General features: G+C 62.7%; 46 protein-coding genes (1 of these 46 only partly in view). 23 read left to right on the top strand and 23 right to left on the bottom strand.

Annotated features, from left to right (window positions below; genetic code table 11):
* Window positions 1-734: 734 nt before the first annotated feature.
* From J9889_RS01215 to J9889_RS01230, 4 genes are all read left to right on the top strand, one after another.
* Window positions 735-1370 carry a YitT family protein gene (locus J9889_RS01215; RefSeq protein WP_210555835.1) on the top strand — a complete coding sequence of 212 codons (636 nt, stop codon included), beginning with the start codon at window positions 735-737 and terminating at the stop codon, window positions 1368-1370.
* Window positions 1371-1635: 265 nt separating this feature from the next.
* Window positions 1636-3099: an IMP dehydrogenase gene (guaB, locus tag J9889_RS01220; protein ID WP_113977327.1), complete on the top strand. Its 1464-nt coding sequence runs from the start codon at window positions 1636-1638 to the stop codon at window positions 3097-3099.
* Window positions 3100-3183: 84 nt separating this feature from the next.
* Window positions 3184-4773, top strand: coding sequence for a glutamine-hydrolyzing GMP synthase (guaA, locus tag J9889_RS01225; RefSeq protein ID WP_010674550.1), 1590 nt, complete (start codon window positions 3184-3186; stop codon window positions 4771-4773).
* Between the two features lie 285 nt (window positions 4774-5058).
* Window positions 5059-5265, top strand: a complete 207-nt coding sequence (locus tag J9889_RS01230; RefSeq protein WP_049637176.1) for a hypothetical protein — start codon at window positions 5059-5061, stop codon at window positions 5263-5265.
* A 327-nt stretch (window positions 5266-5592) separates the two neighbouring features.
* On the opposite strand, the gene J9889_RS01235 is transcribed toward J9889_RS01230, so the two are convergent.
* The 3 genes from J9889_RS01235 to J9889_RS01245 are packed head-to-tail and all read right to left on the bottom strand — an operon-like array spanning window position 5593 to window position 7270.
* Window positions 5593-5964, bottom strand: a complete 372-nt coding sequence (locus J9889_RS01235; protein ID WP_045524762.1) for a DUF6616 family protein — start codon at window positions 5962-5964, stop codon at window positions 5593-5595.
* On the bottom strand, window positions 5961-6743 hold the full coding sequence (locus tag J9889_RS01240) for a HEAT repeat domain-containing protein (RefSeq protein ID WP_052814498.1): 783 nt from the start codon (window positions 6741-6743) through the stop codon (window positions 5961-5963). The genes J9889_RS01235 and J9889_RS01240 overlap by 4 nt, the downstream gene beginning before the upstream one ends.
* On the bottom strand, window positions 6740-7270 hold the full coding sequence (locus tag J9889_RS01245; protein WP_052814499.1) for a MarR family transcriptional regulator: 531 nt from the start codon (window positions 7268-7270) through the stop codon (window positions 6740-6742). The genes J9889_RS01240 and J9889_RS01245 overlap by 4 nt, the downstream gene beginning before the upstream one ends.
* Before the next feature lie 260 nt (window positions 7271-7530).
* Here J9889_RS01245 and J9889_RS01250 point away from each other — a divergent pair, with 260 nt between their 5' ends.
* Complete coding sequence (locus tag J9889_RS01250; protein ID WP_052814500.1) at window positions 7531-8901, top strand: leucine-rich repeat-containing protein kinase family protein; 1371 nt, start codon at window positions 7531-7533, stop codon at window positions 8899-8901.
* Window positions 8902-9011: 110 nt separating this feature from the next.
* A complete protein-coding gene (locus J9889_RS01255; protein WP_010674558.1) occupies window positions 9012-9659 on the top strand; it encodes a thiopurine S-methyltransferase in 648 nt (215 codons plus the stop codon).
* A gap of 285 nt (window positions 9660-9944) precedes the next feature.
* Here J9889_RS01255 and J9889_RS01260 read toward each other — a convergent pair whose 3' ends face one another.
* A complete protein-coding gene (locus J9889_RS01260; protein ID WP_010674559.1) occupies window positions 9945-12719 on the bottom strand; it encodes an insulinase family protein in 2775 nt (924 codons plus the stop codon).
* Between the two features lie 162 nt (window positions 12720-12881).
* Between J9889_RS01260 and sixA the strand changes: the two genes are divergently transcribed.
* From sixA to J9889_RS01275, 3 genes are all read left to right on the top strand, one after another.
* Window positions 12882-13349: a phosphohistidine phosphatase SixA gene (sixA, locus tag J9889_RS01265; protein WP_010674560.1), complete on the top strand. Its 468-nt coding sequence runs from the start codon at window positions 12882-12884 to the stop codon at window positions 13347-13349.
* A 133-nt stretch (window positions 13350-13482) separates the two neighbouring features.
* Window positions 13483-13689 carry a DUF1107 domain-containing protein gene (locus tag J9889_RS01270; RefSeq protein WP_005324080.1) on the top strand — a complete coding sequence of 69 codons (207 nt, stop codon included), beginning with the start codon at window positions 13483-13485 and terminating at the stop codon, window positions 13687-13689.
* 185 nt (window positions 13690-13874) lie between these two features.
* Window positions 13875-14795 carry a DMT family transporter gene (locus J9889_RS01275; RefSeq protein ID WP_010674561.1) on the top strand — a complete coding sequence of 307 codons (921 nt, stop codon included), beginning with the start codon at window positions 13875-13877 and terminating at the stop codon, window positions 14793-14795.
* A 47-nt stretch (window positions 14796-14842) separates the two neighbouring features.
* Here J9889_RS01275 and J9889_RS01280 read toward each other — a convergent pair whose 3' ends face one another.
* A complete protein-coding gene (locus J9889_RS01280) occupies window positions 14843-16459 on the bottom strand; it encodes a peptide ABC transporter substrate-binding protein (RefSeq protein ID WP_045524768.1) in 1617 nt (538 codons plus the stop codon).
* A 142-nt stretch (window positions 16460-16601) separates the two neighbouring features.
* On the opposite strand from J9889_RS01280, the gene J9889_RS01285 reads away from it, so the two are divergent.
* Together J9889_RS01285 and fbp are read left to right on the top strand one after the other, a co-directional pair.
* A complete protein-coding gene (locus J9889_RS01285) occupies window positions 16602-16844 on the top strand; it encodes a hypothetical protein (RefSeq protein WP_124244103.1) in 243 nt (80 codons plus the stop codon).
* The gene (gene fbp / locus J9889_RS01290) at window positions 16832-17866 is read left to right on the top strand and encodes a class 1 fructose-bisphosphatase (RefSeq protein ID WP_029314452.1); all 1035 of its coding nucleotides are present in this window, start codon (window positions 16832-16834) and stop codon (window positions 17864-17866) included. Before J9889_RS01285 ends, fbp begins: the two co-directional genes overlap by 13 nt.
* A gap of 551 nt (window positions 17867-18417) precedes the next feature.
* Here the strand turns inward: fbp and mfd are convergent.
* Entirely contained in the window at window positions 18418-21882 is a 3465-nt protein-coding gene (gene mfd / locus J9889_RS01295) for a transcription-repair coupling factor (RefSeq protein ID WP_210555836.1), read from the bottom strand.
* A 42-nt stretch (window positions 21883-21924) separates the two neighbouring features.
* Complete coding sequence (locus tag J9889_RS01300; RefSeq protein ID WP_049636824.1) at window positions 21925-22500, bottom strand: hypothetical protein; 576 nt, start codon at window positions 22498-22500, stop codon at window positions 21925-21927.
* Window positions 22501-22576: 76 nt separating this feature from the next.
* On the opposite strand from J9889_RS01300, the gene J9889_RS01305 reads away from it, so the two are divergent.
* From J9889_RS01305 to lolE, 3 genes are read left to right on the top strand one after another with little or no spacing between them, the layout of a single operon-like run.
* Window positions 22577-23812, top strand: coding sequence for a lipoprotein-releasing ABC transporter permease subunit (locus tag J9889_RS01305; protein WP_010674566.1), 1236 nt, complete (start codon window positions 22577-22579; stop codon window positions 23810-23812).
* A gap of 40 nt (window positions 23813-23852) precedes the next feature.
* A complete protein-coding gene (lolD, locus tag J9889_RS01310) occupies window positions 23853-24551 on the top strand; it encodes a lipoprotein-releasing ABC transporter ATP-binding protein LolD (RefSeq protein WP_010674567.1) in 699 nt (232 codons plus the stop codon).
* Entirely contained in the window at window positions 24551-25792 is a 1242-nt protein-coding gene (lolE, locus tag J9889_RS01315; RefSeq protein ID WP_010674568.1) for a lipoprotein-releasing ABC transporter permease subunit LolE, read from the top strand. The genes lolD and lolE overlap by 1 nt, the downstream gene beginning before the upstream one ends.
* A 130-nt stretch (window positions 25793-25922) precedes the next feature.
* On the opposite strand, the gene yfbR is transcribed toward lolE, so the two are convergent.
* Together yfbR and J9889_RS01325 are read right to left on the bottom strand one after the other, a co-directional pair.
* On the bottom strand, window positions 25923-26513 hold the full coding sequence (gene yfbR, locus J9889_RS01320) for a 5'-deoxynucleotidase (protein WP_010674569.1): 591 nt from the start codon (window positions 26511-26513) through the stop codon (window positions 25923-25925).
* 84 nt (window positions 26514-26597) lie between these two features.
* Window positions 26598-27032, bottom strand: coding sequence for a YccF domain-containing protein (locus J9889_RS01325; RefSeq protein ID WP_010674570.1), 435 nt, complete (start codon window positions 27030-27032; stop codon window positions 26598-26600).
* 430 nt (window positions 27033-27462) lie between these two features.
* On the opposite strand from J9889_RS01325, the gene tig reads away from it, so the two are divergent.
* From tig to ppiD, 6 genes are all read left to right on the top strand, one after another.
* Window positions 27463-28773: a trigger factor gene (gene tig / locus J9889_RS01330; RefSeq protein WP_010674572.1), complete on the top strand. Its 1311-nt coding sequence runs from the start codon at window positions 27463-27465 to the stop codon at window positions 28771-28773.
* Window positions 28774-28859: 86 nt separating this feature from the next.
* On the top strand, window positions 28860-29483 hold the full coding sequence (gene clpP / locus J9889_RS01335; RefSeq protein WP_005324106.1) for an ATP-dependent Clp endopeptidase proteolytic subunit ClpP: 624 nt from the start codon (window positions 28860-28862) through the stop codon (window positions 29481-29483).
* A 70-nt stretch (window positions 29484-29553) separates the two neighbouring features.
* A complete protein-coding gene (gene clpX, locus J9889_RS01340; RefSeq protein WP_010674573.1) occupies window positions 29554-30828 on the top strand; it encodes an ATP-dependent protease ATP-binding subunit ClpX in 1275 nt (424 codons plus the stop codon).
* Window positions 30829-30967: 139 nt separating this feature from the next.
* Window positions 30968-33322 carry an endopeptidase La gene (lon, locus tag J9889_RS01345; RefSeq protein WP_010674574.1) on the top strand — a complete coding sequence of 785 codons (2355 nt, stop codon included), beginning with the start codon at window positions 30968-30970 and terminating at the stop codon, window positions 33320-33322.
* Between the two features lie 240 nt (window positions 33323-33562).
* Entirely contained in the window at window positions 33563-33835 is a 273-nt protein-coding gene (gene hupB / locus J9889_RS01350; RefSeq protein ID WP_005315375.1) for a nucleoid-associated protein HU-beta, read from the top strand.
* A 149-nt stretch (window positions 33836-33984) separates the two neighbouring features.
* Window positions 33985-35898, top strand: coding sequence for a peptidylprolyl isomerase (gene ppiD / locus J9889_RS01355; protein ID WP_042016078.1), 1914 nt, complete (start codon window positions 33985-33987; stop codon window positions 35896-35898).
* Between the two features lie 201 nt (window positions 35899-36099).
* Here the strand turns inward: ppiD and J9889_RS01360 are convergent, their stop codons facing one another.
* The 5 genes from J9889_RS01360 to J9889_RS01380 all read right to left on the bottom strand — a co-directional run bounded on the left by J9889_RS01360 (window position 36100) and on the right by J9889_RS01380 (window position 42608).
* Complete coding sequence (locus tag J9889_RS01360) at window positions 36100-37692, bottom strand: ABC-F family ATPase (protein WP_010674576.1); 1593 nt, start codon at window positions 37690-37692, stop codon at window positions 36100-36102.
* A gap of 428 nt (window positions 37693-38120) precedes the next feature.
* Complete coding sequence (locus tag J9889_RS01365) at window positions 38121-39776, bottom strand: cation acetate symporter (protein WP_039039048.1); 1656 nt, start codon at window positions 39774-39776, stop codon at window positions 38121-38123.
* Complete coding sequence (locus tag J9889_RS01370; protein WP_010674578.1) at window positions 39773-40084, bottom strand: DUF485 domain-containing protein; 312 nt, start codon at window positions 40082-40084, stop codon at window positions 39773-39775. Before J9889_RS01370 ends, J9889_RS01365 begins: the two co-directional genes overlap by 4 nt.
* 107 nt (window positions 40085-40191) lie before the next feature.
* A complete protein-coding gene (locus J9889_RS01375) occupies window positions 40192-40812 on the bottom strand; it encodes a 3'-5' exonuclease (RefSeq protein WP_210555846.1) in 621 nt (206 codons plus the stop codon).
* Between the two features lie 8 nt (window positions 40813-40820).
* Window positions 40821-42608, bottom strand: coding sequence for a putative nucleotidyltransferase substrate binding domain-containing protein (locus J9889_RS01380; RefSeq protein WP_210555837.1), 1788 nt, complete (start codon window positions 42606-42608; stop codon window positions 40821-40823).
* 157 nt (window positions 42609-42765) lie between these two features.
* On the opposite strand from J9889_RS01380, the gene J9889_RS01385 reads away from it, so the two are divergent.
* Complete coding sequence (locus J9889_RS01385) at window positions 42766-43572, top strand: crotonase/enoyl-CoA hydratase family protein (protein WP_210555838.1); 807 nt, start codon at window positions 42766-42768, stop codon at window positions 43570-43572.
* Window positions 43573-43639: 67 nt separating this feature from the next.
* Here the strand turns inward: J9889_RS01385 and J9889_RS01390 are convergent, their stop codons facing one another.
* On the bottom strand, window positions 43640-45139 hold the full coding sequence (locus J9889_RS01390) for an alanine/glycine:cation symporter family protein (RefSeq protein ID WP_010674582.1): 1500 nt from the start codon (window positions 45137-45139) through the stop codon (window positions 43640-43642).
* Window positions 45140-45514: 375 nt separating this feature from the next.
* On the opposite strand from J9889_RS01390, the gene J9889_RS01395 reads away from it, so the two are divergent.
* Together J9889_RS01395 and J9889_RS01400 are read left to right on the top strand one after the other, a co-directional pair.
* Window positions 45515-45883: a GNAT family N-acetyltransferase gene (locus J9889_RS01395; RefSeq protein WP_010674583.1), complete on the top strand. Its 369-nt coding sequence runs from the start codon at window positions 45515-45517 to the stop codon at window positions 45881-45883.
* A gap of 18 nt (window positions 45884-45901) precedes the next feature.
* Window positions 45902-46711, top strand: coding sequence for a M90 family metallopeptidase (locus tag J9889_RS01400; RefSeq protein WP_029314463.1), 810 nt, complete (start codon window positions 45902-45904; stop codon window positions 46709-46711).
* 80 nt (window positions 46712-46791) lie between these two features.
* Here the strand turns inward: J9889_RS01400 and J9889_RS01405 are convergent, their stop codons facing one another.
* From J9889_RS01405 to J9889_RS01440, 8 genes are all read right to left on the bottom strand, one after another.
* The gene (locus tag J9889_RS01405) at window positions 46792-47388 is read right to left on the bottom strand and encodes a GPR1/FUN34/YaaH family transporter (protein WP_029314465.1); all 597 of its coding nucleotides are present in this window, start codon (window positions 47386-47388) and stop codon (window positions 46792-46794) included.
* A 1153-nt stretch (window positions 47389-48541) separates the two neighbouring features.
* Window positions 48542-50368, bottom strand: coding sequence for a DUF748 domain-containing protein (locus J9889_RS01410; RefSeq protein ID WP_246878011.1), 1827 nt, complete (start codon window positions 50366-50368; stop codon window positions 48542-48544).
* 283 nt (window positions 50369-50651) lie between these two features.
* Window positions 50652-51065 carry a MerR family DNA-binding transcriptional regulator gene (locus J9889_RS01415; RefSeq protein WP_010674587.1) on the bottom strand — a complete coding sequence of 138 codons (414 nt, stop codon included), beginning with the start codon at window positions 51063-51065 and terminating at the stop codon, window positions 50652-50654.
* A gap of 54 nt (window positions 51066-51119) precedes the next feature.
* Window positions 51120-52091, bottom strand: a complete 972-nt coding sequence (locus tag J9889_RS01420; RefSeq protein ID WP_010674588.1) for a hydroxymethylglutaryl-CoA lyase — start codon at window positions 52089-52091, stop codon at window positions 51120-51122.
* Complete coding sequence (locus J9889_RS01425) at window positions 52088-54052, bottom strand: biotin carboxylase N-terminal domain-containing protein (protein ID WP_202007296.1); 1965 nt, start codon at window positions 54050-54052, stop codon at window positions 52088-52090. Before J9889_RS01425 ends, J9889_RS01420 begins: the two co-directional genes overlap by 4 nt.
* 109 nt (window positions 54053-54161) lie before the next feature.
* A complete protein-coding gene (locus J9889_RS01430; RefSeq protein ID WP_210555840.1) occupies window positions 54162-55010 on the bottom strand; it encodes an enoyl-CoA hydratase-related protein in 849 nt (282 codons plus the stop codon).
* Between the two features lie 9 nt (window positions 55011-55019).
* Window positions 55020-56636: a carboxyl transferase domain-containing protein gene (locus tag J9889_RS01435; protein ID WP_210555841.1), complete on the bottom strand. Its 1617-nt coding sequence runs from the start codon at window positions 56634-56636 to the stop codon at window positions 55020-55022.
* Window positions 56633-57671 carry the 3' portion of an isovaleryl-CoA dehydrogenase gene (locus J9889_RS01440; RefSeq protein ID WP_210555842.1) on the bottom strand. The gene runs 110 nt beyond the window's last position, so only the last 1039 of its 1149 coding nucleotides appear in the window; its start codon lies beyond the right edge, outside the window; the stop codon is at window positions 56633-56635. The genes J9889_RS01435 and J9889_RS01440 overlap by 4 nt, the downstream gene beginning before the upstream one ends.

A 57671-nucleotide genomic window follows, 5' to 3' on the forward strand; every position in this document is an offset into this window, starting at 1 on the left:
TATGCCTGAATGGATGCCCCATCCTGATGGGACTCTGGCTGCGGAGGGGCTGGTGAATGGGCAGACCTGTGGACTCGCGACCAGCACGCTCATGGGCAGGGGGCTAGAGGGAAGGGGAGTGGTGCATCCGCCGCCCGAGTCACTCCATGCTCTGCATATTGCAGTGCTCATGGCAGTGAGCAAAGCGGTGCCCATACCGCCTTTGCGCCGCGGTGCAAGGCAAACTGTGCCACTCGGTTGATCTATATTGGTGCAATTGCACTTTATTGGTGCGATCCATCCACATCCGCCCCTGGAGCCCGCCCCGAAGAAACACGCCGTATAGCCCTCGGGCTTACCCCATGACAGGCATCATCCATGCTGAAAAGCGGCATCGTATCGACATGATCTGCCGAAAAACCGGACTGTGAAGGGGATACCACGAGGCCTTTCTCGGTGACTCGGGTAAACATGCTGCGCCACCATGATGGCCGATCACTGAAGTAGTGCATTCGGTCTGCACATTGCGTATTTATCAGAATTTAAATCCGATTATTTATGGTATCGCGGACTCTTGTTTTGATTGGCGCTCTTTTTGCTGTGCCTTGTCATCCCCATGATGGCGACATCAGGGGGCGGGGGAGCGCAAGATTGGGGGTTGGGACGGCAAGGTGAATGGGTCGCCGCCATCAGCCCCAATGCGGCCTGGTTGTCGGGCAACGGATGCCACCATCAAATCGGATCTAAGGAGTCATATGGAAGGTGAAATGACCATGCAGCCAGCGGCCGCGGGCAGGGGGCTGGCCCATACCCTCAAGGACGATGTCTACGGCATGGTGCTCGGGGTCATGTTTATCGCCGTGGGGCTCAATCTGCTCAAGTGTTCCGGCATGATCACCGGCGGCATCGCGGGCATCGCCCTGCTGATCGCCCATGTCAGCACCCTGCCCATCGGCGTGCTCTTCTTCCTGGTGAACCTGCCCTTCATGGTGTTCTGCTACGTCACCATGGGGCGCGCCTTCACCCTCAAGACGCTGATCGTCAACGTCGCCCTCTCGGCGGCCACCCAGGCGGTGCCGCTGCTGCTGACGGTGAGCTATGTCCATCCCCTGTTTGCCGCCCTGGTGGGGGGAACCTTCATCGGCATGGGGGTCTTGTCTCTGGCGCGCCACAATGCCTCCGTGGGGGGCACCGGCGTGGTGACGCTCTGGCTGCAACGGCGCACCGGCATCAATGCAGGAAAGAGCCAGATGGTGCTGGATGTGCTGGTGTTTGCGCTCTCTCTGCTCACCCTGCCGCTTCCCCTGCTGCTCTGGTCAACCCTGAGTGCGCTGGCCATGAACGCCATGCTGATGAACTGGCACAAGCCGGGCCGCTATCAGGGGAACTGACCGCCGGTCTGGCTGACGGCTGTGAGTGGAAAAAAGGCCGTTCCGGGAGACTGGCGGCAGAAAGGGGCTCAACGGCAAAAAAGATCATCTTGTCGGGAAAAACGGCATGGTTACGGCTGAATTTATTGGTTTTTTGCCCTGTTGGTGGCGTTAAATCGGGCTACGCCATAAAAAATTCAAAAAACTTCTTTACCACTGCCCAATGCATGAGTAAAATTTGTCGGCAATATTTTACACCCCCACTCCTCAACGGTGAGATATTGCCATGCTCAGGATTGCCAAAGAAGCGCTGACCTTCGACGATGTACTGTTGGTTCCAGCCCACTCCACTGTTCTCCCCAATACCGCCGACCTGCGTACCAAGCTCACGTCTGCGATCACGCTGAATATTCCGATGATCTCCGCTGCCATGGACACAGTGACCGAAGCCCGTCTGGCTATCGCACTGGCCCAGGAAGGCGGTATCGGCTTCATTCACAAGAACATGTCCATCGAGCAGCAGGCTGCCGAAGTGCGCAAGGTCAAGAAGTACGAGAGCGGCGTGGTCAGCGACCCCGTTACCGTGCGCCCTGACATGACCATCGCCCAGATCAAGGAGCTGAGCCACAAGAACGGTTTCGCCGGTTACCCCGTGGTGACTGACGGCAACCAGCTGGTGGGCATCATCACCGGCCGTGACGTGCGCTTCGTCATCGATCTCTCCCAGACCGTCGAACAGATCATGACCCAGAAAGATCGTCTGGTGACCGTGCGTGAAGGGGCCCCTCGTGAAGAGGTGGTGGCCCTGATGCAAAAGCACCGCATCGAGAAGGTGCTGGTGGTCAACGGCGACTTCAAGCTCAAGGGCATGATCACCGTGAAGGACTTCCAGAAAGCCGAGCGCAAGCCCAACGCCTGTAAAGACGAGCGTGGCCGTCTGCGGGTCGGTGCCGCCGTCGGTGCCGGTGCAGGCAACGAAGAGCGCGTCGCCGCCCTGGTGGAAGCCGGTGTGGACGTGCTGCTGATTGACTCCTCCCACGGCCACTCCCAGGGCGTGCTGGATCGCATCAAGGCGACCCGTGAAGCCTATCCTGACCTGCAAATCATCGGCGGCAACGTCGCCACCGCCGCTGGCGCCAAGGCGCTGGTGGAAGCGGGTGTCAACGCCGTCAAGGTCGGTATCGGCCCGGGCTCCATCTGTACTACCCGTATCGTGACCGGCGTGGGCGTGCCCCAGATCACCGCCATCTCCGACGCCGTCGACGCCCTGAAAGGCACCGGCGTGCCGGTGATTGCCGATGGCGGCATCCGCTTCTCCGGCGACGTGGCCAAGGCCATCGCCGCGGGCGCAAGCTGCGTCATGGTGGGCTCCATGTTTGCCGGTACCGAAGAGGCGCCGGGCGAGATCGAGCTCTATCAGGGCCGCTCCTTCAAGTCCTACCGCGGCATGGGCTCTCTGGGTGCCATGTCCAAGGGCTCCAGCGACCGTTACTTCCAGACCGATAACGCCGCCGACAAGCTGGTGCCGGAAGGGATCGAAGGGCGCGTGCCGTACAAGGGCCGCCTCAAAGAGATCATCCACCAGCAGATGGGCGGCCTGCGCTCCTCCATGGGTCTGACCGGCAGCGCGACCATCGACGACATGCGCACCAAGGCCGAGTTCGTGCGCATCTCGGGCGCCGGGATGAAAGAGTCCCACGTTCACGACGTGACCATTACCAAAGAAGCCCCCAACTACCGGATGGGCTGATGAAACGGGGCTCTACGCCCCGTTTTTCCACCCTTTTTTTATCCCGTGCTTTTTGTGACAACATCAGCCTGATGCAGGAATAAAATGACTAAAGACATTCACGCCCACCGTATCCTTATCCTGGATTTCGGTTCCCAGTACACCCAGCTCATCGCCCGTCGCGTCCGTGAAATCGGCGTCTACTGCGAGCTGTGGGCCTGGGATGTAACCGAAGAGCAGATCCGCGAGTTCAACCCGAGCGGCATCATCCTCTCCGGCGGCCCGGAATCAGTGACCGAGGCGGGCAGCCCGCGCGCCCCCGAGTACGTGTTCAACGCCGGTGTGCCGGTGTTCGGTATCTGCTACGGCATGCAGACCATGTCCGAGCAGCTCGGCGGCAAGGTGCAGTCCTCCAACCTGCGTGAATTCGGCTACGCCCAGGTCGAAGTGCTGGGCCAGTCCGGCAAGACCAGCGCCCTCTTGCGCAACATCGAAGACGCCATTGCTGACAACGGCAATGCCCTGCTGGATGTCTGGATGAGCCACGGCGACAAGGTCACCGAGATCCCCGCCGGCTTCACCACCATCGCCCAGACCGCGACCTGCCCCCACGCCGCCATGGCCGACGAAGCCAAGCGCTTCTACGGCGTGCAGTTCCACCCGGAAGTGACCCACACCCGTCAGGGTGCCCGCATGCTGGAGCACTTCGTCAAGGACATCTGCGGCTGCGAGTGCCTCTGGACCCCGGCCACCATCATCGACGACGCCGTTGCCCGCATCCGCGAGCAGGTGGGTGACGACGAGGTGATCCTGGGCCTCTCCGGCGGCGTGGACTCCTCCGTGGTCGCCATGCTGGTGCACCGCGCCATCGGCGATCGCCTGACCTGTGTCTTCGTCGACAACGGCCTGCTGCGCCTGAACGAAGGCCAGCAGGTGATGGACATGTTCGGCGATCACTTCGGCCTGAACATCATCAAGGTCGACGCCGAAGAGCGCTTCCTCTCCGCTCTCGCGGGTATCGACGAGCCGGAAGCCAAGCGCAAGACCATCGGCCGCGTCTTCGTCGAAGTGTTCGACGACGAGTCCAAGAAGCTCAAGAACGCCAAGTGGCTGGCCCAGGGCACCATCTACCCGGACGTCATCGAATCCGCTGCCAGCAAGACCGGCAAGGCTCACGTCATCAAGTCCCACCACAACGTCGGCGGCCTGCCGGAAGAGATGAAGATGGGGCTGGTGGAGCCGCTGCGCGAGCTGTTCAAGGACGAAGTGCGCCGTGTCGGCCTCGAACTCGGCCTGCCCTACGACATGCTCTACCGTCACCCCTTCCCGGGTCCGGGCCTGGGCGTGCGCGTGCTTGGCGAAGTGAAGAAAGAGTACTGCGACCTGCTGCGCAAGGCTGACGCCATCTTCATCGAAGAGCTGCGCAAGGCCGACCTCTACAACCAGGTCAGCCAGGCGTTCGCCGTCTTCCTGCCGGTGCGCTCCGTCGGCGTCATGGGCGATGGCCGCAAGTACGACTGGGTCATTGCGCTTCGCGCCGTCGAGACCATCGACTTCATGACCGCCCACTGGGCTCACCTGCCGTACGACTTCCTCGGCCACGTGTCGAACCGCATCATCAACGAGATCAACGGCATCTCCCGCGTGGTGTACGACGTCTCCGGCAAGCCGCCTGCCACTATCGAATGGGAATAAGCGGTTAACGCCTCTCCCTGAGATCACGCAAAACTGTCAAAAAGGCGCCCTTGAGGCGCCTTTTCTTTTTCCAATCGTTTGCGAGAAAATTTTGCTCCTGGCGAAGGGGATAGAGGCCCTGTTGCCAACGTTGTCATGGTAAGTGCCCGAGTCGATAGGTAGAGCCTCATCTATCGCATCCACACAAGGCGGCAGGCTGTGGTTTCTCCGGGCAGGGGAAAGGCTTTGCTGCATAGCCTCTGAAGGCCATCCACGAGTGTTATGCCCAGAAAGGTAAGTGCCACTGTGTCCAGCATCAAACACTTCTTCAAAATCCCCCCAAGTGATAGCAGGCGCACCAGTTACCGTTTCAAATGCAAAACCACGGTGCCGCTGCCCAACCCGCTCCACGGGGAAGCCATGGTGCAGATCTTCCAATCCCTGGATGGGTCGGCTCATATCACCTCCATCACCCCGATCTGGGTGGGTTGCGGGGAGGGGGAGATCGCCTAACCGGTTTGCTCTAACAACCAGCAATAAGAAAGACGCCTTATGGCGTCTTTTCACCTCTGTTGGTTTGAAAGCACTATGGCGGCGAACCTTTGTCACGACGACCCGGATCTTGCTCACTTGTGCCATCGCGATGGCTCATCACGGCATCAGGAGATATCAGCGTTTTTTGAAGGGAGTGGGAAGGAAGTGGGAAGGGAGCGGGGCTGTGGCGCCGCTTTCCCAGGTGGTGGTGACCTGGGTTTGCAAGGGCAGTGCATGGAAAACAGTGCCACCGGTGTCGGCAGCACTGACGCAAAGCCTGGTGGGATAACGCTCTTTTAGGGGTTATCAGGCCAGGGCGGGGCTGGATGTAGCGGCGCAGGGCAGGGCGGCCAACTGTGCAAGGTGCTCGCCCAGAGAGACCCCGGCGCCGGTGGCGTTGACCGTCTCGAAGTAGTCGTGCCAGCCCGATGCGGCTATCCCCTGGACGAGGGCCTCGATGGCTGCGGCATCCGGCCCGCGCCAGATGGCGAAGAAGGGGTGGGGCGCACCATGGAGGGTGGCAGCATCGGTCTCGCCCAGGGCGATGGGCTCCACCCCGAGGGCGGCGAGGTTGGCCATGCCTGTGCCAATGGCCTCGAAGAACTGCTGACGAGCCGTCTGGCTCAATGCCAGCCAGGCGGGAGTGGGGGTGTAGAGCTCTGTCAGATAGTGGGTCATAGGGGTTCCTTCGGGAGTTGGCCCTTGCGCAAGGTGCGCAAGGCGCGTTGACAAATCCGGGTTGTCGCGGGACTGGGGCTTTCGCGAGACCAGCGCGCGCAGAGGTCAGTGACCCACTGTGGCCTGTCTTTGCTCGCATCGTTCAGCCAGTTGGCAACGGAGTCCTGCACATAGAGGGCGGGATCGGCCTTGAGGGGCTCAAGCAGCATCAGGGCCTGCTCCGGCGCTTGTCGCAGGGACGCAAGATGGGTACACCAGACGCCGCGGGGCCGGGTCGCTTCGCTGGCAAAGCGTCGCAGCCGCTCGGACGGCTCCGCCGTCAAGGGCACCAGGGCGGCAATGGCCGCCTCCAGCTGCGCAGCAATGGTCGTTCGCATTGCGAGCCAGGCCCACTCGCGCACCCCAAAGTGCGGGTCATCGGCGAGGGGGCGAATGAGGGCCAGGCGGTCGCTGAGCGACAGTCCCTCGCTCGCGCCCACCATGAAACAGGCCCAGCCCCGCACGGTATCGGAGGGATGACGGCTGAGCGCCGCAAGATCCCTCGTGCCGTTCTCGGCCAGGAGCAGCCTGGCGGCCAGTGCCATGCGCCGGGTAATGCCCTCCCCGGATGCGGCGTGCATCGATGCCAGCGCCTGGGGCCCGAGCGAAGGCAGGGTGCACTGCATCAGGGCGGCAAAATCCACCGCTAGGCATTCGGTCAGGTTGCTTGCCTCAGCCTCTCCCCGGTTGAGCTGGGCGAGGCGTGAGGGGGCGATATCCGTGATGCGGCTGCGTGTCATGGGTGCTCCTCTGTGGCGGCCTCAGTGCAGCCTGCCCGGGATGAGATGACATTGAGCCAGGCCCGCTTGAGCAGGGCGCTCAGGGTTTCCCGCTCTGCCTGATCGAACCCGGCAAACAGGGAGCCTATCCACTGGCTGTGCTCATCGAGCAGGTGCTGCGCCAGGGCCTGGCCCTGCTCTGTCAGGCGCACCGAGATCTTTCGCCTGTCCTGGCTGTCGCTGTGGCGAGCCAACAGGCCGTCCCGTTGCAGCCCGTCGAGCAGGCCGGTGATGGTGGCCCGTGTGACCCCCGCCTTGTCGGCAAGCTCGTGGGGAGCCAACCCTTCTGGCAGGTCGCGCAGCAAAAACAGCAGCACGAACTTGCCTTCGGAGAGGCGGTGAGGGGCCAGGCGCGCCGCGCACGCCTGATCGATGGCAGCGGCGAGGGTCAACACCTCAAAGCAGACGCGCATGTTTTGGGTGTCCGCGTGTCCGCGGCGCTCTGCATCCTCGAGCAGGGCGAGGTGTTTCTGTTCCAGCGTGATCATGATGGTGAGTCTCGAATGACTTTGTATGGCGCCATACTATATGGCGCCAATCAAATGTTCAACCACCCAAGCGCGCGACCGGAATGGTCCATGGCAACGGAGAGCGGGAGTGTGGCGATGGGGGGCCTTTGCAAGAGAAGGCGTTGCAAGAAAATCGGCCATCTTTGGCCGTCATTCCCTATAATGCCCCTCCTTTGTGGTCTGGGGGGAGTGTCCCGCAGTGAGCCACCGCAAGCCCGAATGTTGATAGAGACGATCCCATGCATACCCTGGAACAGCTTCGCGCAGGCGAACTCTGCGGCGCCCGCCACCTCAAACTTGCTGAAAACCTCGCGGTGTTCCCTCCCGAGATCCTGAGCCTCAAGGAGACCCTGGAGGTGCTGGATCTCACCGGCAACCAGCTGAGCGAGTTGCCTGACGCGCTGGCCGAATGCAAGAAGCTGCGCATCCTCTTCTGCTCCGAGAACAACTTCACCGAACTGCCCGAGGTGCTGGGGCGCTGCCCTGCGCTCACCATGGTGGGCTTCAAGGCCAACCGCATCGCGACCGTCCCGGCCACCTCCCTGCCCGCCAGATTGCGCTGGTTGATCCTGACCGACAATGCCATTGAACGACTGCCGGACGAGCTGGGGCAGTGTGACGCCCTGCAAAAGCTGATGCTCTCTGGCAACCGGCTACATGAGCTTCCCGAGACGCTTGCCGGTTGCCACCGTTTGGAGCTTTTGCGCATCGCCGCCAACCGCCTGCCAGCGCTGCCGAGCTGGCTGCCCTCGATGCCGCGTCTGTCCTGGCTGGCCTTTGCGGGCAACCCATTCTGTGATGAGCAGGCGTGTCTGAACGGCACATCGGAGCTCACTACCGAGATCCCCTGGCAGGCGCTCTCACTGGGGGATGTGCTCGGGGAGGGAGCATCCGGCGTCATCTATCGCGCCGAGTGGGCGGGTGCCGAAGGGCCCGGGGCGGTGGCGGTCAAGCTCTTCAAGGGGGCCGTCACCAGCGATGGCTTGCCCCTGAGCGAGATGACTGCGTCCCTGGCCGCCGGTCGTCATCCAAACCTGGTCGGTGTGATGGGGAGAGTGAGCGATCATCCCTCCGGCATCCCGGCACTGGTGATGCCCCTGATAGACCCCGCCTTCGCCACCCTGGCGGGCCCCCCGAGCCTGGACTCCTGCACCCGGGATGTCTATGGGGAGGATCTGAACTTCACCCCGGCCCAGGTGATGGCCATGGTGCAGGGGGTGGCTGCGGCCGCCCGGCACCTGCACGAGCGGGGCATCCTCCACGGCGATCTCTACGCACACAACCTGCTGTACTCCTTGCAGCCCGCGATGCCTCACTCGTCGCAGGAGGCGCCGGGCCGGGTGCTGCTCGGGGACTTTGGTGCCGCCTCCTGTTACGACCGCGCCGATGAGGTGCTGGCCGGGCGGCTGGAGCGCCTGGAAGTGCGGGCCTTTGGCTGCCTGCTGGCCGAGCTGCTGGCGCGCTGTAATGGGGGCGACGCCGACCTTGACCCCCTTCATCGACTGGCCAGAGAGTGCGGCTTTGAGGTGCCTTCCCGGCGACCCACCTTCGCGCAGATCCTGACCCGGCTGGCAGCGATGGCGACAAGCCTGCCTGGGGTCGTGGCCTGAGGCCTGCCCATCGTGGGCGTTCTCTTGCACAGGGGCGGGATCATGGGGCTTGCGCCACTTCGGTGAAGTTGTGATAGTGATGCACCATTGCAGATGACGAGAGGAAGATGATGGAAGCGGCATTTTGGCACCAGAAGTGGAAAGAGAACCGGATTGGCTTTCATCAGGCAGATTTCAACCGCTGGCTGCAATCCTGGTGGTCGGCCCAGCAAGGGAGCGACCCCGTGCTGGTGCCCCTTTGCGGCAAGTCCCGGGACATGCTCTGGCTGCGTGAGCAGGGGCATCCGGTGGATGGCTTCGAGCTCTCCGAGCTCGCCATTACCCAGTTTTTTGACGAGAACAACCTGAGTGCAGAGAGAAGCGAGGTGGGTCCCTATCAGTGCCACCGGCACGAGGATCTGCGCATCTATCAGGGGGACTTCTTCGCCGCTCCGGAGCTTGGTCAGCGTTATCGCCTGGTCTATGACAGGGCGGCCCTCATCGCCTTGCCGGGCGCCATGCGCCGCCAGTATGCCGCCCTGATGAGCCGCCTGGTGGAGGCGGGAGGGCAGGTGTTGCTGGTGACCCTCGAGTATCAGCCCGAGCAGCAGCTACAGCCGCCGTTCTCGGTGGGGGAGATGGAGGTGCGCACCCTGTTTGAGCGCGACTTTGGTGTCGAGGTGCTGGGCCGGGGGGCTGAGCTGGATCACCCCAGGGTGCTCTCGGGGCAGCTCTCCTATTTCGACGAGGTGGCTTACCGGCTTATCCGCCGGGGCTGAGGAGGGCGCGAGGCCGCTGCCAACGAGGGAAGTGGCGCTTGTTTTACCTCCTTTGACATAGATCAACGTGGAAAATCAGGGAAATGCCTAAGATGAGGCTGTTTCTCAATCACTGCTGGTGCCGACCGATGAGCTCTGGTTTGAACGCCGGTCGAACATCAACCCAGTGTCTGATTTTCACGCTCATGTTCACTTTTGGCGGCTCTGGTCGCAATTGATTATGGTTTTTCCAGCCGACCCCACAGGGTCGGCTTTTTATTGCCTGCGCGTTGCCAACAGGGGAGGTCAGCCTTCGAAGGTGGCGGCGTTGAGCCGAAATGCCCGTGGATCGTCGATAAACTGGCCGGTGATCCGCTCGTCATGTTCGTGCCCCTGACCATAGCTGCAGAGGATCAGCCGATCGGAGGTGCGCGATCGCAGCTGGGTGATAAAGCGCACCAGATCGGCGCGGCTCAACTTGCCCACCTCGTCGCAGACCCGTTCCCGCTGATCAAACCCCAGATCCTTGTTGCCGATGCTGACCCAGAGCCGCTGGCCGCGGCTGCGCAGGTTGGCATCCCGCTCGCTCAACTGGGCTTGCAGCCCCGCCTTGCTCTCTTGCCACTGTTGCTCGGTAAATTCGAGCATGGCGAGCGGGAAGAGGTCGATAAACTCCTCCACCGCATCGAGCAGGATCTGCGGTCCCGCCACCGGCGACTGGATATAGAAGATCAGCCCCGGATGGCGATTGAGAGGCAGGTTGCCGGCGCCCACCACATACCCCAGTTGCTGGCGGGTGCGCAGCTCGTGAAAGAAGGTAGAGGACATGATGTGGTTCGCCAGGGTAAAGCAGGCGAGATCCCGCGCCCGGGTGGTGCGGGACTGGTAGTAGACCAGCAGCGCCGAGTCCTCGTGATCGCACCCCTGCTCGCGAATGAGGGTGCCTCTGTCCTGGATGGAGATGAGGGGGCGGCGGGTCTCGGCGCTGGGCTGGCTGTTGGCACCGAGGTGGCGCTCCAGCAGGGCCGCGAGTTCGAGGGCCTCGGCGGCCGTCCAGTCTCCGTGTACCAGGGCCTCCAGATGCACCCTGGCAAAGAGCTCGGAGACGAAGCCGGGCATCTCCCCGAGTTCGACGGTGCGCAGGTGGCGCAACAGCTGCTCGAAGGGCGGGTTGTTGGGTTGCAGCAAACTGGTGAGCTGGTTGAACAACTGGGAGATGGGGCGGGTCTTGGACTGGTTCTCCCAGTTGCGGATAAGCTGCTCCTTGATCTCGCTAAAGCGGGCCGGATCCGGATACCCCAGGGTGCGGTTGCCGAGGATCATGTCGAGCAGCAGCGGTTGCTTGTCGGCAAAGCCGCTGAGGTTGATGGTAAAGCCCCCCTGATGGGCATAAATCTGGTAGCCAAGGCCCGCGAGCTCCGCCGGGTAGGTGAGGGCGTTGAGGTGATCCGTGAGCAGTTCCACGGCCAGACGCGCCATGGCGATGTGACGCGGGCTCTTGACCGCATGTTCGCTGTCGACGGAGATATAAAGGCTGCCCTTGGGCACGCTGAACTGATGCTCATGCAGGTGCCAGAGCCGGAAACCGGGCCTGTCGATGAGGCAGGACGGCATGTCGGCGGGCAGCGCCGGCAGACGGGCGTCGAGGCGGGTGCTGATGAAGGGGTTGGGCGCCGGCAGGTGCAGGGCGGGATCCGGTTCACTCTGCTGCCAGCGGATCTTCTCGGCCTCGCTGATGCTCTGGACGCTGTAGGGTGTCTGGTACCAGCGGGCGAGGCGATCCGTGCTCGCTTCCGGGGCCTGGATGGTCACCCGCAGGTTGTGGGGGGTCAGCTTGGCGAGGAAGCGCCGGATCAGCGGCTCATCGAACTCGCGCATCATGTAGTCGCCGTAGAGCAGATCGTCCGGCCCGTAGCTGAACAGGTTGAGCACGAGGCCGGAGACGGTGTCGAGGGCCCGGCCCCGCTCCTGGAAGCGGAAGGCGGATTCCAGCACGCTGCGCTTCTCCTCATAGCGCCAGGCCTGCACCCCGCCCCGCTCGATGAGCTTCAGATAGCCAAACAGGGCGGCGATGATCTCGTCTACATGCTCAAGCCCAAGGGGGGTGAGGCCAAAGCTCACGCCAAAGTCCTTGAAGTTGGCGCCGCTGATGCCGCCGCCGGCGGCGAGCTGATTGACCCAGCCCCGCCCCTTGAGCAGGGAGAGCAGGCTGCCTTCCCCCTCATAGCCGATGAGGTGGCTCAGGAAGGTGAGGGGTTTTTTGTCGTAATACTCATCCACGCACGGCAGCGGGAAGGTCAGCGCCAGCTTGCGGGTCTCCTTGACCGGGGTCAGCTGGATGCGAATGCCGAGATCATCGAGCCGATAGAGAGGATGGCTCAGTACCGGAGGGCCGAGGCGGCGATCCGGAATGGCACCAAAGAAGCGATCACACCAGGCCAGCTGGGTCTCGATGGGTGCCGGTGAAAGCATGACCAGCGCCATGCGATCCGCACTGTAGTGGGTTTCGTAGAACGCAATGAGATCCGAACGCAGATCCCGGCCGGGGAGATCCGCCAGGGTGTCGAGGTTGCCCACCGAGAATTTGGAGAAGGGGTGGTCCGGATTGACCGTCTCCTTGTGCACCTGGTAGCTGCGGCGCACGTCGTCCTGCAGCTTGAGGCGGTACTCGGAGTCCACCGCGTTGCGCTCCTTGTCGACCCACTCCGGTGCAAAGGTGGGGCAGATGAAGAACTGGGAGAACCGGTCGAGCCCCGCCTCGAAGAAGCCGTTGTCGATGTCGAAGAAGAAGTTGGTGAACTCGGTACCGGTCCAGGCGTTGTTGCTGCCCCCGTGACGGCTCATGAATTGCTGGTACTCACCGGGTTTGGGGTAGGTGCGGGTACCGAGAAACAGCATATGCTCGAGGAAATGGGCCATGCCCTGGCGATCGGCAGGATCGTCGAAGTGGCCGGTATTCACCGCCAGGGAGGCGGCGGATTTGTCGGTCTCGGGATCACAGATCAGCAAGACCCTGAGCCGATTTGCCAGCTCCAGATAGTGATACCGCCGATGGTCATTGGGACTGGCATATGGGCTCATTGGGGAGGGGCTCGCGGTGAATTTATTTGAATTTAAACATGATTATCGACCCCGCTATCTTGCGAGGCAAACCCTTTTCTGAGAGGTGGCGCAATTGTTTCCCCCGGCATGGCGGGGTAAGATCCCCCCGCTATTTAAACAGGCCCCCTGGGCGAGGTTGTAATGAAAATCTACATCATGCGTCATGGCCAGGCTGGCATGAACGCAAAGACTGATGAACAGCGTCCACTGACCGAGCAAGGCATCGAAGAGTCCATCCACATGGCGGGCTGGCTGGCTCCCCAATTGGCAGGCTCCCTGAACCTGGTGATCCACAGCAACTATCTGCGTGCCAGACAGACCTGGCAGGCCATCGCCCCCGTGTTGCCCAAGGCCCTCAAGGTCGAGGAGAGCGGCGACATCACCCCCTACGGGGATCCGGCTTTCGTGGCAAGCTACCTCACGGAGCTGGCGGCGGAGCATGACAACATCCTTATGGTCAGCCACCTGCCGCTGGTGGGGTATCTGGTCCAGAGTCTCTGCCCGGCGGCAGGGGCCCCCATGTTCGCGACGTCCGGGCTGGCCTGCATCGAATGGCAAGATGGCAAAGGAGTCTTGCTCTGGCTGGAAGGACCGCATACAATACGGTAAAAGTTAATAATAAGTTACAGTTTGGTTTTTTGGGGAAGAGAGAGTCGAATTTTCCGGTTTTTTATATAAATTTAACGGAATTATTTCGCATAAGCTGCTGTCATACGGATACAACTTCAAGAGGTTGCAAACGATGAGAGTGTTCAAGAAGTACCTGCCACTGATGGTGGCAAAACATGTCAAAACCTTCTTCAAGGGGCGGATTTACATCCACGGCAGGGGGCGCTTCGATTTCCAGTCGGGCTTGCTGATGATGCCATTGCAAGCCGACATTCCCCATCGCCAGACGGTGCTCGAGGTCAATGAACTGATTTCAAGGCTCCACATGGATGCCGCCTGAGGCGCCTCAGGCTGACCCTGGTCCCCCTCATGCCCGCCCCTGTGCGGGCATGATTGTTGATGGCGCCTGGGCGCGGTGCCAACCGTTCGCGTCATGGCGCTTCTTCCTGCGTTGGCAGGCTTGCTTATCCTGATTGCCTCTCTATACTCGCGCGCAATACCCGCCTTTTTATTCTGGATATCGCAATGCCCCTTGCCTTCCTGTTTCCCTTCTCCTGCATGGCCATCTGGGCCGGCAATGGCATCGTCAGCAAGCTGGCGGTCGGGGTGTTGTCTCCTGCGGCGCTCGCCTGGTCGCGCTGGATGGTGGCGGCCCTGGTGCTGACCCCGTTTCTGGCTCACCGGGCCTGGCGCGAGCGTCGCAAGCTGCGGGCCGGTTTCTCGAAGCTGGCGGTGCTGGCCCTGCTCGGCATGGTCTTGAACCAGACCTTTGGCTATTACGCGGCCCAGACCCTGGGGGCTACCGAGATTGGCCTGATGATGGGGCTGACCCCCTTGATGACAGTGCTGCTCAGCATCTGGTTGCTGCGCGAGCGGCCCACCTGGGGGGCGCTGCTGGGAGGCGCCATCTCCATTCTGGGGCTGGCGATTTTGTTGGGGCAGGGGGATCCGGCCCGGCTGCTGACCCAGGGCATCCATATCGGTTCCGTTTACATGCTGCTCTCGGCGGCCACCTATGCGCTCTACAGCGTGCTGCTCAAGCGCTGGGATCTGGGGCTGGACAACTGGTCCATGCTCTACGGTCAGGTGCTGTGCAGCCTCCTGTTCCTCACCCCCTTCTATCTGCTGGTGGACGGGCACTGGCCCGATGGCAGCGCCCTCTGGCTCATCTTCTATGCGGGGATCCCGACCTCGGCCCTTTCGCCCTGGCTCTGGATGCAGGGCATTGCCCTGCTCGGGGCGAGCCGCACCGCCATCTTCATGAACCTGTTGCCGGTCATGACGGCAGCCCTTGCCATCAGCTGGCTCGGGGAGCGGCTCACCAGCTATCACCTCATCGGTGGCGGCATGACCCTGATGGGGGTGCTGCTGGCGCAGTTGCTGGTCAGGCCCGTGACGGTGCGAAGGGGCGCCCGGCTTGCAGTGGCGGGCTGTCAGGAAAAGTAGGAGAAAAAGACCGCCCTCGAGGCGGTCTTTTGGTTCGGTGCCCAGCGTCACTGCGCCGTCAGATAGAGATCCTTGGCATAGACAAGGTCTTGCGGGTTCTGGTAGGGGTAGCCCTTGACGTTGGGTTTGAGCAGCCGTGATTTCACGTAGAAGTAGACAGGGGCGATGGGGGCCTCCTCGTCGATCAGCACCTCGGCCTGCTGATAGAGGCGGTTGCGCTCGGCGGGGTCCTTGGCGTCATGGGCCTTGGCCAGGAGGGCGTCGTATTCCTTGTTGAACCACTTGCCGCTGTTGGCGCTGCTGCTGGAGGTCATGATGTCGAGGAAGGTGGAGGCATCGTTGTAGTCTCCGTTCCAGGAGTAGCGGCTCACCCCGAAGTCACCCTCGTTCAGGGCCGACACCATGGTCTTCCACTCCATGTTGTTGAGCTCCGCCTTGACCCCCAGGTTGTGCTTCCACATGGAGGAGATGGCGAGCGCTATCTTCTTGTGCCCCTCGTTGGTGTTGTAGAGGATGTCCACCGTCAGCGGCTTGTCAGGGCCGTAACCCGCCTCGCCAAGCAGCGCCTTGGCCTGCTTGATGCGCTCTTCCTTGCTCATCAGCTCGCTGGCGGGGCGTTTGAGCTCGAAGCCGTCCACGCTCGGCGGGGTCAGGCTGAAGGCGGAGAGCTGCCCCTGTCCCAGGATCTTCTCCGTGATGGTGTCCCGGTCGATGGCAAGAGACAGTGCCTTGCGCACCCTGACGTCGTCAAAGGGTTTGCGCTGGGTGTTGAAGACGTAGTAGTAGGTGGCGAGCATGGGGGCGCTCACCAGCTCCTCCGGGCTCTGGCGCTTGATCTGCTGATACTGCTCCAGGGGATAGGTGGTGTAGTGCAGCTCGCTCGCACGATAGCGGTTGTAGGCCGCGGTATCGGAGACGATCTCCAGATAGATCACCTTGTTCAGCACGGTGTGCTCGTTGTCCCAGTAGTGGGGGTTGCGCTCGGCGATGAGGCGCTCGTTCGGGGTCCACTCCTTGAGGGCGAAGGCGCCGTTGGAGACGATGTTGGCCGGTTTGACCCACTCATGACCGAACTTCTCGATGGTGGCCTTGGGCGCCGGGAAGGTGGTGTAGTGGGAGAGGGTCTTGAGGAAGAAGGGGACCGGGTTTTTCAGGGTGATCTGCAGGGTGTAGTCATCGAGCGCCTTGATCCCCAGGGCATCCGGGCTCTGCTTGCCCTGCACCACGTCGCTGGCATTGGCGACGCCGGTCAGCTCGATGAACCAGGCGTAGTTGGAGGCGTTCTTGGGGTCAGCCGCCCGCTGCCAGCCATAGACGTAGTCCGCCGCCGTCACCGGCTCGCCGTTGGACCATTTGGCATCGGGTCTGAGCTTGAAGGTGTAGACGGTGCCCGTGGCATCGAGCTCGTAGCCAAGGGCGCCCGCCGCCTGCAGCTTGCCGTTGCCATCCAGGGTATAGAGCCCCTCGAACAGATCGTTGACGACGTCGCTGCCCGCGCTCTCTTCCACCATCTGGGGATCGATGGAGGCAGGCTCGGTGCCGATGTTGCGCACGAACACTTGCTGGGTGGCTGGCAGAAGCTGGGTGCCTTCAGGCACCTGGGCGGCGAGGACGGGGAGGGTGAGCAGAGCGGCAACCGCCCCGGCGATAAGCGACTTTTTCATTGAATATCCTTATGTTTTTTGCTTCCAAAGCGCAGCCAGTGTGCGGGATTGGGGGGCAGATCTCAAGAGGGGAGCCTCTGGCGCAACATTGCCGGGCGCCAGGGGGAGCAAGGCGGGCAGCCGCGTCGGCCCGGATGCATTCTTGTCACGAATTAACCCCCCAAAAGATGCCGGATGGCACCCTTGTTTCACGCCGAAAGCCCGTGGTGGCGCGGTTTTCTGGCGATTTAAAGAACGGCTTAATTCGCTGCAAAAACAAAAAACAGGCGTTACATTGGGTTACAAAACAACGCTGCCGGGGATCGGCACTTTTTTTGCCGACACCTGCAAACGTTTTCAACGGCCAACGGAAACGATCTTAAAGGAACAAGAATGCGAAACATGATCACCATGGGCGAGTTCATCGTCAAAAAGCAGGCGGACTACCCGACCGCGACCGGCGAGCTGACCTCCTTGCTCAGCTCCATCCGCCTGGCCGCCAAGGTGGTGAACCGGGAGATCAACAAGGCGGGTCTGGCGGACATCATCGGCTCCATCGGCGCCGAAAACGTGCAGGGCGAGGTGCAGCAGAAGCTGGACGTCTATGCCAACGAGCGCTTCAAGGCGGCGCTGGAGGCCCGTGGCGAGGTGTGCGGCATGGCCTCTGAGGAGGAGGAGGACTTCGTCTCCTTCGATTCCGAGCTCTCTCGTCACTCCAAGTACGTGGTGCTGATAGACCCCCTCGACGGCTCCTCCAACATCGACGTCAACGTCTCGGTCGGGACCATCTTCTCCATCTACCGCCGGGTCAGCAAACCGGGCGCCGGCGTCACCCTGGAAGACTTCCTGCAGCCGGGTCACCGTCAGGTCGCGGCGGGCTACGTGGTCTACGGCTCCTCCACCATGCTGGTCTACACCACCGGCTTTGGGGTCAACGGCTTCACCTATGACCCCTCCATCGGCTGCTTCTGCCTCTCCCACGAGAACATCCGCATTCCGGAGGAGGGCAAGATCTACTCCATCAACGAGGGCAACTACATCAAGTTCCCGGACGGGGTGAAGAAGTACCTGAAATACTGCCAGGAGCGTGACGAGGCGACTCACAGGCCCTATACCTCCCGCTACATCGGTTCCCTGGTGTCGGATTTCCACCGCAACCTGCTCAAGGGGGGCATCTACATCTACCCGTCCGGCACCAACTCTCCGAACGGCAAGCTGCGCCTGCTCTATGAGTGCAACCCCATGGCCTTCCTGGTGGAGCAGGCCGGTGGCAAGGCGTCCGATGGCTTTGGCCGCATCATGGACATCCAGCCTACCGCTCTGCACCAGCGGACCCCCTACTTCGTCGGGTCCACCAGGATGGTGGAGCGGGCCGAGGCCTTCATGCGGGAGTTCTCCGCCCACGAGGATCCGGCCAACCAGGGCTAAGCCCGGGCCAGCGTCCCTTCGTCACGGGAGCCGTCAAGGCTCCCGTTTTTATTGGCGTGCAGGCGGGTGTAGCCAGGTTGATATGCTGACGGACTGACGGACTGACGGACTGACGGACTGACGGACTGACGGACTGACGGACTGACGGGCTGACGGGCTGACGGGCTGACGGGCTGACGGACGGACGCGGCGCCTCGGCGGTCGCGGTGCAATGGCTGGTGGCCCCCTTGCCGGAATACCGGGTCTGGATACGTGGGCGGGATAAATACGGCACGGGCCATCTGCGGGGCTATCGAGGCGCGTTGAACCCGTTTTTTGCCCACAATCCTCCCCACATCCATCTGTTTTTCAGATGGGTTATGACTCAATGCATCGTATCAGTGGATGGATTCGGCGGTAAAACGGTGCTGCCAGGAGGGCGAACCGAGGCGTCGGGGACAAGAAGGGGGGCCGGGGGCGAGATGCCGCCCCTTGCCAGCAACGAAACGGGAGCCCTGGGGCTCCCGTTGTTATGGGCGGCAGGTCGCGCCCTGCTGACGTCATGCTTACCCTCAGGGGGTGGCATGGCGGGCGAGATCCGCCAGCAGGCCGTCCACCAGTTTGAGGCGCATGGCCCTGTCCTGGGTCGGCACCTGGAAGCGCAGCCGGGTCGGTCCGTCCATCTTGTAGATGCGCGGCTGTTCCGAGAGCAGCTTGACCAGATAGGCCGGGTTGACGCGGGTTTCCTGGGTAAAGTCCAGATAGCCGCCGCGCTCGCTCATCTCCACCCGGCGAATCCCCAGCGCCGTGGCGCGCTGGCGGAAGGCGGCCAGCTCCATCAGCGTCTTGGTCGGCTCCGGCAAGAGACCGAAGCGATCGATGAGCTCCACTTTGAGCACCCGCAGCTCCTGCTCATCGGCGGCACTGGCGATGCGCTTGTACATGGAGAGCCGCATGTTGACGTCCGGGATGTAGTCGTCCGGGAGCAAGGCGGGCAGGCGCAGTTCCACCTCGGTATGCTGGCTCATGAGCTGCTCCAGCGACGGCTCCTTGCCATGTTTGAGCGCCTCCACCGCCTGCTCCAGCATCTCCATGTAGAGGGTGAAGCCCACCGATTCAATTTGGCCGCTCTGATCGTCGCCGAGCAGCTCGCCCGCGCCCCGGATCTCCAGATCGTGGGTGGCGAGCGCAAAGCCGGCGCCGAGATCTTCGAGGGATGCGATGGCCTCCAGCCGCTTGGCCGCATCCTTGGTCATCAGCTTGGGATGGGGGGTGAGCAGGTAGGCATAGGCCTGGTGGTGGGAGCGACCGACCCGGCCCCGCAGCTGGTGCAGCTGGGCCAGGCCAAGGTGATCCGCCCGGTCCATGATGATGGTGTTGGCGCTCGGCACGTCGATGCCGGTCTCGATGATGGTGGTGCACACCAGCAGGTTGAAGCGCTGGTGGTAGAAGTCCGACATCACCCGCTCGAGCTCCCGCTCGCGCATCTGGCCGTGGGCGATGCCGATGCGCGCCTCCGGCACCAGCTCGGCAAGATCGGCGGCGCACTTCTCGATGCTCTCCACGTCGTTGTGCAGGTAGTAGACCTGGCCGCCGCGCTTCAATTCCCGCAGTACCGCCTCGCGCACCACCGCAGGTTCGTGCTGGCGCACGAAGGTCTTGATGGCGAGCCGCTTGGCGGGCGGGGTGGCGATGATGGAGAGATCTCGCATGCCGGACATGGCCATGTTGAGGGTGCGGGGAATGGGGGTGGCGGTGAGGGTGAGGATATCCACGTCGGCGCGCAGCGCCTTGATCTTCTCCTTCTGGCGCACCCCGAAGCGATGCTCCTCGTCGACGATGAGCAGGCCCAGATCCTTGAAGGTGAGCTCGGCGCTGAGCAGCTTGTGGGTGCCGATGATGATGTCCACCTTGCCCTCGGCCATCTCCTTCATCACCGCGCTCTGCTCCTTGGCGGAGCGGAAGCGGCTCAGTACCTCCACCCGCACCGGCCAGTTGGCGAAGCGGTCGCGGAAGTTGTCGTAGTGCTGCTGGGCCAGGAGGGTGGTGGGCACCAGCACGGCCACCTGCTTGCCGCCGTGCACGGCCACAAAGGCCGCCCGCATCGCCACTTCGGTCTTGCCAAAGCCCACGTCGCCGCACACCAGGCGGTCCATGCTCTTGGCCTGGCACATGTCGCCGAGCACAGCGTTGATGGCATTGAGCTGATCCTCGGTCTCCTCGAACGGGAAGCTCGCGGCAAACTGGCGGTAGGCTTCGCGGTCGTGCTTGAAGGCAAAGCCGTGACGGGCTGCCCGCATGGCATAGACATCCAGCAGCTCGGCCGCCACGTCCCGCACCTTCTCCGCCGCCTTGCGCCGCGCCTTGACCCAGGCCTCGCCGCCGAGCTTGTGGCTGGGCGGGTTGTCCGAGCCGGTGTAGCGGCTGATCAGGTGCAAACTGGTGACCGGCACGAACAGCTTGTCGCCGCCGGCGTATTCCAGGGTCAGAAACTCGGTGGGCAGGCCGCCTGCGTCTATGGTCTCGAGCCCCAGGTAGCGACCGACCCCGTGATCCAGGTGCACAACCGGCTGGCCCTGGGTCAGCTCGCCCAGGTTTCGGATCACCGCATCGGAGCTTAAGTTCTTGCTCTTGTCCCGCTGGCGCTTGCTGCGGATCTTGCCGCCGAGCAGCTCGGCTTCGGTGATGAGGGCAAGGGGCGTCTGGCCGGGCTCTTGCAGCAGGAAGCCCCGCTCCAGGGGACAGACCAGCAGCCCGTGGCGCGCATCGCTCGAGAGGAAGGCGTCGAGGGAGGCAAACTCCCGGGGTTGCAGGTTGATCCGTGCGAGCAGATCCCCTAGCCCCTCGCGCCGCCCCTCGGACTCCACCGCAAACAGGGTGCGCCCGGCAAAGCCTTGCAGGAAGCCGTCAAGGGCCAGCAGGGGTTGCTCCTTGCTGTGGTCGAGCTGCAGATCCGGCAGGGGGGCGAGGGGCAGATCCTGCTGACCCGCTCCGCCGTCAACGGTCGCCTCCTGCAGCCGCACGGCGCCATAGTCCCCGAGGGCGGCGAAGAGCTGCTCCACCGGCAGATAGATCTGCTGGGGCGGCAGCAGGGGACGGGTGTTGTCCCAGCGCCTGTCTTCATAGCGCTGGCCGATGTCGTTCCAGAAGCGCTGGGCCGCGGGGTAGATCTCCCCCACGGTGAGCAGCAGGGTGTTGCCTGGCAGGTAGTCAAACAGGCTGGCGGTCTGGTTGAAGAAGAGCGGCAGGTAGTATTCGATGCCGGCGGGCCAGCGCCCCTTGCTCACCTCCTGATAGACGGAGCCCTCGGCCCGGGAGATCTCGAACTGTTCGCGATACTGGCCACGAAACAGCTCGATGGCCCCCTCGTCGGTGGGAAATTCCCGGGCGGGCAGGAGGCTCACCGACTTCACCTGCTCGCTGGAGCGCTGGGTCTCGGGGTCGAACGGGCGGATGGAGTCCACCTCGTCATCGAAAAAATCAATGCGATAGGGGCGGCTGCTCCCCATGGGGAAGAGATCCAGCAGGGAGCCGCGGGCGGCGAATTCGCCATGCTCCAGCACCTGTTCCACCGCCACGTAGCCCGCCTGCGCCAGACGCCCGCGCAGCTGCTGCAGGTTGAGGCGCTGGCCGCTTGTGACCATCAGGCTGTATTTGTCGAGATAAGCCTGGGGCGCCGTGCGCAGCATCAGGGTGGAGATGGGCACGATGAGCACGCCGTGGCGCATCTGCGGCAACTGGTAGAGGGTTTCGAGGCGCTGGGAGATGATGTCCTGGTGGGGAGAGAAGCTGTCGTAGGGCAGGGTCTCCCAGTCCGGGAACAGCAGCACCGGGCAATCCTGATCCGCCAGCAGGAACCCCAGTTCCTGTTCAAGGCGCAGGGCGCTCGGGGTATCGGCGGTGACCAGCAGGACGGGTCTTCGGGCTTCCCGGGTGAGGCGGGCGGCAACCAGCGCCAGGCTGCTGCCGACCAGCTGGCCGAACGTTGTCTTCTGGCCCGCTTTGGCGGGCAAGGCGGGGAGGGTCATTGGCATCATCGGAGTCTTTTACTGTTGGCGTTCTTTTGACATGGACCTGGGTTAGCGCTGACGTTCCTGGGCACGCAGCTTGAGCTGTTTCGACTGCACATGCAGGCTGGCGCGCACCAGCAGCTCCCGGTCATCCTCGCGGATGCGCACGTAGTCGAGCATCACGTGGGTGCCGTGCTCTCCAGCGTCCCGCTGCACGACCTCGCCGTAGCAGTAGACGGCGGAGGCTTCTTCCCGCAGGAAGATCTTGAGCCGCACGATCTGGTGCAGGGCGGGGGCCTCCCCGTGCCCCTGGTGGGGGTGCAGGTAGGTGAGCTGCCCGGCGCCAAAGCGCAGGGTGTGGAAGCGGTGCTCGGGGTGATCCTGGGCTGCCAGCACATAGCCCATGATCATGTCGATCTTGCGGGACTGCTGATTGATGATCTCCACCAGATCGTGCATGGACTCGTTCTGGCTGCGCAGCAACCGGCTGCTCACCAGATCGATGGAGGTAATGGCGGAGGCGATGCGAAACGGCTCGGGCAACTCGGCCTCCAGGGCCTCCAGCGTCGGCAGACGAAAGTCGGCCGGCATGGGGATCACATTGACCGGCGTGGCATGGGTGACGCTGAAGAACTGTTCCTGCATGGAGGCTATCCCTTGTTGTCATAGACGGTTTCCCTTTATTATCCGGTATCTTATTTCGTTGGCAACGTAGATATCCTTGAAGACCGGACTTTTTCAGCCACTGTCGCTGGCCATCGGCCTGCGTTATGCAGGCTCGCGACGCAGTAACCGCTTCGTCTCCTTTATCTCCCTGTTCTCCACCTTTGGCATCGCCATCGGGGTCGCCGCCCTGATGGTGGTGATCTCGGTGATGAACGGGTTCGAAGGCCAGCTCAAGGGGCGCATCCTCGGGGTGATCCCCCATGTGGTGGTGACCAATCAGGCTGGACGCATCGAGGCCGAGCCCGAAGGTCTGCCCGATCTGGCCCGCCTGCCCCACGTGGTGGCCACGGCCCCCATGCTCGACAGCGAAGGCATGCTGCAAAGCCCGGGTCAGCTCACCGGTGTGAGCGTGCAGGGGATTGATCCCGCCCGCTGGCCCAAGGATGACATCCTGCACGCCCAGATGCTGGGTGGGCGCCTTGACAGCCTGCAGGCCGGTGAATACCACATCGTGCTGGGGCAGGGGGTGGCCAGCCGCCTCAAGGTCTCCATCGGCGACCAGGTGCGTCTCATCCTGACCGAAGGTACCCGCTTCACCCCCTTTGGCCGGGTGCCGGCCCAGCGTCTTTTCACCGTCTCCGGCATCTTCGGGGTCGGCGCCGACGTGGACAGCCAGGTGGCCCTGATTGCCCTGGGGGATGCCCAGCGCATGCTGCGCCTGCCCGCAGACAAGGTGGGCGGCATCCGCCTCTGGCTGGACGATCCCTTCGCCGCCGACGAGGTGGTGAAGACCGCGTTGCCGGACGGGCTGGAGTGGCAGGACTGGCGCCGCGAGCGCGGCGAGCTGTTCCAGGCGGTGGCCATGGAAAAACGGATGATGGGGCTGATGCTGGTGCTGATCATCGCGGTCGCCACCTTCAACATCCTCTCCGCCCTGGTGATGGTGGTCACCGACAAGGAAGGGGAGGTGGCCATCCTGCGTACCATGGGCATGAGCGAATCCGGCATCGTCAAGATCTTCATGGTGCTGGGGGCGTCGAGCGGCGTCATCGGCGCCCTGTTCGGGGGGCTGGCGGGGCTGGCGCTCTGCTTCGGCCTCAATCCTCTGCTCAATGCCCTTGGGCTCAACCTCTATATGGCGGCGGGGGGCAGCGGTCTACCGGTCATCGTCGAGCCGGCCCAGGTCATGACCATTTTGCTGGGCGCCGTGCTGCTCAGCTTCAGTGCCACCCTCTACCCGGCCTCCCGCGCGGCCCGGGTCAAACCGGCGGAGGCGCTGCGTTATGAATAATTCATCTTCTGTTGTTACTGGTGCAAGTGGAGCCCCCGTTATGAATCAATCCGTCTCCTGCGAGCCGCTGCTGCGCTGCCAGGCCCTCAATCATGTCTACAAAGAGGGCAATCTGGAGACCCAGGTACTCAAGGGGATCGAGCTGGACGTTGCCCCCGGGGAGATGCTGGCGGTGGTGGGGAGCTCGGGCTCCGGCAAGACCACCCTGCTGCACCTGATGGGGGCGCTGGACAACCCCTCCAGCGGCGCCGTGCTGTTCAAGGGGCAGGACATCCATGGCTGGGACAGCCGCACCCAGGCGAGGTTTCGCAACCAGGAGTTGGGTTTCGTTTACCAGTTCCACCACCTGCTCTCGGAATTCAGCGCACTGGAAAATGCGGCCATGCCGCTGCTGATCGCCGGTGAGTCGGTGGCCAGCGCCACCGAGAAGGCGAGCAAGATGCTGGGGCGGGTGGGGCTCTCCCACCGTCTCAACCACAGACCGTCCGAGCTCTCCGGTGGCGAGCGCCAGCGGGTGGCCATCGCCCGAGCCCTGGTCAACGAACCCAGCCTGGTGCTGGCGGATGAGCCCACCGGCAACCTGGATCACGCCAGCGCCACCGCCGTCTATGAGCTCTTGTGCGAGCTCAATCGCGAGCTTGGCACCGCGTTCGTGGTGGTGACCCATGACTTGAGCCTGGCGGCCAAGCTCCACCGCCGGGTCACCCTGGTGAGCGGCATCATGGCGGAGGTCGCCTGATGTTCAAGCCGCTGCCCCTGTTCCTGGGCCTGCGTTACAGCCGCTCCCGCCGTCGCAACGGCTTCATCGCCTTCATTTCGGCCTCCTCCCTCATCGGCATCGCCCTCGGGGTGATGGCCCTCATTCTTGGCCTCTCCGCCATGAACGGGTTCGAGCGGGAGCTCAAGAACCGGGTGCTCTCCGTGGTCCCCCACGGCGAGCTCATCGGCATGGAGGCGCCACTGCCTGACTGGCCGCGGCTCAGGGACTACCTGCTGGCTCAGCCCGGGGTGGAGGCGGCTGCCCCCGTCATTCGCCTGGACGGCCTGCTGGAGCACGGCTCCGCCCTCAAGGGGGTCCAGCTGCGTGCGGTGCTGCCGGAGCTGGAAGCCAATCTCTCCGATGCGGGCAACTTCATGACGGGTCGGGGCCTTCGCGAGCTGCAGGCGGGTGAACACGGGGTCATCCTCGGCAAGATCATCGCCGACAAGCTGGGGGTCAAGACAGGGGACACCGTCACCCTGCTGCTGCCCCAGGCGGGTGATGCCGCCGGCATCAAGAACCCGAAACGGGAGGCGCTCACCGTGGTGGGGCTGCTCGAGATCGGCGGCCAGCTCGACGGCCTGCTCGGCTTCATGCACCTGGCGGACGCCCAGGCCATCACCGGCATGGGCAGCGCGGTGGAGGGGTTCAGCCTCAAGGTGAACGACGTGCTCAAGGCCCAGTCCATCACGGTGGCGGCGGCCCAGAAATTCCCGCACTACGTCTATATCAGTAGCTGGATGAGCCGTCAGGGTTATCTCTATCAGGACATCCAGATGGTGCGCACCGTGATGTACGTGGTGATGCTGATGGTGGTGGCGGTGGCCTGCTTCAACATCGTCTCTACTCTGGTGATGGCGGTGAATGAGAAGCGCAGCGAGATTGCCATCTTGAAGACCATGGGGGCGAGCCCGGGCCAGATCCGGCTTACCTTCGTCATCCAGGGGATGGTGAACGGGGTGGCGGGAGCCTTGCTCGGCGCCCTGCTTGGCGGTCTGCTCTCCAGCAAGCTGACCCAGATCCTGAGCGCCATCGAAGGGGTTATCGGGCACCGTTTCCTGAATCCCGACATCTACTTCATCGACTTCCTGCCGACCGAGCTGCACATGCAGGACTTGCTCATCGTGACCGGCGCCGCCATCCTGATGAGCCTGGTGGCGACCCTCTATCCTGCCTGGCGGGCGAGCGGCCTGGTGCCGTCCCGGGAACTGGGGCATTGATGCCCATGGATGTGATAAAGGGCCCTGCGGGGCCCTTTTTATTGTCACTCTTTTGTGGGGAAACCCCCGACGTGGCGGTTATCGGGGCAATACGCAGGAGGAGATGATGCCCGGTGCCGTGTTAATGGCATCAATGGGCATTCAACTCATCGAGAGGCAGTGAAAAACTCCCCACGAAGACATCGATGAAGTAGCGCATGGCGGGGTTCATCCTGGCGTCCAGCATCTGCTCGAGGCGCTTTCGCGCGGGCTCGAACTCCCGGTTGCCGACGCTCAGCTCCTCCAGACACTTGGTGTAGGCGCAGAGGGTGTCTGCATCCTTCACCAGGCTGGTGAGGGCCTCGTCCTGGGCGCCGGAGTCGAGCAGGGGGCGAAAGTCCTCTACCAGCTCAGGCGGCAACATGCCCAGCAGGCGCTGCTCGGCGGCAAGCTCAATCTTCTTGTATTCGCGGGCGATTTCGGGATTGAAGTACTTGACCGGGGTGGGCAGATCCCCGGTCAGCACCTCGCTGCTGTCGTGGTAGAGGGCCATGACGGCGGCCCGGTCTGCATCCACCTGAGCGCCGAACAGGCGATTGCTGATAAGACCGAGGGCGTGGGCCACCATGGCGACCTGCAGGCTGTGCTCGGCGATGTTTTCGGGCTGGATGTTGCGCATCAGGGGCCAGCGGTAGATGAGGCGCATACGGGCGAGGTTGGCAAAAAAATGGCTGGGCAGCATGGAAGACCTCGAATGGGGCAATGAAAAAGGGCAGACCCTAGTCTGCCCTTTTTTCCACCCGCAAGGATAGCCTGAGATGGGCCCTCAGCGGATGTAGCGACCCGATTCGGCCTCGTGGTTGGTCACTATCATCTGGCCGATGGGGGCCAGGCTGATGAGGGCCAGCTTGAGGTGCTGGATGCCGAACGGGATGCCGACGATGGTGACGAAACAGGCCAGCGCCGAGGCAATGTGGCCGATGGCCAGCCAGACCCCGATGAGCACAAACCAGAGAATGTTGCCAATCAGCCCCAGGGCGCCGGTGCCGATGTCGCTCTGGCCCGTCATGCTCTTGCGGCTCACCGCCTGCTTGCCAAACGGGAAGAAGGTGAAGGTGCCGATGACGAAGCAGGCGCGTCCCCAGGGGATCCCGATGAGGGAGACGAAGCAGAGCAGCCCCGCCAGCCACCAGGCCAGCCCCATGAAGACGCCTCCCAGCACGAACCAGAACAGATTGAACAAGAAGCGGAAAAAGGACATGTGGGTGACTCCAGCAGCACGTGAATTGGCTGTCACCATAGCGAGGCCGGCCGGGGGACGCAATGGCACAGGCGAGAAGGTGGACAATTTGGGTCGCAGCACGCCATTTTTGTGCCCGATTGGCGGCGGATGGCGATCAAAATGGCCCGTTTACCGTGAAAAAGAGTGAGCCAGTGCAAATTATTGCGGATGGAATGCTTGAACTCGGTGCAAGGCTTCCCCATATAGGAGAAAGTCTTGCGCAAATTGTGCTGTCTGTGCCCCGGATGGGGGATGTGCGGCTCGACGCGACCACTGCACGCCGCTATAATGTCGCGTCATATTTTCTCATCACAAAGACAGTCGTTGTCTTTATAAACAGGAAGACTCCGGGCTTGCCCGGGGGCAATAAAGGGTCAGCACGCAGTGCTGAGTTGAACGAGGTAAAAGAATGCAAGTTTCTGTAGAGACAACCCAGGGTCTGGAACGCCGTCTTACCATCACTGTACCGGCCGCTACCGTTGACGCCGCCGTGCGCAAAGAATTGAATGGCCTGGCCAAAACCCGTCGCATCGACGGTTTCCGTCCTGGCAAGGCTCCGGTTGCCATCATCAAGAAGATGTTCGGTGCCATGGCTCACGCCCGCGTTGCCGATGAAATGATGCAGAACAACTTCATCAAGGCCATCATCGAGAACAAACTGAGCCCGGCTGGCGCCCCGACCATGGATCCGAAAGAAATCAAAGAAGGTCAGGATTTCGAGTTCACCGCCACTTTCGAAGTGTATCCGGAGTTCGAAGTTGCCGGTCTGGAGAGCATCAAGGTCGAGAAGCCGGTTGCCACCGTTAAGGACAGCGACCTGGAAAACATGATCGACACCCTGCGCAAGCAGCACGCCACCTGGACTGAAGCCGCTGTGGCTGCCGCCAACGGCATGCGTGTGACCATGGACTTCGTCGGTTCCATCGACGGTGAAGAGTTCGACGGTGGCAAGGCTGAAGGCTTCACCCTGGAACTGGGCGCTGGCCGCATGATCCCGGGCTTCGAAGACGCCATCCTGGGCAAGAAAGCGGGCGACGAGTTCACCATCGAGGTGACTTTCCCGGCTGACTACCACGCCGAAGCCCTGAAGGGCAAGGCTGCCAAGTTTGCCTCCAAGCTGCACAAGGTTGAAGAGCAAGTGCTGCCCGAGCTGACCGAAGAGTTCGTCAAGCGTTTCGGCATCGAGAGCGGCAGCGTTGAAGAGCTGAAGGCTGAAGTGCGCAAGAACATGGAGCGCGAACTGGCCCAGGCCCTGAAAAACAGCGTGAAAGAGCAGGTACTGAACGGCCTGGTTGAAGCCAACCAGATCGATCTGCCGAAGGCTGCTGTTGCCCAGGAAATCGACACCCTGCGTCAGCAGGCTCTGCAGCGCTTCGGTGGCTTCCAGGGCGGCAACGCCCCCGAGCTGCCGGCCGAGCTGTTCCAGGCCCAGGCCGAGCGCCGTGTCCGCGTTGGTCTGCTGCTGGGTGACGTCATCCGCACCAACGAGATCAAGGCTGACGACGCCCGTGTGACCAGCATCATCGAGTCCATGGCCACTGCCTACGAAGATCCGAAAGAAGTGATCGAGTACTATCAGCAGAACGAGCAGATGCTGAACGGCGTGCGCAACCTGGCCATTGAAGATCAAGCCATCGATCTGATCCTGTCCAAGGCGCAAGTCACCGAGAAAGAAGTTGCCTTCGACGAAGTGATCAACAAGTCCGGTGCCGCTGCCTAAGAACATTTGACTTAAGGTCAAAACTGTTAAGTATAATGGCTCGTGTGATCTCCACTCGGGCCATTTTATTTTAGGGACAATGCCTTATGTACAAGAACTATAACGATGTGACTGAATCCCCACGCAATGCGCTCATCCCGATGGTGGTAGAGCAAACCGCGAAAGGGGAGCGTTCCTACGACATCTATTCCCGTCTGCTGAAAGAGCGGGTGATCTTCCTGACCGGTCAGGTCGAGGATCACATGGCGAACCTGGTGGTGGCCCAACTGCTGTTCCTGGAGTCCGAGAACCCGGATCAGGACATCAGCATCTACATCAACTCGCCGGGTGGCGCCGTCACTGCGGGTATGTCCATCTATGACACCATGCAGTTCATCAAGCCGGACGTGAGCACCGTCTGCATGGGGCAGGCCTGCTCCATGGGGGCCTTCTTGCTGGCCGGTGGCGCCAAGGGCAAGCGTTTCTGCCTGCCCAATGCCCGAGTGATGATCCACCAGCCGCTGGGCGGCTTCCAGGGGCAGGCTTCTGACATCCAGATCCATGCCCAGGAGATCCTGAAAATCAAGAATACCCTGAACGATCGTCTGGCGTTCCATACCGGTCAGGACATGGCCACCATCGAGCGCGACACCGACCGTGACAACTTCATGTCCGCCGAGCAGGCCGTTGCCTATGGTCTGGTTGACGGCATCCTGAGCCAGCGCGGCTGAGCAGGGTACCCCGTCCTGTTGTAAACTCAGCAGGACGATCCATCCTCTATTGATAAAACGAGGTCGCTGAATGACAGAGAAACGCAAGGGTGAGGGCGACAAGCTGCTGTATTGCTCTTTCTGCGGCAAAAGCCAGCATGAAGTGCGCAAGCTGATCGCTGGCCCTTCCGTCTACGTATGTGATGAGTGTGTCGAGCTGTGCAACGACATCATCCGCGAAGAGATCCGCGAGATCTCTCCCAAGCGCGATGGTAGCGAGCTGCCGACCCCTCATGAGATCCGCGCCCATCTGGACGACTACGTGATCGGTCAGGAGTACGCCAAGAAGGTGCTGGCAGTGGCTGTCTACAACCACTACAAGCGTCTTCGCAGCGGCAGCGAGTCCGGTGGCGTGGAGCTGGGCAAATCCAACATCCTGCTGATTGGCCCCACCGGCAGCGGCAAGACTCTGCTGGCCGAGACCCTGGCTCGTCTGCTGGATGTGCCCTTCACCATGGCCGATGCTACCACCCTGACCGAAGCCGGTTATGTGGGCGAGGACGTGGAGAACATCATCCAGAAGTTGCTGCAAAAGTGCGACTACGACGTGGAGAAGGCCCAGCGTGGCATCGTCTACATCGACGAGATCGACAAGATCTCCCGCAAGTCGGACAACCCCTCCATCACCCGCGACGTCTCCGGGGAAGGGGTGCAGCAGGCACTGCTGAAACTGATCGAAGGCACCATCGCCTCCGTGCCGCCCCAGGGCGGTCGCAAGCACCCGCAGCAGGAGTTTTTGCAGGTCGACACCTCCAAGATCCTCTTCATCTGTGGTGGTGCTTTCGCGGGGCTGGACAAGGTGATCGAGCAGCGCTCCGTCAAGGGCACCGGCATCGGTTTTGGCGCCGAGGTGAAATCCAAGAATGCCAAGGCAACCCTGAGCGAGAACTTTGCCAAGGTGGAGCCGGAAGATCTCATCAAGTACGGTCTCATCCCCGAGTTCATCGGCCGTCTGCCGGTGGTCGCGACCCTGACCGAGCTTGACGAGGCTGCCCTCATCCAGATCCTGAAAGAGCCGAAAAACGCGCTGACCAAGCAGTATGCCGCGCTGTTCGCCCTGGAAGAGGTGGAGCTGGAGTTTCGTGACGACGCGCTCAATGCCATTGCCCGCAAGGCCATGGAGCGCAAAACCGGTGCCCGGGGTCTGCGTTCCATTGTCGAGGCCGTACTGCTCGACACCATGTATGACCTGCCCTCCCTGAAAGGGGTCAGCAAGGTGGTGATCGACGAGACGGTGATCAAGGGAGACTCCGCGCCCCTGATGATCTACGACAATCCCGAGACTCAGGCCGCAGCCTCAGAGTAACTGTCTGATTTTTAATCACATAAAGGGGCTTTTTGCCCCTTTCATGCTTTTTACGGCCAAGGCGATTGAATCTCATCTTTGCGCCCCCATATACTCAGCCAAGCCTTTGCCAACGGTATAACAAGCCGAGAGGACATATATGAACCTAGAGCGTTCAGAACGCATCGAGATTCCCGTCCTGCCTCTTCGTGACGTGGTGGTCTATCCCCACATGGTCATTCCACTCTTTGTGGGGCGGGAAAAATCCATTCGCTGTCTGGAAGCGGCCATGGAGCAGGACAAGAAAGTCCTGCTGGTGGCCCAGAAGGATGCGTCGACTGACGAACCGACGGTGGAGGAAATTTTCTCCGTCGGGACAGTGGCCAATATTCTGCAGATGCTCAAGCTGCCGGACGGCACCGTCAAGGTGCTGGTGGAGGGGGGCCAGCGTGCCCGCCTTGAGCGGATGATCGACGATCGCGACTTCTTTGTCGGGGAGGCCCAGTACATCGCGTCCGCCCCCATCGAGGAGAAGGATCAGGACGTGCTGGTGCGCTCTGCCATCGGCCAGTTCGAAGGTTACATCAAGCTCAACAAGAAGATCCCGCCCGAGGTACTCACCTCGATTTCGGCGATTGACGATGCGGCGCGCCTGGCCGATACCATGGCTGCCCACATGCCGCTCAAGCTCGAAGACAAGCAGAAGGTGCTGGAAATCGCCTCCGTGTCCGAGCGCATCGAGTTTCTGATGGCCATGATGGAGTCGGAGATCGACCTGTTGCAGGTCGAGAAACGCATCCGCTCTCGGGTCAAGAAGCAGATGGAGAAGAGCCAGCGGGAGTATTACCTCAACGAGCAGATGAAGGCCATCCAGAAAGAGCTGGGTGAGCTGGAAGACAGCCCGGATGAATTCGAAGCCCTCAATCGCAAGATTGAAGAGGCCGGGATGCCGGAGGATGCCCGCGAGAAGGCCCAGGCCGAGCTCGCCAAGCTCAAGATGATGTCCCCCATGTCGGCGGAAGCCACCGTGGTGCGCAGCTATGTGGACTGGATGGTGCAGGTGCCCTGGAAGGCCCGCTCCAAGGTCAAGAAAGACCTAGGCAAGGCCCAGGAGGTGCTGGATGCGGATCACTATGGCCTGGACAAGGTCAAGGATCGCATCCTCGAATACCTGGCAGTGCAGGCGCGTGTGAACAAGCTTAAGGGCCCCATCCTCTGCCTGGTCGGGCCTCCCGGGGTGGGCAAGACTTCCCTGGGCCAGTCCATCGCTAAGGCCACCGGCCGCAAGTATGTGCGCATGGCCCTGGGTGGGGTGCGTGACGAGGCGGAGATCCGTGGTCACCGCCGTACCTACATCGGCTCCATGCCCGGCAAGCTCATCCAGAAGATGGCGAAAGTCGGCGTGAAGAACCCGCTGTTCCTGCTCGACGAAATCGACAAGATGAGCTCGGACATGCGTGGCGATCCCGCTTCCGCCCTGCTGGAGGTGCTGGATCCCGAGCAGAACAGCAGCTTCAACGATCACTATCTGGAAGTGGATTATGACCTGTCGGACGTGATGTTCGTGGCCACCTCCAACTCCATGAACATACCGGGTCCGCTGCTGGACCGGATGGAAGTGATCCGTCTGTCCGGTTACACCGAGGACGAGAAGCTCAACATTGCCAAGCAGCACCTGGTGGCCAAGCAGATCCAGCGCAACGGCCTGAAGCCATCCGAGATCACCATTGAGGATTCGGCGCTGATCGGGGTGATTCGCTACTACACCCGCGAGGCGGGTGTGCGCAGCCTGGAGCGTGAAATCTCCAAAATCTGTCGCAAGGCAGTCAAACGCATCCTGCTGGACAAGAGCATCAAGCATGTTCAGGTCAACCAGGAGAACCTCAAGGAGTTCCTGGGGGTACAGCGCTTTGACTATGGCAAGGCCACCGACCAGAACCAGATTGGTCAGGTGTGCGGGCTGGCGTGGACCGAAGTGGGGGGCGATCTGCTCACCATCGAGACCACCAACATGCCGGGCAAGGGCAAGCTCACTTACACCGGTTCCCTCGGTGACGTGATGCAGGAGTCCATCCAGGCGGCCATGACGGTGGTGCGGGCCCGTGCCGAGAAGCTGCGTATCAACGGCGACTTCTACGAGAAGCGCGACATCCACGTGCACGTGCCGGAAGGGGCGACCCCGAAAGACGGCCCGAGCGCCGGTATCGCCATGTGTACCGCCCTGGTCTCCAGCCTCACCGGCAACCCGGTGCGTGCCGACGTGGCCATGACGGGTGAAATCACCCTGCGTGGCGAGGTGCTGCCCATCGGTGGTCTCAAGGAGAAACTGCTGGCGGCCCACCGTGGTGGCATCAAGCGTGTGCTGATCCCGAAAGAGAACGAACGTGACCTCGAGGAGATCCCGGCCAACGTCAAACAAGATCTTGAAATCTATCCGGTTCGCTGGATTGATGAGGTGCTTGCACTGGCGTTGCAGGACAATCCGCAAGGTTTCGAACGCGTTTCTGTCGTGTAAATGTTGATGCGCCGCAAATTTGGCGCATTCGGGGGGTGGTTAAGGCTTGCATGCACCGGACAACGGAAGTAGCCTTGACCACCGATCGGGTACTCATGATGAGTCGCAATGCGTGATGTGGCGCGGGTTTGCGCCAGATTGTCACTTGCAACTGATCAGGAGGCTTGTTATAAAACCTCCACTTGTTGTGGCCAGGGAAATCAGCGCCGCAGCGATGTTCGATAAAAGGGGAATATAAGAGTGAATAAATCTCAACTGATTGACAAGATTGCAGACGGTGCTGATATCTCCAAAGCTGCCGCTGGCCGTGCGCTGGATGCCTTCATCGATGCCGTGGGCGAAGCCCTGAAAGAGGGTGACCAGGTTGCTCTGGTTGGTTTCGGTACTTTCGCCGTTCGCGAGCGTGCAGCCCGTTCCGGCCGCAACCCGCAAACTGGTGCGACCATCGAAATCGCTGCCGGTAAAGTTCCTGCCTTCAAAGCCGGCAAGGCCCTGAAAGACGCGGTCAACTAAGCCGGTCGCTGATATCTATCGGCACCGTCCTTGGTCTCTGACCAGACAAGTGAGAGGGCTCTCCCTCATACTGCTTGACCAAGGCGCATCGCAATCGGTGCGCCTTTTCATTATTTACGCCCATCGAGTTCGGGAGCATAAGTACAAACATGATGTTGGATAAACTACGCGAAGGGGCGCAGGGCAAGGTAGCCAAGGTTATCTTGGGCCTGATCATCCTCTCCTTTGCCTTGGCCGGGGTAGGCAGCTACCTCAATGGCCCGGCACGTACCGCCCCCGCCACCGTCAACGGCAATGACATCAGTGCCCCCGCACTGGAGAATGCCTACCGCAATGAGCGGGCCCGTATGGAATCCCAAATGGGTGAGGCCTTCAACCAGCTGGCCGCCAATCCCGATTACATGAAACAGTTCCGCCGTGGCGTGCTGGACCGTCTGATCGATCAGGCGCTGATCGATGACAAGGCCCGCTCCCTGGGTCTGCGCGTCAGCGATGAGCAGATCAAGCAGGCCATCGTCGCCATGCCCGAGTTTGCCGAGAACGGCAAGTTCAGCAATGACCGCTACCTGCAGCTCATTCGCCGTGCCGGCATGACCCCCGAGATGTTCCGCGACTCCCTGCGCCAGGACATGGTGCGCCAGCAATTGATGGGCGCCGTGCTGGGATCGGAGTTCGCCCTCAAGGGTGAAGCCGAGCAACTGGATCGTCTCTACAACCAGACCCGTGACCTGCGCCTGATCCGTCTGGCCGCTTCCGCCTATGTGGACGGGATCGAGGTGAGCGATGCCGAGGTGGAGCAGTTCTACAAGGCCAACAGCGCTCGCTTCATGAACGACGAGACGGTCAAGGTCGACTATCTGCTGCTCGATGCCGCGAACCTTGGCAAGAACATCAAGGTCACCGAGCAGGATGCCCAGGATTACTACGACCAGCATCAGGATCTGTTCCAGCGTCCCGAGCGCCGTCAGGTGGCGCACATCCTGATCCCGTTTGGCAAGGATGAAAAGGCCGCCGAGCAGAAAGCCGAGGCCGTGCTGGCCAAGGCCAAGGCAGGTGACGATTTCGCCGCGCTGGCCAAGGCCGACTCCTCCGATACCTTCTCTGCGAAGAAGGGCGGGGAGCTCGACTGGTTCGAGAAAGGGGTGATGGATCCTGCCTTCGAGAAAGCCGCGTTCGCGCTGGCCAAGGCTGGCGATCTCTCCGCCGTGGTGAAGAGCCCGTTCGGCTTCCACATCATCAAGCTGCTGGGAGTCGAGCCTGCCAAGACCAAGCCCTTCGTGGACGTGATGAGCGATACCATCGCCCGTCTGCAATCTGAGAAGGCCAAGGAGCAGTTCTTCGCCGAGCAGCAGAAGATGGCCGACAGCAGCTTCGAGAACCCGGACTCCCTGGACTTGACCGCCGAAGCTATGGGTCTCCAGGTGCAGTCCACCGGCTATTTCAGCCAGGCCGATGCGCCGGCACCGCTCAATGATCCCAAGGTGCTCTCCGTGGCATTCTCCGAACAGCTGCGCGATGACAACACCAACTCCGACGTGATCGAGCTGGCTGACGGCAAGGCGCTGGTGCTGCACATCATGGGTCACCAGCCGAAGGCGGCCAAGCCGCTTGCCGAGGTGAAAGAGCAGGTGATCACCGCCATCAAGCACGACAAGGCCAGTGAAGTGGCCCGTGGCAAGGCCCAGGGTCTGCTGGACAAGCTCAAGGCCGGTGAGAACGTTCAGGCCGACCTGACCGCGCTGGGTCTGAAAGTGGATACCCATACCGGCGTATCCCGTTTCGCCCAGGAGATGGATCAGAACCTGGTGACCCAGGCGTTCCGCATGCCCCATCCGACCGATGGCAAGCCGAGCGTCGAGCTGGTGACCGAAGCCAACGGTGATCGTGTGGTGGTGGCGCTGGACAAGGTCAACGTCATCAAGGAGCCGTCCCAGATGGTGAGCCTGCTGCAAGGTCAGCTGGGTCAGGGCAAGGCACAGGCCGACTACAAGTCGCTGATCGACGAGCTGCGCAAGGCGGCCAAGATCGAATACTTCACCGACGTGGAAGCCACTGTCGAGTAAGTCAGCCTCACGGCCCCAAGTGTGAAAACGGCTCCATGATGGAGCCGTTTTTTTATCTGCACGCGGCACAAGGGAGAGCTGCTGCCCGCTCGCAGGGGGGATACGTCGTCCTAGTTTGCATCCCGCTCGGCGTTGCCAGCAGGCATAAAAAAACCGGCGCACGAGGCGCCGGTTCTGATCACTTTGCTTGAAGGCGGGGGATTACACCACACCCTGGGTGCGCAGGTAATCCTCGTAGGTGCCGCCGAAGTCGCGGATGCCGTCTTCGGTCAGCTCCAGGATGCGGGTCGCCAGGGAGGAGACGAACTCGCGGTCGTGGGAGACGAAGATCAGGGTGCCCTTGTACATCTCCAGCGCCAGGTTCAAGGATTCGATGGATTCCATGTCCAGGTGGTTGGTCGGTTCATCCATGATCAGGATGTTGGGGCGCTGCATCATCAGCTTGCCGAACAGCATCCGGCCCTGTTCACCACCGGAGAGCACCTTGACCGGCTTCTTGATGTCGTCCTGGGAGAAGAGCAGACGACCCAGCACGGAGCGCACCGCCTGCTCGTCTTCGTTCTCCTGCTTCCACTGGGCCATCCAGTCGAACACATTGAGATCGGTGTCGAAGTCTTCGGCGTGATCCTGGGCGTAGTAGCCGATCTGGGCGTTCTCGGACCACTTGATGGTGCCGGTATCCGGTGCCAGGGCACCGACCAGCGTCTTGATCAGGGTGGACTTACCGATCCCGTTGGTACCCAGGATGGCGACCTTCTCGCCCACTTCCAGCATCATGTTGAGCCCCTTGAACAGGGGACCGTCGCCATAACCCTTGGAGACGCCTTCGATCTCCAGGATGTTGCGGTAGAGCTTCTTGTCCTGCTCGAAGCGGATGAAGGGGTTCTGACGGCTGGATACCTTCACTTCCTCAATCTTGATCTTGTCGATCTGCTTGAGGCGGGAGGTAGCCTGGCTGGACTTGGAGGCGTTGGCGCTGAAGCGGGAGACGAAGGATTGCAGATCGGCGATCTGGGCCTTCTTCTTGGCGTTGTCGGCCAGCAGGCGCTCGCGGGCCTGGGTGGCAGCCAGCATGTACTCGTCGTAGTTGCCCGGGTAGACCCGCAGCTCGCCGTAGTCCAGATCCGCCATGTGGGTGCAGACGGAGTTCAGGAAGTGACGGTCGTGAGAGATGATGATCATGGTGCTTTCACGATCGTTGAGCACCTGCTCCAGCCAGCGAATGGTGTTGATGTCCAGGTTGTTGGTCGGTTCGTCCAGCAACAGGATGTCGGGGTTGGAGAAGAGCGCCTGCGCCAGCAGTACCCGCAGTTTCCAGCCCGGGGCCACTTCGCTCATCGGGCCGTTGTGCTGCTCGATGGGAATACCGGCACCCAGCAGCAGTTCGCCTGCGCGGGATTCGGCGGTGTAGCCATCATATTCGGCGACCAGGCCTTCCAGCTCGGCGGCCTTCATGTAGTCGTCGTCGGTGGCCTCCAGGTTGGCGTAGATGGCATCGCGTTCGGCGATGGCGGCCCACAGCTCGGTGTGGCCCATCATGACCACGTCCAGTACGCGCATCTCTTCGTAGGCGAACTGATCCTGGCGCAGCTTACCGATGCGCTCGTTGACATCCAGGCTCACATTGCCGCCGGTGGGTTCGAGATCGCCGCCGAGGATCTTCATGAAGGTGGACTTGCCACAGCCGTTGGCACCGATGAGGCCGTAGCGGTTGCCGCCGCCAAACTTGACGCTGATGTTCTCAAACAGCGGCTTGGCGCCGAACTGCATGGTGATGTTGTTGCTTGAAAGCACTGGAATGTCCCGGTTGGTCTGTCAAATGGCGCGCATTATGGCACAGATCCCCCGAAAGTTTTAGCAGGAACTGTGATCTGGCCCCATTGCAGGGGGGAAGATTTCACGACCAGGCCGGCAACGGGCTCCGGCCTCTCTTGCAGAGGGGAGGCGAGGGGGCGGTCATGAAAAAAGCCGGCACTGGGCCCAATGCTGTTCAGATAAGCACTTTTTTGACTGATTATTCATAAATTGGATTTGAGTTGAGGGGGCAAGGCTGTGTCCAGTCGATCTTCCTCCAGCCTTTATCCAGCGGGGCTTGCAATAGAAAGAGGGAGGCATCATGCCTCCCTCGCTTTTTTGTCCTGATACTACGTGGACTGGAACTCAAATTCTCTTAAGTGAACAGCATTGCGGCACTGGGCCGGCTTGGATGCGTGGGATGCCACTTAGTGGGCGGAGGCGCCGGAGGCACCGAGCCCGGTCTGGGAGCGGACGAACTGCGGGAAGAACTTCGCATGCTCGTCGGAGGCTGCCTGGGACTTGTCGGTGACCGAGAAGAACCAGATCCCGATGAAGGCCAGCCCCATGGAGAAGAGCGCCGGGTATTCGTAGGGGAAGATGGCCTGGGCATGACCCAGCACCTTCACCCAGACGGTGGGGCCCAGGATCATCAGGGTCACGGCGCTGATGAGACCGAGCCAGCCGCCATAGACGGCGCCACGAGTGGTCAGGCGGGACCAGAACATGGAGAGGAAGAGCACCGGGAAGTTGCAGCTCGCCGCGATGGAGAAGGCCAGGCCCACCATGAAGGCGATGTTCTGCTTCTCGAACAGGATGCCAAGGCCGATGGCGACCACACCCAGCACCAGGGTGGTCATCTTGGAGACACGCAGCTCGTCGGCCTCGTTGGCCTTGCCTTCCTTGATGACGCAGGCATAGAGGTCGTGAGAGACCGCTGAGGCCCCCGCCAGGGTCAGCCCGGCCACGACCGCCAGTATGGTGGCAAACGCCACGGCGGAGATGAAGCCCAGGAACAGGCTGCCACCCACGGCGTCGGCCAGATGGACGGCCGCCATGTTGGTGCCCCCCAGCAGGGCGCCGGTGGCGTCCTTGAAGTCCGGGTTGGTGCTGACCAGCAGGATGGCGCCAAAGCCGATGATGAAGGTGAGGATGTAGAAGTAGCCGATGAAGCCGGTGGCATAGAACACCGATTTACGGGCTTCCTTGGCATCGCTCACGGTAAAGAAGCGCATCAGGATGTGGGGCAGACCGGCGGTACCGAACATCAGGGCCAGCCCAAGGGAGATGGCGGAGATGGGGTCGGCGACTAGGCCGCCCGGGCTCATGATGGCCGCACCATTGGCATGCACCTTGACCGCTTCGCTGAACAGGGTACCGACGTCGAAGTTGACGGACTTCATCACCATGATGGCCATGAAGGAGGCACCGGAGAGCAGCATCACCGCCTTGATGATCTGTACCCAGGTGGTGGCCAGCATGCCGCCGAACAGCACGTAGAGCACCATCAGGATGCCGACCAGCACCACGGCCACATGGTATTGGAGGCCGAACAGCAGCTCGATGAGCTTGCCGGCACCGACCATCTGGGCGATGAGGTAGAGGGCGACCACCACCAGGGAGCCGCTGGCGGAGAGGCTGCGCACCGAGGTCTGCTTGAGGCGGTAGGAGGCAACGTCGGCAAAGGTGTACTTGCCGAGGTTGCGCAGCCGCTCCGCGATCAGGAACAGGATGATGGGCCAGCCCACCAGGAAGCCGATGGAGTAGATGAGACCGTCGTAGCCCGAGGTATAGACCAGGGCGGAGATGCCGAGGAAGGAGGCGGCGGACATGTAGTCACCGGCGATGGCCAGACCGTTCTGGAAGCCGGTGATGCGCCCGCCAGCGGCGTAGTAGTCGGAAGCCGAGCGGTTGCGCTTGGAGGCCCAGTAGGTGATGAACAGGGTGGCGGCCACGAAGACCACGAACATCACGATGGCCGAGATATTGAGGGGTTGGCGTTGCACCTCGCCGCTGATGGCGTCGGCCGCCAGCAAGGGGGTGGAGATCAGACCTGCCAGCGGCAGCAGAAACTTGCCTTTCATGATTGCGCTCCCTTGAGGATCTTCTGGTTCAGCTCGTCGAACTCGCCGTTGGCACGAAATACGTAGATACCGGTCAGCACGAAGGCCGATACGATGAGACCAATCCCGACCGGGATGCCACGGGTGATGCTGGAGCCTTCGCTCAAGGGGGTGCCAAGCCAGCCCGGTGCAAAGGCGATGAGCAGGATGAACGCCAGGTAGAGCCCCAGCATCAGGATGGAGAGGGTCCAGGCAAAACGCTGGCGTTTGGCGACCAGTGTCTGGAAGTTGGGATCTTGCTGGATCCGAAGATACGGTTGCTGTTCCATTGCAGTTCTCCATGACAGTGAATGTCAGCGGTGGATGAGGGGTTCCCTACCGGACAGCACGGCTGTCCATGTAAGCAAAATGTGAATTAAATGTTATTTCCGAACAATTAGACTTTGGGATAAGCCAGCGGGCCGCCCTGATGCAGGCGTACAAAGACAAGGGCGGCGGTGACGGCATCGCTCAGGGCGTCGTGGGGGGGCAGGGCTGGCAGCGCCAGATGGCGACAGATCGCGGCCAGGTGCAGATCGATGGCGGCGTCGGGATAGCGGCGATAGAGGTGATCGTGATAGAGGCGGCTCACCTCGATGCCGCGCTGGGGCAGGGTGAGCCCCCACAGCCGTTGGCAGGCGAGGTTGAGAATGCGCAGGTCATAGGCGATGTGATACCCCACCAGCTCACGGGGGCCGATGAACTCCAGCAGCGCGCGCATCGCGGGCTCCAGTGCCATTCCCTGTTGCAGATCCTGATGGCGCAGGCCGTGGATCACCACGGACCCGGCGCTCAGGCTGGCGGGAGCCTGGACCCGGATGGCAAGGGCATCGCCCGTCTCTATCCGGTTGCCCCGGATGCGCACCGCCCCGATGGAGACGATCTCCGCCAGCGCCGGATCCAGGCTGGTGGTCTCGAAGTCCAGCGCCACCCACTCGTCGCCAGCAGGGCGGGCAAAGAGCGGGGCAAACTCCCCCTCCCGAAACGTCCTGCCAAGCCAGCGGCGGCACCAGTGCATCCACATCGCTATTGCCTAAGACGAAAGTGCAAGGTGAGCCATTGCTGGAACTTCTTCACCTGGTGCAGGGCATGGCGCAGCAGATCCCGCTCTGCGGGGCCGAGGTCTGCCACCCGCACCCGTCCGTCTCCCTCCTGCAACTGGCTGCGCAGCCGAAGCCGCATGAACAGCCGGAAGGCCTCCGCCAGATTGGTGCCATAGTCCCGGCTGAGGCGTCCCTGGCCTACCAGGGCCTCGATGCGCCCCGTGGTCGAGGTCTCCAGGATCCCCGCCTCCAGGGAGAGTACCCGGACGCCGTGGACAAGGGGGAAGAGGCCGCCCCGCTTGAGATCCAGCCCCTCCGGGGCTTGCTCCAGCCTGCCAAAGAGGGTGAGGGGGGCGTGAAAGGCGACGGCGGCCCTTGCCATCTCCGCCAGCAGATCCGGCCGGTCGGCGAGGCAGGCCCGCAGGTGGCGGGCGATGGGGGCGAGCCGGGCGCGATCTCCCGTGATGGCCTGGGCATCGGCCAGGGTGGCGAGCCAGAGCAGATCCGCTTCGCTGGCGCGCACACAGGCCTGCTCTATCCCTTGCAGCCAGCCGTCAAGCGGCTTCACCCAGGCCGGGTTGTTGACCATCACCCTGCCCGGGCAAGGGGGATAACCCAGGCGCGCCAGCAGGGCGCTGAAGGCGGCCAGATCCGCCGACTGGGTGGGCCACGGCAGGCCATCCGGCAGGATCAGGGCATTGTCCTGATCGGTTTTCTGGATCTGCTCGCCACGCCCCTCCGACCCCAGCATCAGCAGGCACACCTGCTCTTGCTGCGCCGCGGGGATCACCAGGGAAAAGGCCTTGGCGATCAACTGCTCGTTGATGGTGGCGATGAGCTTCATCAGGAACAGGGTGTGGATCCCCTGGGCAAACAGGGAGCGAATGAGCTGCTGCTGCTCCCGGGCGACCGCCTCGAGGGCGGCCGGGGAGTCGGCGCGGGCGATGCGCAGGGTCAACACATGGGAGTGGGTGGAGAAGAGCCCGAGCACCTGGGTCAAATGCAGGATGCCTGCCACCTCCTGCCCCTGCCAGATGACCAGGCGCTTGATGCGGTGGCGGGTCATCAGCAGCAGGGCATCGAACAGATAGCTCCCCAGTGGCAGACCCGTCAGCGGGGTGGGGGTCAGCACCGCCAGCGGCGCACTGAGCGGCAATCCCTTGAGGGTGAGGGCGTGGAGCAGGGTCTTGCGGGTGGCCAGGCTCAGGCTGCCGTCTGCTCCGGGATAGAGCAGGCAGTCGGTGCCCCTGGCCACCATGGCCTCGGTGGCGGCCAGGAGCGAGAGGCTGCTTTCCACGATGAGCGGCGCCTGCAGATGGTCGGGAGCGATACGGGTCAGGATGAACTCCGCCAGGTTCTGCTGTCCGAGCTGACTGCGGCGCTCCTGCTCCCGCTGGCGCTCCGCCAGGGTGGCGGTGAAGTAGCGGGCGATATGGGGGTGCGCGTCGCACAGGGCCAGAAAGACGGGGCGGGGAATGAGCTGGCAGAGGGTATCTTCCAGGGCGGCGAAACGGTGGCGGCAGTGCCCGTCAAACTGGGCACGGACGTCGAACATGTCCCCCTCGCCATAGTCGCCAAAGGATTGATGGGGGGCAGACTCTTCCACGGCCCCCTTGATGATGAGGTAGAGCCCGGCGGGCTCCTCCCCGGCGTGCTGCACCGTCTGGCCCGCGCGAAAGTAGCAGATGCTGAGGTGCTGACCGAGCCGCTGGCGTGCCTCCTCGTCCAGGCCGTCGAACGGTGGACGGGCAAAATTGAACAGAAGTGACATGACAGGCTCCACCGTGACCATGGGGCCAGTCTGACAAAGGCTCCACCACCGGGCCAGCCGACTTTAGTCGCAGGCCCGGGGCTGCCTCCCTGTACCTGCCCATAACACTCTGGTAACGTTGTGGTATGACCAGTTGAATCAAAGGACGAAGACGGAGATGGAAAAGCCAAGGGTCAAATGGGGGTTTCAGGAGGGGATTGCCGAGGTGATGCTCTGCCGGGGGGACAAGCTCAACGCGCTGGATCGGGCCATGTTCGACGCCATCGACGAGACGCTGAACGCGGTATCCCGGCAAAAAGGGCTGCGGGCCGTGATCCTGCACGGGGAGGGGCGGGCGTTCTGCGCCGGGCTGGATGTGAAATCCATGCTGAGGCAGCCGGTGGCGGCGCTGGAGATCCTCAAGCGCGAGGCGGACGAGGCGACCAACCTGGCCCAGCGAGTGGCCTATGGCTGGCATCAACTGCCGGTGCCCGTGATTGCGGTGACCCAGGGGGTCTGTTTTGGCGGCGGCCTGCAAATAGCGCTCGGCGCCGATTTTCGCTTCAGCACCCCGGATTGCCGCTTCTCGGTGATGGAGATCAAGTGGGGCATCATCCCCGACATGAGCGGCAGCGTCACCCTGCGCAACCTGATGGGGATGGATACCGCCATGGAGCTTGCCATGAGCGGGCGCGAGCTGGAAGCCAGCGAAGCCAAGTCCCTCGGCCTGGTGAGCCGGGTGTGCGCGGATCCCCTGGAAGAGGCGCGGGCCTTTGCCCGGACCCTGATCACCAAGTCGCCGGATGCGCTGGCGGGGATCAAGCAGCTCTACACCCAGGCCTGGGCTCGCAGTGACGAGACAATGCTCAAGGAAGAGACCCGGTTGCAGAGGCAGATCCTGGGGCGCCCCAACCAGTGGCGGGCGACCCTCAACAGCCTGTTTCGCTGGCGCCTGCCATTCGGACCGCGCCGCAACGCGCTTTGAACCCCTCACCCATCCAACACAAATGAAAATGGCAGCCGAAGCTGCCATTTTGCATTGTGCCGTCTGATTACTTGGCAACGGTATCCGGGTCCGCCTCGAAGGGGTGGCCGGTTTGCTCGCGCATCAGGTTTACTTCGGCGCGGTTTTCAATCCAGTAGTCCGCGTTCTTGATGCCGAGCTTTTCCGGGTGGAACACGGGATCCAGACCCTTGGCCAGCTGTGCCTCGTAGTCCTTGAGGCAGGCGAAAGCCGGCTTTTGCAGCATCAGGATGGCACCGATGTTGAGCCAGGCCATCAGGCCGACCCCGATGTCACCCAGGCCCCAGGCCAGATCGGCGGTCTTGACGGTGCCGTAGACGGTGGCAGCCATCAGCGCAATCTTCAGCAGGAAGGTGAGCCAGGGGCGGTTAATCTTGCGGTTGACAAAAGCGATGTTGGTTTCGGCGATGTAGTAGTAGGCCACGATGGTGGTGAAGGCGAAGAAGAACAGGGCGATGGCGACGAAGTAGTTGCCAAAGCCTGGCATCATGCTTTCCATGGCGGTCTGCACATAGCCGGGGCCTGCCGCGATGCCGGCGATGCCGGTGTAGAGGGCGGCACCGTCCGGGCCCTGCACGTTGTACAGGCCGGTGATGAGCAGCATGAAGCCGGTGGCGGAGCAGACGAACAGGGTGTCGATGTAGACGGAGAACGCCTGCACCAGGCCCTGCTTGGCCGGGTGGCTCACCGCCGCGGCGGAGGAGGCGTGGGGGCCAGTCCCCTGGGCGGCTTCGTTGGAGTAGACCCCGCGCTTGACACCCCACATGATGGCCAGACCCAGAATGGCGCCGAAGCCGGCTTCCATCCCGAAGGCACTCTTCCAGATGAGCAGGATCACGCCCGGCAGTTGGCCGATGTTCAGGGCGATGATGACGCAGGCGACGATGATGTAACCCAGCGCCATGAAGGGCACCACGGTACTGGCGAAATTGGCGATGCGCTTGACGCCGCCGAAGATGATGAAACCGAGCAGCAGCGCCAGACCGGCGGCGGTCACGTTGGGGTCGATGGCAAAGGCGGTCTGCAGGCTGGAGCCGATGGAGTTTGCCTGCACGCCCGGCAGCAGCACGCCGCAGGCGAAGATGGTGGCGATGGCGAAGGTCCAGGCATACCACTTCATGCCCAGGCCCTTCTCGATGTAGAAGGCCGGACCGCCGCGATATTCACCGTTGATCTTCTCCTTGTAGACCTGGCCCAGGGTGGACTCCACGAAGGCGGAGCTGGCGCCAAGGAAGGCGACCATCCACATCCAGAACAGGGCGCCCGGGCCGCCGAAGGTGATGGCAGTGGCCACACCGGCGATGTTGCCGGTACCGACGCGACCGGCCAGGGTCATGGAGAGTGCCTGGAAGGAGGAGACACCGGCATCGTTGCCCTTGCCCTGAAACATCAGGCGTATCATGCCTTTCAAGTGGCGCAGTTGCAGGAAACGGCTGCGCAGGGAGAAGTAGAGGCCTACCCCCAGACACAGATAGATGAGCGCTGGGCTCCAAATCACGCCATTGATGGCATTGACGATCTCATTCATGTACAACAACTCCTTTGTTGCGCTGTCTTGGCGAGGTCTATATGCCTCGCTCCCTTAACATTGAAATATGCGGTGACCAAGGGGGTCACTCAGGATTGTGCGGGACTTTCGACTGGTTAGTCCGCGGGATTTAACATATCGGTTTGTTCAGGGCCTTCCTAGTGAAAAGTGTTGTGGCTTTGTTAATTTGTGAATTGACATTAACAAATGGTGAATGGAACTGGACAAGATTCGGTACATACCCATCATCTGCCGCTTTGCCATGCCCAGAGGGCTGATTGAGGTAATGCAAATAGGAGGCCAGGAGTGGCAACAAGGGAAAACAGATACATCATTCGCCTCGCCGGGGAGGCGGATGGGGCCGGATTGACGGGGTTGTTTGCCCAGTTGGGCTACCCCAACCCTGACGGGGCGGTCAGCGCCAGGCTGGCCCAGCCCGATCCGGCGCGGGAGGTACTGGTAGCCCTGTGCGAGGGGATCCCGGTGGGGGTGCTGGTGTGGCACCACTTGCAACCCATGCACCTTGCACCAGCCTGGGGCCTGATCTCGGCGCTGGTTGTCGATGAGGGTGCAAGGGGCGGGGGCATCGGGGCCCTGCTGCTGGCGGCGGCAGAGCAGCGGGCGGCAGCTCTGGGGTGCGGCCAGCTGGAGCTCTCCAGCAGCCTCAAGCGCGAAGGGGCGCACCGATTTTATCTGGCGCAAGGGTATTGCGAGCGTCCGAAACGTTTTGTGAAAGCTGTCTGATTGGCAAGAGGAGTCTGTGTGTTCTGGTCCAGGTTGAAAGAGGTATTGGGTGGTGCATCTCCCCGGGAGCCTCGTCTCCCAGAAGAGCAGGAGTGGCGCGAGGCGCTGGCGGCGGTGCCCATCTTGCAGGGGCTTGAAGAAGAAGAGGCGCAGAGGCTGATGGAGCTGGCGCGCCATTTTCTCTCGCGCAAGACCCTCACCCAGATCGGGGTGGAACTGACGCCCCGCCAGCAGGGGGTGCTGGCCCTGCAGGCAGTGCTGCCCATCCTGCACCTGGGGTTCGATTGGTATCGAGGTTTCCACGAGGTGATCATCATCCCCGAGCCCGTGACCCGTCGTCAGGAGGTGCAGGACGAGTTCGGGCTGGTGAGCGAATTTGAAGAGGAGAACGCCGGTGAATCCTGGCCCCAGGGGCCACTGGTGCTGGCCTGGAGCGAATTGCAGCAGGACGGGGACTGGGACGGATTCAACCTGGTGATCCATGAGCTTGCCCACAAGCTCGACATGCTGGGAGGGGATGCGGACGGTGCACCGCCCCTGCCGCGGGGCATGGATCCCCAGCAATGGACCCGGGCGCTGCAAGGTGCGTTTGACGAGATGAACGATCAGTTGACCAGAGAGGAGGTGACCGAGATAGACCCCTACGCCGCCTCGCACCCCGCCGAATTCTTCGCGGTGTGCAGCGAGAGCTTCTTCACCGATCCGTTGCGTCTGCGTGTCGTCTACCCTGCGGTCTATGACCAGTTCGCCCGCTTCTACGGTCAGGATCCCGCTGCCCGCTACCCGGCCACCCGGTTGCTGGCCGGAGATCCCGGAGCGCAGGGCTGACCGGCACTGCGTCCGGGCGGCAGAAACACAAAAGGCACCCCTGAGGGTGCCTTTTTCGTGACAGCGATGTCGCCGGGTGCTTAGGCAGCGGCTTTGAGCTGGGCGGGAGCGGCTTTCTTCTGCTCGCCGATGGGCAGCACGGTGCGACCGAACTGCTCGTTGATCACGGTGGCCATGGCCAGGTAGATGGCGCTGGCGCCGCAGATGATGCCTTCGAAACCGGCGATGGTGCCGATCAGGGTACTGCCGGTGAAGTCACGGGCAGCCAGCAGGAAGAACAGCACGGTCAGGGAGGCGAACACGAACTGCTTCACGCGGGGGAAGTTGACGGTCCCGATCAGCATGAACAGGGTGAACATGCCCCACATCAGCAGGTACCAGCCCATGTAGGCGTGCGGGGTGGCCTCGGCCAGACCCATGGTCGGCATCACCAGCAGGAACACCAGGCTCCACCAGAAGGTGCCGTAGGAGATGAAGGCGGTGACACCGAAGGTGTTGCCACGCTTGTACTCCATGATGCCGGCGATGATCTGGGCCAGACCGCCATAGCACAGACCCATGGCCAGGATCATGGCGCTGATGGGGAAGAAACCTGCGTTATGGATGTTCAGCAGAATGGTGGTCATACCGAAACCCATCAGACCCAGAGGGGCAGGGTTGGCCAATTTTTCGCTCACGTGGTGTTCTCCAACAATAGAGGTGGGGTTGATAAAAGACGCGCGATTTTAGGCAGGCTCAGGGTCCCGAGCAAGGGGGGGACACACAGAAATGGTAAAAAAGAACACGAAAGTTTAAGTGGCCAACCATTCGTGCCATTCAGGTAGACGAGTGGTGAATGAAAAACGTTTTCAACGTTGCGATTTTGTATAAAAGGCAACTTGGCATGAAAGTCGGCAACGACGATGGTGACTGGGACTGGTGAGGGAAACGCGCCCCGGATGGTCGCGTCATGGCGGTTTGATTGAAAAATGAGTTCATATGCCATCATGCCAGAGTGTTTCCCTCCTGTTTGTGGCGCATGGACCTCCCGTATCGCTTGCCATCGCAGTGTCCGTTGCGCTCCCCATTTTCTCGTCAACCCCGCGCTCGCCACCGTGTTCCCTACACAAGGGCGGGGCGCCTGAGAAACCCGCAGGCGCGCTGTGTTGACTGCCACGGGCGAAAGGGGCGCAAGATTAACGGGCAGGATCAGAGGCTGCCCTTGTCAGAAAGCCAGAGGCGGGATGGGCCATGGGCCCAGTAAAGACGCTTGGAAATGGAAGGGGGGCGCGGGGTTGGCCCTTTGGCGTGCGCGAGAGGGTGTTCAGGATTGGCCCGATTAGACACTGTATATCTAATCGGGCCATCTATTTTGACATGCCGACATGCCGACATGCCGACATGCCGACATGCCGACATGCCGACATGCCGACATGCCGACATGCCGACATGCCGACATGCGAGATAACGGGATAACGGGATAACGGGATAACGGGATAACGGGATAACGAGATCTTTCGAGACGGCTAGCGAGAGATAAATCCTGATGGCAGGGGTCGGGGGAGGTTAGAGAAGGGGAGGCAAGCAGGGATAAGGCAGCTCCACCATGATGTCGCCGCCGCTAGGCACAAAGGGAACAGCAGGGGCAAAGCGCGGGACCAGCCACCGCCCGCTCGCTCCGGCGGGAAAGAAAGGGATGAGAAAGGGTCGAGCAACTGGCACCGCACGGGTATCTGGGCGGTGGGCACCTTAAATGGCCAGGAAGGCGTTATCCGGTGGGGGTCGGGGGTGGGAGCCCCTTGGGCCATATGCCGTCGGGGCAAACAAGAGGGGCATCCGGCGGGCGCCGGATCAGTTGTCCAGGGTCAGCACCACCTTGGCTTCCTTGTCCGTCTCCTTCACCTGGCTGTCGAGCACGAAGAGGCGCTCCGGCGCGATGCCCTGGGTATCCACCAGATACTCCTTGGTGTTCTGGGCGCGGCGCATGGCGAGGTTTCGCAGGGACTTGGCGGTGATGAGCTGCTGATCCCGTAGCAGGAGCACCGCCTGGGCGCGCAGGGCCTCGCTCCCTTCATCGAGTCGCAACCGGTCGGCCAGATCCCCGAGATCTTCGTTGAACTTAGCTTCATAGGCCTCTGCCAGTGCGGATTGCATGGCGGGATCCTGCTCCAGCAGCGTCAAATCCACCGGGCTGCCGGTGGTCTTGGCCAGCAGCCGCTCAAGCTTCTGGCGCTGGAGGATGGGGCGCTCTTCGTTGAAGTTGACCTTGCCGCGAATGTTCATGCTGAGCTTGGGCCTCTCCTTGAGGGCCTGCGCGAGGGTGGTCAGCTTGGTCTGCTGGGTCGGGGTCAGGGCGGGATCGCCAGGTAGGAAGGGGAGCTCGTCGAGATCCTTGGTGCCCCCCGTCAAGGACGCAAGCAGGGAGAAGGGGGAGGTGATGGCCTTGCCGAGGGTATTGCCGAGCACGTCCCAGAAGATGTTGCCCAGGCTGAAATCAGGCTGATCCAGATTGCCCTTCACCTTGAGGTTCATCTTGATGACGCCGTTCGAATCGCTCAGCAGGGCGATGGCGAGGCCGAGGGGCAGATCCTTGGCCTGCTCGCTCTTGACCTTCTCCCCGAGTTGCAGCTTCTTGATGGTGATGTCGTTGTCCCCCTCCAGCCGGTTGCCCTGCAGCTTGTAGTTGAGTTTCATGGAGAGCTGCCCCTTGTCGATGGCATAGCCTGCATAGGTGCTGGAGTAGGGGGTGAAGGTGGTGAGCTCCAGATTGTTGAAGGCCACGGCCACATCCAGCACGGGATCCTCGATGAGCAGGTTGGCGCCCCCCCGGATGGTGACGGGGGCGTAGCGGTCCACCTTGCCGTTGAAGGCGAGCTCGGAGCGCTGCCCCGGGGTGTTGCTGATATGGCGGCTCTGGCCGTCGAGGGAGGCGATGTCCACCACGAACTCCGGGCTCAGGCTGCGATCGGCGAAGCGCAGGTTGCCCTTGCCGGCGCCGCTCATCATGTCGAATTCCCCTTCGGCCTTGAGGGGGCTCTTCTCGTTGACGGTGGCGCTCAGGCGATAGGGGTTGAGCACCCCCTCTGCGCTGGAAAAGCCGGGCAGGTGCAGGGCGAGCTTGTCCAGGGTGAGGGGCGGGACCCACCCCGGGCTGCTCTGCTTGCGGCTGTCCCGGTAGCTGAGCCGGCCCTGCTCGACGGACAGCTTGCCGATGGTCACCAGCACGGGCTCGGCGCTAGCTGGCGGTGTTTGCTCCGGCGCAGGGGCGAGCAGGGAGGCCAGTGCATCGGTCAGGTTGAAGCGTGCCTCCCCCTTGAGATCCTCGAGGCGCACCAGATCTGCCCTGGGGGCGGTCAGGGTGGCCTCTTCCAGTACCAGGGCGCGCTGCTGCCAGCTCGCTTTCAAGGCGGGAATGAGCTTCAGCTCTTCAAATGACACCAGTGCTTGCTGCTTGTCATCGAGCAGGGCGCTGGGCCCCAGCACGAGGGAGGGGGAGCGGATCCCCACCTCTATCTTGCCAAGGGAGAGGTGCAGACCGTAATGGGTGGCAAGCCAGCCGGGGAGATGGCGCTGGATGAGGGTCGGCGCCTGCCAGAGCAGGATGGTGATGCCGATGAGCAGGAGCGCGAGAAGATAGAGGGCATAGCGCAGCAGACGAGCGGGCAGAGGCTTGAGCATGATGGTCTCCATTTGATGCGCATATGGTAGCAATTAATCGTGCCCGGTTCATGGGAAGGACTCATGAGGTGCGCCGCACTCTGACCGGGCTGGGGAATTATTGTGCGACCAAGGCCGGATTTCCCCCGTTTGCCCCACCTCGCCGCTTGCCCAAACCGCCCAGTCTGTCCGGCATGCCGTGACGGGCGATGTGGGGAACAAGGGGGTTGCCGGGTCAGGGCCTGCCACTGCGAATATCCACTGGAAAACCGGGATACCGGGGGCGAGATACCCCCAGAGTCTGTCAATCCCCGTCGGTTTTCAAGCCGCCGAGGGAGTGGATGCAGCGCTGCTCGGCGGCATCGAGCTCGGCCATCACCATCTGGATGTCCTCCAGTTGCTGGCGCAGGGAGTGGCGTCTGGCCTCGATGAGCTGGATCATGGAGTGAAGCTGCATCCGGCTGGAGCGGTCGGTGTCGTACATGTCGAACAGCTCGCGGATCTCCGCCAGGCTGAACCCGAGGCGCTTGCCGCGCAGGGTCAGTTTCAGGCGGATCCTGTCCTTGTGGCTGTAGATACGGGTCTGCCCCTCCCGGGTCGGGGTGATGAGCCCCTCGTCCTCGTAATAGCGGATGGTGCGGGGGGTGATGTCGAACTCCTGGGCCAGCTCCGAGATGCTGTAGGTCCTCTCCTTGCCACTGGCGTGTCTGGCTCTCATGGTGCGCCCTCCTGATGAGCTGGCGGGGTCCTGGCCCCGCGGCAAGGGCCGGGTTCATGATGCATGATGGCCTCCCGGGGGGCGCTGCTCACGCTCTTGTGCGAAGCGCCGCCCCCTCCCGTGCAGGGCCTGGCCGACCCGGGAGCCGTTGGGGCGCCCCAGCAGCTCGCTCACCCACTGGCCGGTGGCGGCCAGCTGGTCGAGGTCGACGCCGGTGCTCATGCCAAGGCCGTGCAGCAGATAGACCACCTCTTCCGACGCCACATTGCCGGAGGCACCGGGGGCATAGGGGCAGCCGCCGAGCCCGGCCACCGAGCAGTCGATGGTGCGGATCCCGCGCTCGAGCGCCGGCAGCAGGTTGGCCAGCCCCTGGCCGTAGGTGTCGTGAAAATGAACCGCAAGCCGGCCCGCCGGGATCTCGTGCAGCACCGCATCCAGCATGGGAGCCACGGTGCCCGGGGTGCCGACGCCGATGGTGTCGCCGAGGGATATCTCATGGCAGCCCAGATCCAGCAGCCGCTCGGCAAGGGCGGCGACCCGTTTCGGGCGGGTCGGGCCGTCGAACGGGCAGGCGATGACGGTGGAGAGGTAGCCGCGCACCTTGATGCCGAGGCTGCGCGCCTCCTGCACCAGGGGAGCGAAGCGCACCAGGGACTCCTCCACGCTGATGCCGATGTTGGCTCGGGTGAAGCCGTCCGAGCAGGCGGTGAAGAGACCTATCTCGTCGGCGCGTGCGGCGACGGCGGCCTGCAGACCCTGCAGATTGGGCACCAGGGCGCCATAGCGGGTCGGCCCCCTGCGCGGCAGGGCATTAAAGAGTGCGGCGGAATCCGCCATCTGCGGCACCTTCTTGGGCGACACGAAGGCCCCCACCTCGATGCGCTGCAACCCGCTCTCGGCCAGGTGGGCGATGAGCGCCAGCCGCTGCGCCAGGGAGAGGGTGGCGGTCTCATTTTGCAGGCCGTCCCGCGGCCCCATCTCCACCAGGCTGACCTTGTCGTCCCGGTTCTCGTGCGTGTGGCTCATGAGCGCTCCTCCTGCGCGGTATGGTCCTCGGCAAAGCGCACCAGCACGGCGCCCTGGCTCACCTGTTCGCCCTGGCGGCACTGCAGGGCCTCAATCACCCCGTCCCGGTCAGCTTTGAGGACGTGCTCCATCTTCATTGCCTCCAGCACCAGCAGTGGTTGCCCCTTGCTGACCGGCTGGCCGGCCTCGACCTGCAGCGCCACCACGATGCCGTGCATGGGGGCCAGGATGCCCGGGACATGGCTCGTGTCGTGATCATGGTGGAGCTGATGATGCTGATCATCGAGCGAGAAGCGGATGCGCCTGCCCGCCAGGTGCAGCAAATAGGCGTCCTCGCCGAGGGGCTGCACCGGATAGCGCTGCCAATGTCCACCCTGGCACAGGCGGATCTGTTCTGACCCGAGTTCAAACGGGATCTGCTCGCCTTGCCAGAGTAGGCTGCCTGCCCGCTCGGCGAGGGTGAGAGTGCGGGTCTCCTCGCCGATGCGCACCGTGGCGCAAAAGCGGCGGGTGGGGCCCAGCCGAAAGCCTGCGGCCTGCTGCCAGGGGGAGGCATCGCGCTCGCAAGTGGCGAGCCAGAGGGTGGCGAGGGGCCAGGCGAGCGCAGGAACGGGCAGGGTGTCGGTGGGAATGGGCCACTGGGTGTGGTGGCGCATCGCCAGCACCTCTGGCGCTTCGCACAGGCGCTGCAGGAGCGGGCCGTTGTGCACCAGAGGGCCGAGATCCAGGGCTGCCAGGGCATCGGCCAGGGTGGCAAAGGCTTCGCTGCGGCTCGGTGCGTGGGCGACGAGCTTGGCGATCATGGGGTCGTAATAGGGGCTCACCTCATCGCCAGCGGTGACGCCGGTGTCGATGCGCACCCCCTTGGGCCAGGTGAGCCAGTGGATGGGGCCGCTCGCTGGCAGAAAACCGGCGGCCACGTCTTCGGCGTAGAGGCGCGCCTCCACCGCGTGGCCACGCAGCACCACCTGTTCCTGGGTGAGGGGCAGCGGTTTGCCCTCGGCCACCGCCAGCTGCCAGGCCACCAGATCCTGGCCTGTGATGGCCTCGGTAACCGGGTGCTCCACCTGCAACCGGGTGTTCATCTCCATGAAGAAGAACTCCTCCCCGCAGAGCAAAAACTCGATGGTGCCCGCCCCCCGATAGGCGATGGCCTTGGCCGCCGCCACGGCCGCCTCGCCCATGGCGCGGCGCAGGGCAGGGGAGATGTCGGGGGCGGGGGCCTCCTCGATCACCTTCTGGTGGCGGCGCTGCAAGGAGCAGTCCCGATCCCCCAGATAGATGGCGTTGCCAAGGGCATCGGCAAAGACCTGCACCTCCACGTGACGGGCGCGGGGGAGATAGCGCTCCAGCAGCACATGGTCGTCGCCAAAGGCGGCACTCGCCTCCCGCTTGACCGCCGCCAGGGCGTCGTCAAAGTCGGCCAGCTGATCGACCCGCCGCATCCCCTTGCCACCGCCGCCGCTGGCCGCCTTGATAAGGAGCGGGAAGCCCACCTGGCTCGCCTGATCGCGCAAAAAGTCGGGATGCTGATCCGCGCCGTGATAACCGGGCAGCACGGGGACGCCGGCTGCCTGCATCAGCCCTTTGGCCCCCGACTTGTCCCCCATGGCGAGGATGGCGGCGCCGCTTGGGCCGACAAAGCGCACGCCCCGCTGCTCGCAGGCGGTGGCAAAGTCGCTGTTCTCGGAGAGGAAACCGTAGCCCGGGTGGATGGCGTCGGCATTCGCTTCTTTGGCAATCTTGAGCACCTTGCCGGTGTCGAGGTAGCTCTCCCGGGCGGGGGCCGGCCCCAGATGCCAGGCTTCGTCGGCTTCGCGCACGTGCATGGCGCGGGCATCGGCGTCCGAGTAGAGGGCGATGGTGTGAATGCCGAGGCGCCGTGCTGTCTTGATGATGCGCACGGCGATTTCACCGCGATTGGCGATCAGCAGGCGCTTGATGGGAGTGTGATGGGTCATGCTGCCTCCCTGTTGTTCAAGGCGCACAAGTGCGAAGCGTGTTGATCCACACTCCCGTTATATTGACCACAGTTGGCGATCAGCAGGTGCTTGATGAGGTGGTATTGAGTCATGCTTCGTCCTTGAAACGGGGGCGCCAGGTTGGGGGGCGTTTGTCGAAGAAGGCCTGGATCCCCTCCTGGGCCTCGAGACCGCCCCGTACCCGGGCGATGGTCTCGACGGTCTGCTCTTCGTGCTGGTGGCCTGGGCGCCCTTCGAGGGCGGCCAGCAGCCGCTTGGTCTCCTTCATCGCCTGGGGGCCGTTGCGACACAACCGCAGGGCCATGGCGCGTCCCTCCGCCAGCAACTGATCAGGCTGGCTGAGCCTGTGCACCACGTTGAGTCGGCAGGCGGTGATGGCATCGAAAGGCTCTGCGCTCAGCATGTAGCGGCGGGCCTGGCGCATCCCCATGGCGCGCACCACGTAGGGGCTGATCACCGCAGGCACCAGTCCCAGGGTCACCTCGGAGAGGCAGAAGCGGGCATTTTCGCTGGCCAGCACGATGTCGCAGGCGCAGACAAGGCCTAAGGCGCCGCCGTAGGCGGCCCCCTGCACCAGGGCTACCGTGGGGAAGGGCAGCTCGTCCAGTGCCTGCATCAGGTGGGCCAGCACCCGGGCGTCCTCGCGATTCTTGTCAAAGGCGCGGGGGTCGAACGCTTCCCCTGCCATCTTGCGCATCCACTCGAGATCGGCGCCCGCGCAAAAATGCGGCCCCTCGGCGCGCAGCAGCAGCACGTGGGGGCGGTCGGCGAGGGGCTGGCCGTGGGTCAGCTCGTCGAGGCAGTCGAGCAGCCCTTGCATCAGGTCGGCATCGAGGGCGTTGTGACGGGCCGGGCGGGCGAGCACCAGCTCGATCACCGGGCCGTGGCGCTCCAGGCGAAAATGGGCAAGGGGATCGTTGAAGAGCGGGTCTGACATATGAACTCCTTACATCCGGAAGATGCCGTACTGCCCGGGGCCCGGCTCGGCCCCCTGGCAGGCCGCCAGCGCCAGGGCGAGCACGGTGCGGCTCTGGGCCGGGTCGATGACGCCGTCATCCCACAGGCGAGCACTGGCGTAATAGGGGTGACCCTGGCGCTCGTACTGCGCGATCACCGGGGCGCGAATGGCGGCCGCCTCCGGCTCGCCCAGAGTCTTGCCCTCGGCGGCCAGCTTGTCCCGGCGCACCTGCACCAGCACCCCGGCCGCCTGCTCGCCCCCCATGACGGAGATGCGGCTGTTGGGCCAGCTGAAGAGAAAATCCGGTTCATAGGCGCGCCCGCACATGCCGTAGTTGCCGGCACCGAAGCTGCCGCCGACGATCAGAGTGATCTTGGGCACCCGGCTGCAGGCCACGGCGGTCACCAGCTTGGCGCCGTGCTTGGCGATCCCCTCTTTCTCCGCCGTACTCCCCACCATAAAGCCGGTGATGTTTTGCAGAAACAGCAGCGGGATCCCCCGCTGGTTGCAGAGCTGGATGAAGTGGGCCCCCTTCTGGGCGCTGTCGCTGTGCAGCACGCCGTTGTTGGCGAGGATCCCCACCTGCATGCCCTCAATGCGGGAAAAACCCGTCACCAAGGTAGTGCCGAACAACGCCTTGAATTCGTCAAACACAGAGCCATCCACTAGTCGGGCGATCAATTCTCGTGCGTCATAGGGGCGCTTGAGACTGGTGCCCACCAGGCCGTAGAGCTCCTCGATGGGGTAGTGCGGCTCATCATAGGAGGGAGCGGATGGGGCGGGTGACGCCGCCGTCTGGTTGTCACCCAGGTTGCTTACCAGGGTGCGGGTGATGGCCAGGGCATGGGCATCGTCCCTGGCCATGTGATCCGCCACCCCGGAGTGGACGCAGTGCACCTCGGCGCCGCCCAAGGCTTCTGCGCTGATCTCCTCACCGGTGGCGGCCTTGACCAGGGGCGGGCCCGCCAGAAAGAGGGTGGCCTGTTCCCTGACCATGATCGACTCGTCCGCCATGGCGGGCACGTAGGCACCCCCGGCGGTACAGAGTCCCATCACCACCGCCAGCTGGGGGATGCTCTGGGCCGACATGCGAGCCTGGTTGTAGAAGATGCGGCCAAAATGCTCCCGGTCGGGGAACACCTCGTCCTGCATGGGCAGGAAGGCACCGCCGGAATCCACCAGATAGAGGCATGGGAGGTGCAGTCGCTCGGCAATGGCCTGGGCGCGCAGGTGCTTTTTCACCGTGAGGGGGTAGTAGGTGCCGCCCTTCACGGTGGCGTCATTCACCACCAGCATGCACAGGCGCCCCGAGACCCGTCCGATGCCGGTGAGGATGCCGGCAGCGGGCACCGGTTCGTCATAGACCTGCCAGCCAGCCAGCGCCGACAGTTCGAGAAAGGGGGAACCCGGGTCCAGCAGCTGGTCGATGCGCTCCCGGGGCAGCAGCTTGCCACGGGCCTGGTGGCGGGCCTTGTTGGCAGCACCGCCGCCCAAGGCTATCTCCTCCAGGCGGGCATTGAGATCGTCGACCAGTGCCTGCATGGCGGCACGATTGGCCTCATAGTCGGGGCTCGCGGTGTCGAGACGGGAGTGGATCCTGCTCATGCATTATCCCCCATCAGCTCGCGGCCGATGAGCCAGCGGCGGATCTCCGAGGTGCCGGCGCCGATTTCGTAGAGTTTGGCGTCCCGCAGCAGGCGGCCTGTGGGGTATTCGTTGATGTAGCCGTTGCCGCCGAGCAGCTGGATGGCATCGAGGGCCATCTGGGTGGCATTTTCGGCGGCAAACAGGATGGCGGCGGCGCAATCCTTGCGGCTGGTGCGGCCCTGATCGCAGGCGCTCGCCACCGAATAGACCAGCGCCCGGCTGCTGGCGAGACGGGTATACATGTCGGCGAGCTTGCCCTGCACCAGCTGGAACTCGCCGATGGCCTGGCCGAACTGCTTGCGCTCGCGCACATAGGGAAGCACCACGTCCATGCAGGCCTGCATGATGCCAAGGGGGCCTGCTGCCAGCACCACCCGCTCGTAGTCGAGCCCGCTCATCAGTACCTTGACCCCGCCGTGCAGGGGACCCAGCAGGTTCTCCTGCGGCACCCGGCAGTTGTCGAACACCAGCTCGCAGGTACTGGATCCGCGCATGCCGAGCTTGTCGAGCTTCTGGGCGGTGGAAAAACCGGGAGTTCCCGCCTCGACGATAAAGGCGGAAATACCTTTGGGCCCTGCAGCGGCATCGGTCTTGGCATAGATGACGAAGGTGTCGGCATCGGGCCCGTTTGTGATCCACATCTTGTTGCCGTTCAGCACGAAGTGATCCCCCTCGCGCACCGCGGTGAGGCGCATGCTCACCACATCGGAGCCGGCACCCGGCTCGCTCATGGCCAGCGCCCCCACGTGTTTGCCGATGACGAGGGAGGGCAGATATTTCGCCTTCTGATCAGGGGTGCCGTGGCGGTGGATCTGGTTGATGCAGAGGTTGGAGTGAGCGCCGTAGGAGAGGCCGACCGAGGCGCTGGCGCGGCTCACCTGCTCCATCACCAGCACATGGGCCAGATAGCCGAGGTTCACCCCGTCATACTCCTCCGCCACCGTGATGCCGTGCAGCCCCAGCTCACCCATGCGGGGCCAGAGATCCCGGGGA

This window comes from Aeromonas sp. PrichA-15, assembly GCF_017939245.1.
Lineage (GTDB): Bacteria > Pseudomonadota > Gammaproteobacteria > Enterobacterales > Aeromonadaceae > Aeromonas > Aeromonas caviae.

What these genes read in the sequence shown, in the direction of transcription:
- J9889_RS01215 (WP_210555835.1), top strand. Translation starts at nt 735, where the DNA reads ATGGAAGGTGAAATGACCATGCAGCCAGCGGCCGCGGGCAGGGGGCTG.
- guaB (WP_113977327.1), top strand. Translation starts at nt 1,636, where the DNA reads ATGCTCAGGATTGCCAAAGAAGCGCTGACCTTCGACGATGTACTGTTG.
- guaA (WP_010674550.1), top strand. Translation starts at nt 3,184, where the DNA reads ATGACTAAAGACATTCACGCCCACCGTATCCTTATCCTGGATTTCGGT.
- J9889_RS01235 (WP_045524762.1), bottom strand. Translation starts at nt 5,964, where the DNA reads ATGACCCACTATCTGACAGAGCTCTACACCCCCACTCCCGCCTGGCTG.
- J9889_RS01240 (WP_052814498.1), bottom strand. Translation starts at nt 6,743, where the DNA reads ATGACACGCAGCCGCATCACGGATATCGCCCCCTCACGCCTCGCCCAG.
- J9889_RS01245 (WP_052814499.1), bottom strand. Translation starts at nt 7,270, where the DNA reads ATGATCACGCTGGAACAGAAACACCTCGCCCTGCTCGAGGATGCAGAG.
- J9889_RS01250 (WP_052814500.1), top strand. Translation starts at nt 7,531, where the DNA reads ATGCATACCCTGGAACAGCTTCGCGCAGGCGAACTCTGCGGCGCCCGC.
- J9889_RS01255 (WP_010674558.1), top strand. Translation starts at nt 9,012, where the DNA reads ATGGAAGCGGCATTTTGGCACCAGAAGTGGAAAGAGAACCGGATTGGC.
- J9889_RS01260 (WP_010674559.1), bottom strand. Translation starts at nt 12,719, where the DNA reads ATGAGCCCATATGCCAGTCCCAATGACCATCGGCGGTATCACTATCTG.
- sixA (WP_010674560.1), top strand. Translation starts at nt 12,882, where the DNA reads ATGAAAATCTACATCATGCGTCATGGCCAGGCTGGCATGAACGCAAAG.
- J9889_RS01270 (WP_005324080.1), top strand. Translation starts at nt 13,483, where the DNA reads ATGAGAGTGTTCAAGAAGTACCTGCCACTGATGGTGGCAAAACATGTC.
- J9889_RS01275 (WP_010674561.1), top strand. Translation starts at nt 13,875, where the DNA reads ATGCCCCTTGCCTTCCTGTTTCCCTTCTCCTGCATGGCCATCTGGGCC.
- J9889_RS01280 (WP_045524768.1), bottom strand. Translation starts at nt 16,459, where the DNA reads ATGAAAAAGTCGCTTATCGCCGGGGCGGTTGCCGCTCTGCTCACCCTC.
- fbp (WP_029314452.1), top strand. Translation starts at nt 16,832, where the DNA reads ATGCGAAACATGATCACCATGGGCGAGTTCATCGTCAAAAAGCAGGCG.
- mfd (WP_210555836.1), bottom strand. Translation starts at nt 21,882, where the DNA reads ATGATGCCAATGACCCTCCCCGCCTTGCCCGCCAAAGCGGGCCAGAAG.
- J9889_RS01300 (WP_049636824.1), bottom strand. Translation starts at nt 22,500, where the DNA reads ATGCAGGAACAGTTCTTCAGCGTCACCCATGCCACGCCGGTCAATGTG.
- lolD (WP_010674567.1), top strand. Translation starts at nt 23,853, where the DNA reads ATGAATCAATCCGTCTCCTGCGAGCCGCTGCTGCGCTGCCAGGCCCTC.
- lolE (WP_010674568.1), top strand. Translation starts at nt 24,551, where the DNA reads ATGTTCAAGCCGCTGCCCCTGTTCCTGGGCCTGCGTTACAGCCGCTCC.
- yfbR (WP_010674569.1), bottom strand. Translation starts at nt 26,513, where the DNA reads ATGCTGCCCAGCCATTTTTTTGCCAACCTCGCCCGTATGCGCCTCATC.
- J9889_RS01325 (WP_010674570.1), bottom strand. Translation starts at nt 27,032, where the DNA reads ATGTCCTTTTTCCGCTTCTTGTTCAATCTGTTCTGGTTCGTGCTGGGA.
- tig (WP_010674572.1), top strand. Translation starts at nt 27,463, where the DNA reads ATGCAAGTTTCTGTAGAGACAACCCAGGGTCTGGAACGCCGTCTTACC.
- clpP (WP_005324106.1), top strand. Translation starts at nt 28,860, where the DNA reads ATGTACAAGAACTATAACGATGTGACTGAATCCCCACGCAATGCGCTC.
- clpX (WP_010674573.1), top strand. Translation starts at nt 29,554, where the DNA reads ATGACAGAGAAACGCAAGGGTGAGGGCGACAAGCTGCTGTATTGCTCT.
- lon (WP_010674574.1), top strand. Translation starts at nt 30,968, where the DNA reads ATGAACCTAGAGCGTTCAGAACGCATCGAGATTCCCGTCCTGCCTCTT.
- ppiD (WP_042016078.1), top strand. Translation starts at nt 33,985, where the DNA reads ATGATGTTGGATAAACTACGCGAAGGGGCGCAGGGCAAGGTAGCCAAG.
- J9889_RS01365 (WP_039039048.1), bottom strand. Translation starts at nt 39,776, where the DNA reads ATGAAAGGCAAGTTTCTGCTGCCGCTGGCAGGTCTGATCTCCACCCCC.
- J9889_RS01370 (WP_010674578.1), bottom strand. Translation starts at nt 40,084, where the DNA reads ATGGAACAGCAACCGTATCTTCGGATCCAGCAAGATCCCAACTTCCAG.
- J9889_RS01375 (WP_210555846.1), bottom strand. Translation starts at nt 40,812, where the DNA reads ATGCACTGGTGCCGCCGCTGGCTTGGCAGGACGTTTCGGGAGGGGGAG.
- J9889_RS01380 (WP_210555837.1), bottom strand. Translation starts at nt 42,608, where the DNA reads ATGTCACTTCTGTTCAATTTTGCCCGTCCACCGTTCGACGGCCTGGAC.
- J9889_RS01385 (WP_210555838.1), top strand. Translation starts at nt 42,766, where the DNA reads ATGGAAAAGCCAAGGGTCAAATGGGGGTTTCAGGAGGGGATTGCCGAG.
- J9889_RS01390 (WP_010674582.1), bottom strand. Translation starts at nt 45,139, where the DNA reads ATGAATGAGATCGTCAATGCCATCAATGGCGTGATTTGGAGCCCAGCG.
- J9889_RS01410 (WP_246878011.1), bottom strand. Translation starts at nt 50,368, where the DNA reads ATGCTCAAGCCTCTGCCCGCTCGTCTGCTGCGCTATGCCCTCTATCTT.
- J9889_RS01415 (WP_010674587.1), bottom strand. Translation starts at nt 51,065, where the DNA reads ATGAGAGCCAGACACGCCAGTGGCAAGGAGAGGACCTACAGCATCTCG.
- J9889_RS01420 (WP_010674588.1), bottom strand. Translation starts at nt 52,091, where the DNA reads ATGAGCCACACGCACGAGAACCGGGACGACAAGGTCAGCCTGGTGGAG.
- J9889_RS01425 (WP_202007296.1), bottom strand. Translation starts at nt 54,052, where the DNA reads ATGACCCATCACACTCCCATCAAGCGCCTGCTGATCGCCAATCGCGGT.
- J9889_RS01430 (WP_210555840.1), bottom strand. Translation starts at nt 55,010, where the DNA reads ATGTCAGACCCGCTCTTCAACGATCCCCTTGCCCATTTTCGCCTGGAG.
- J9889_RS01435 (WP_210555841.1), bottom strand. Translation starts at nt 56,636, where the DNA reads ATGAGCAGGATCCACTCCCGTCTCGACACCGCGAGCCCCGACTATGAG.